This is a genomic window from Bradyrhizobium sp. UFLA05-125 (genome assembly GCF_059803515.1).
Genome location: NZ_JBANBJ010000018.1, coordinates 55120 through 112790, shown reverse-complemented (window position 1 = coordinate 112790; position 57671 = coordinate 55120). Strand labels below are relative to the sequence as shown.

Annotated in this window: 51 protein-coding genes (2 of these 51 only partly in view); 16 read left to right on the top strand and 35 right to left on the bottom strand. The window is 63.7% G+C overall.

The window, feature by feature from the left end; all coding sequences use genetic code 11:
- From SO156_RS18475 to SO156_RS18460, 4 genes are all read right to left on the bottom strand, one after another.
- Window positions 1-416 carry the start of an enoyl-CoA hydratase-related protein gene (locus SO156_RS18475; protein ID WP_498535794.1) on the bottom strand. The gene continues 421 nt to the left of window position 1, outside the view, so only the first 416 of its 837 coding nucleotides appear in the window; it begins with the start codon at window positions 414-416; its stop codon lies beyond the left edge, outside the window.
- 58 nt (window positions 417-474) lie between these two features.
- Window positions 475-1695: an acyl-CoA dehydrogenase family protein gene (locus SO156_RS18470; RefSeq protein ID WP_498535793.1), complete on the bottom strand. Its 1221-nt coding sequence runs from the start codon at window positions 1693-1695 to the stop codon at window positions 475-477.
- A gap of 563 nt (window positions 1696-2258) precedes the next feature.
- Window positions 2259-2603, bottom strand: coding sequence for a hypothetical protein (locus SO156_RS18465; protein WP_498535792.1), 345 nt, complete (start codon window positions 2601-2603; stop codon window positions 2259-2261).
- A gap of 131 nt (window positions 2604-2734) precedes the next feature.
- Entirely contained in the window at window positions 2735-3781 is a 1047-nt protein-coding gene (locus SO156_RS18460; RefSeq protein WP_498535791.1) for an AraC family transcriptional regulator, read from the bottom strand.
- Between the two features lie 130 nt (window positions 3782-3911).
- Here SO156_RS18460 and SO156_RS18455 point away from each other — a divergent pair, with 130 nt between their 5' ends.
- Window positions 3912-4973, top strand: a complete 1062-nt coding sequence (locus SO156_RS18455) for a helix-turn-helix domain-containing protein (RefSeq protein WP_498535790.1) — start codon at window positions 3912-3914, stop codon at window positions 4971-4973.
- 210 nt (window positions 4974-5183) lie between these two features.
- On the opposite strand, the gene SO156_RS18450 is transcribed toward SO156_RS18455, so the two are convergent.
- Entirely contained in the window at window positions 5184-5981 is a 798-nt protein-coding gene (locus SO156_RS18450; RefSeq protein ID WP_498535789.1) for an adenylate/guanylate cyclase domain-containing protein, read from the bottom strand.
- A 165-nt stretch (window positions 5982-6146) separates the two neighbouring features.
- Entirely contained in the window at window positions 6147-6926 is a 780-nt protein-coding gene (locus SO156_RS18445; protein WP_498535788.1) for a class I SAM-dependent methyltransferase, read from the bottom strand.
- 523 nt (window positions 6927-7449) lie between these two features.
- Here SO156_RS18445 and SO156_RS18440 point away from each other — a divergent pair.
- The 4 genes from SO156_RS18440 to SO156_RS18425 all read left to right on the top strand — a co-directional run bounded on the left by SO156_RS18440 (window position 7450) and on the right by SO156_RS18425 (window position 11240).
- Window positions 7450-7773 (top strand): adenylate cyclase, encoded by a 324-nt coding sequence (locus SO156_RS18440; RefSeq protein ID WP_458147514.1) that lies wholly within the window; start codon window positions 7450-7452, stop codon window positions 7771-7773.
- A 164-nt stretch (window positions 7774-7937) separates the two neighbouring features.
- On the top strand, window positions 7938-9272 hold the full coding sequence (locus SO156_RS18435) for an efflux RND transporter periplasmic adaptor subunit (RefSeq protein WP_458147513.1): 1335 nt from the start codon (window positions 7938-7940) through the stop codon (window positions 9270-9272).
- A gap of 1 nt (window position 9273) precedes the next feature.
- Window positions 9274-10005 carry an ABC transporter ATP-binding protein gene (locus SO156_RS18430; RefSeq protein ID WP_498535787.1) on the top strand — a complete coding sequence of 244 codons (732 nt, stop codon included), beginning with the start codon at window positions 9274-9276 and terminating at the stop codon, window positions 10003-10005.
- A complete protein-coding gene (locus tag SO156_RS18425) occupies window positions 10002-11240 on the top strand; it encodes an ABC transporter permease (RefSeq protein WP_498535786.1) in 1239 nt (412 codons plus the stop codon). The genes SO156_RS18430 and SO156_RS18425 overlap by 4 nt, the downstream gene beginning before the upstream one ends.
- Before the next feature lie 41 nt (window positions 11241-11281).
- Here the strand turns inward: SO156_RS18425 and SO156_RS18420 are convergent, their stop codons facing one another.
- Together SO156_RS18420 and SO156_RS18415 are read right to left on the bottom strand one after the other, a co-directional pair.
- Window positions 11282-14221, bottom strand: a complete 2940-nt coding sequence (locus SO156_RS18420) for an AAA family ATPase (RefSeq protein ID WP_458147510.1) — start codon at window positions 14219-14221, stop codon at window positions 11282-11284.
- The gene (locus tag SO156_RS18415) at window positions 14218-15825 is read right to left on the bottom strand and encodes a hypothetical protein (RefSeq protein ID WP_498535785.1); all 1608 of its coding nucleotides are present in this window, start codon (window positions 15823-15825) and stop codon (window positions 14218-14220) included. The genes SO156_RS18420 and SO156_RS18415 overlap by 4 nt, the downstream gene beginning before the upstream one ends.
- Window positions 15826-16159: 334 nt before the next feature.
- Between SO156_RS18415 and SO156_RS18410 the strand changes: the two genes are divergently transcribed.
- The 5 genes from SO156_RS18410 (at window position 16160) to SO156_RS18390 (ending at window position 21670) form a co-directional block, all read left to right on the top strand.
- Complete coding sequence (locus SO156_RS18410) at window positions 16160-16381, top strand: hypothetical protein (protein ID WP_458147508.1); 222 nt, start codon at window positions 16160-16162, stop codon at window positions 16379-16381.
- Between the two features lie 174 nt (window positions 16382-16555).
- The gene (locus SO156_RS18405; RefSeq protein WP_498535784.1) at window positions 16556-17278 is read left to right on the top strand and encodes a winged helix-turn-helix domain-containing protein; all 723 of its coding nucleotides are present in this window, start codon (window positions 16556-16558) and stop codon (window positions 17276-17278) included.
- 320 nt (window positions 17279-17598) lie between these two features.
- Window positions 17599-18945 (top strand): NAD(P)/FAD-dependent oxidoreductase, encoded by a 1347-nt coding sequence (locus tag SO156_RS18400; RefSeq protein ID WP_498535783.1) that lies wholly within the window; start codon window positions 17599-17601, stop codon window positions 18943-18945.
- 37 nt (window positions 18946-18982) lie between these two features.
- Window positions 18983-20359, top strand: a complete 1377-nt coding sequence (locus SO156_RS18395; RefSeq protein WP_498535782.1) for an FAD-binding oxidoreductase — start codon at window positions 18983-18985, stop codon at window positions 20357-20359.
- 78 nt (window positions 20360-20437) lie between these two features.
- Window positions 20438-21670 carry an acyl-CoA dehydrogenase family protein gene (locus tag SO156_RS18390; protein ID WP_498535781.1) on the top strand — a complete coding sequence of 411 codons (1233 nt, stop codon included), beginning with the start codon at window positions 20438-20440 and terminating at the stop codon, window positions 21668-21670.
- A gap of 47 nt (window positions 21671-21717) precedes the next feature.
- Here SO156_RS18390 and SO156_RS18385 read toward each other — a convergent pair whose 3' ends face one another.
- From SO156_RS18385 to SO156_RS18360, 6 genes are all read right to left on the bottom strand, one after another.
- Window positions 21718-21957, bottom strand: coding sequence for a DUF3551 domain-containing protein (locus tag SO156_RS18385; protein ID WP_458147503.1), 240 nt, complete (start codon window positions 21955-21957; stop codon window positions 21718-21720).
- A gap of 282 nt (window positions 21958-22239) precedes the next feature.
- On the bottom strand, window positions 22240-22947 hold the full coding sequence (locus SO156_RS18380) for a fumarylacetoacetate hydrolase family protein (RefSeq protein ID WP_498535780.1): 708 nt from the start codon (window positions 22945-22947) through the stop codon (window positions 22240-22242).
- On the bottom strand, window positions 22940-23998 hold the full coding sequence (gene gtdA, locus SO156_RS18375) for a gentisate 1,2-dioxygenase (RefSeq protein WP_498535813.1): 1059 nt from the start codon (window positions 23996-23998) through the stop codon (window positions 22940-22942). Before gtdA ends, SO156_RS18380 begins: the two co-directional genes overlap by 8 nt.
- Window positions 23999-24048: 50 nt before the next feature.
- Window positions 24049-25404 (bottom strand): MFS transporter, encoded by a 1356-nt coding sequence (locus tag SO156_RS18370; RefSeq protein ID WP_498535779.1) that lies wholly within the window; start codon window positions 25402-25404, stop codon window positions 24049-24051.
- Between the two features lie 76 nt (window positions 25405-25480).
- Complete coding sequence (locus SO156_RS18365; protein ID WP_498535778.1) at window positions 25481-27121, bottom strand: benzoate-CoA ligase family protein; 1641 nt, start codon at window positions 27119-27121, stop codon at window positions 25481-25483.
- Window positions 27122-27142: 21 nt separating this feature from the next.
- Entirely contained in the window at window positions 27143-28291 is a 1149-nt protein-coding gene (locus SO156_RS18360; RefSeq protein WP_498535777.1) for an FAD-dependent monooxygenase, read from the bottom strand.
- Between the two features lie 169 nt (window positions 28292-28460).
- On the opposite strand from SO156_RS18360, the gene SO156_RS18355 reads away from it, so the two are divergent.
- The 3 genes from SO156_RS18355 (at window position 28461) to SO156_RS18345 (ending at window position 30714) form a co-directional block, all read left to right on the top strand.
- A complete protein-coding gene (locus SO156_RS18355) occupies window positions 28461-28859 on the top strand; it encodes an acyl-CoA thioesterase (protein WP_498535776.1) in 399 nt (132 codons plus the stop codon).
- Window positions 28856-29704 (top strand): IclR family transcriptional regulator, encoded by an 849-nt coding sequence (locus SO156_RS18350; RefSeq protein WP_458147498.1) that lies wholly within the window; start codon window positions 28856-28858, stop codon window positions 29702-29704. Before SO156_RS18355 ends, SO156_RS18350 begins: the two co-directional genes overlap by 4 nt.
- 422 nt (window positions 29705-30126) lie before the next feature.
- Window positions 30127-30714 (top strand): hypothetical protein, encoded by a 588-nt coding sequence (locus tag SO156_RS18345; RefSeq protein ID WP_498535775.1) that lies wholly within the window; start codon window positions 30127-30129, stop codon window positions 30712-30714.
- Window positions 30715-30762: 48 nt separating this feature from the next.
- Here the strand turns inward: SO156_RS18345 and SO156_RS18340 are convergent, their stop codons facing one another.
- The 13 genes from SO156_RS18340 to SO156_RS18280 all read right to left on the bottom strand — a co-directional run bounded on the left by SO156_RS18340 (window position 30763) and on the right by SO156_RS18280 (window position 42249).
- Window positions 30763-31665, bottom strand: coding sequence for an N-acetylmuramic acid 6-phosphate etherase (locus SO156_RS18340; protein ID WP_458147496.1), 903 nt, complete (start codon window positions 31663-31665; stop codon window positions 30763-30765).
- 460 nt (window positions 31666-32125) lie between these two features.
- A complete protein-coding gene (dhaK, locus tag SO156_RS18335; protein WP_498535774.1) occupies window positions 32126-33109 on the bottom strand; it encodes a dihydroxyacetone kinase subunit DhaK in 984 nt (327 codons plus the stop codon).
- Window positions 33110-33146: 37 nt separating this feature from the next.
- Complete coding sequence (locus tag SO156_RS18330; RefSeq protein WP_027526250.1) at window positions 33147-33572, bottom strand: hypothetical protein; 426 nt, start codon at window positions 33570-33572, stop codon at window positions 33147-33149.
- The gene (gene ptsP, locus SO156_RS18325; protein WP_498535773.1) at window positions 33565-35184 is read right to left on the bottom strand and encodes a phosphoenolpyruvate--protein phosphotransferase; all 1620 of its coding nucleotides are present in this window, start codon (window positions 35182-35184) and stop codon (window positions 33565-33567) included. The genes SO156_RS18330 and ptsP overlap by 8 nt, the downstream gene beginning before the upstream one ends.
- Window position 35185: 1 nt before the next feature.
- Window positions 35186-35494 (bottom strand): HPr family phosphocarrier protein, encoded by a 309-nt coding sequence (locus SO156_RS18320; RefSeq protein ID WP_458147493.1) that lies wholly within the window; start codon window positions 35492-35494, stop codon window positions 35186-35188.
- A 34-nt stretch (window positions 35495-35528) separates the two neighbouring features.
- Window positions 35529-35921 (bottom strand): dihydroxyacetone kinase phosphoryl donor subunit DhaM, encoded by a 393-nt coding sequence (gene dhaM, locus SO156_RS18315; protein WP_458147492.1) that lies wholly within the window; start codon window positions 35919-35921, stop codon window positions 35529-35531.
- Entirely contained in the window at window positions 35918-36541 is a 624-nt protein-coding gene (gene dhaL / locus SO156_RS18310; protein ID WP_498535772.1) for a dihydroxyacetone kinase subunit DhaL, read from the bottom strand. The genes dhaM and dhaL overlap by 4 nt, the downstream gene beginning before the upstream one ends.
- Before the next feature lie 10 nt (window positions 36542-36551).
- Entirely contained in the window at window positions 36552-37577 is a 1026-nt protein-coding gene (locus tag SO156_RS18305; RefSeq protein ID WP_458147490.1) for an ABC transporter ATP-binding protein, read from the bottom strand.
- Window positions 37570-38667, bottom strand: a complete 1098-nt coding sequence (locus SO156_RS18300) for an ABC transporter ATP-binding protein (RefSeq protein WP_458147489.1) — start codon at window positions 38665-38667, stop codon at window positions 37570-37572. The genes SO156_RS18305 and SO156_RS18300 overlap by 8 nt, the downstream gene beginning before the upstream one ends.
- A 10-nt stretch (window positions 38668-38677) precedes the next feature.
- The gene (locus SO156_RS18295; RefSeq protein WP_458147488.1) at window positions 38678-38878 is read right to left on the bottom strand and encodes a hypothetical protein; all 201 of its coding nucleotides are present in this window, start codon (window positions 38876-38878) and stop codon (window positions 38678-38680) included.
- The gene (locus SO156_RS18290; protein WP_498535771.1) at window positions 38875-39837 is read right to left on the bottom strand and encodes a carbohydrate ABC transporter permease; all 963 of its coding nucleotides are present in this window, start codon (window positions 39835-39837) and stop codon (window positions 38875-38877) included. Before SO156_RS18290 ends, SO156_RS18295 begins: the two co-directional genes overlap by 4 nt.
- Window positions 39834-40808: a carbohydrate ABC transporter permease gene (locus SO156_RS18285; RefSeq protein ID WP_498535770.1), complete on the bottom strand. Its 975-nt coding sequence runs from the start codon at window positions 40806-40808 to the stop codon at window positions 39834-39836. Before SO156_RS18285 ends, SO156_RS18290 begins: the two co-directional genes overlap by 4 nt.
- Before the next feature lie 82 nt (window positions 40809-40890).
- The gene (locus tag SO156_RS18280) at window positions 40891-42249 is read right to left on the bottom strand and encodes an ABC transporter substrate-binding protein (protein ID WP_498535769.1); all 1359 of its coding nucleotides are present in this window, start codon (window positions 42247-42249) and stop codon (window positions 40891-40893) included.
- Window positions 42250-42780: 531 nt separating this feature from the next.
- Between SO156_RS18280 and SO156_RS18275 the strand changes: the two genes are divergently transcribed.
- Window positions 42781-44454: a Na/Pi cotransporter family protein gene (locus SO156_RS18275; RefSeq protein WP_498535768.1), complete on the top strand. Its 1674-nt coding sequence runs from the start codon at window positions 42781-42783 to the stop codon at window positions 44452-44454.
- Window positions 44455-44463: 9 nt separating this feature from the next.
- On the opposite strand, the gene SO156_RS18270 is transcribed toward SO156_RS18275, so the two are convergent.
- A complete protein-coding gene (locus SO156_RS18270) occupies window positions 44464-45900 on the bottom strand; it encodes a lipopolysaccharide biosynthesis protein (protein WP_498535767.1) in 1437 nt (478 codons plus the stop codon).
- A gap of 394 nt (window positions 45901-46294) precedes the next feature.
- On the opposite strand from SO156_RS18270, the gene SO156_RS18265 reads away from it, so the two are divergent.
- Both SO156_RS18265 and SO156_RS18260 read left to right on the top strand, forming a co-directional pair.
- Window positions 46295-47281 carry a glycosyltransferase gene (locus tag SO156_RS18265; protein ID WP_498535812.1) on the top strand — a complete coding sequence of 329 codons (987 nt, stop codon included), beginning with the start codon at window positions 46295-46297 and terminating at the stop codon, window positions 47279-47281.
- A 12-nt stretch (window positions 47282-47293) separates the two neighbouring features.
- The gene (locus tag SO156_RS18260) at window positions 47294-48358 is read left to right on the top strand and encodes an endo-1,4-beta-xylanase (RefSeq protein ID WP_498535766.1); all 1065 of its coding nucleotides are present in this window, start codon (window positions 47294-47296) and stop codon (window positions 48356-48358) included.
- A gap of 48 nt (window positions 48359-48406) precedes the next feature.
- Here SO156_RS18260 and SO156_RS18255 read toward each other — a convergent pair whose 3' ends face one another.
- The 7 genes from SO156_RS18255 to SO156_RS18225 all read right to left on the bottom strand — a co-directional run.
- The gene (locus tag SO156_RS18255) at window positions 48407-49561 is read right to left on the bottom strand and encodes an ABC transporter substrate-binding protein (RefSeq protein WP_498535765.1); all 1155 of its coding nucleotides are present in this window, start codon (window positions 49559-49561) and stop codon (window positions 48407-48409) included.
- A 22-nt stretch (window positions 49562-49583) separates the two neighbouring features.
- The gene (locus tag SO156_RS18250) at window positions 49584-50426 is read right to left on the bottom strand and encodes an amidohydrolase family protein (protein ID WP_498535764.1); all 843 of its coding nucleotides are present in this window, start codon (window positions 50424-50426) and stop codon (window positions 49584-49586) included.
- 12 nt (window positions 50427-50438) lie between these two features.
- Window positions 50439-51278, bottom strand: a complete 840-nt coding sequence (locus SO156_RS18245) for a shikimate dehydrogenase (RefSeq protein ID WP_498535763.1) — start codon at window positions 51276-51278, stop codon at window positions 50439-50441.
- A gap of 267 nt (window positions 51279-51545) precedes the next feature.
- A complete protein-coding gene (locus SO156_RS18240) occupies window positions 51546-55013 on the bottom strand; it encodes an ATP-binding protein (protein ID WP_498535762.1) in 3468 nt (1155 codons plus the stop codon).
- Between the two features lie 171 nt (window positions 55014-55184).
- On the bottom strand, window positions 55185-56018 hold the full coding sequence (locus SO156_RS18235) for an ABC transporter ATP-binding protein (RefSeq protein WP_498535761.1): 834 nt from the start codon (window positions 56016-56018) through the stop codon (window positions 55185-55187).
- Complete coding sequence (locus SO156_RS18230) at window positions 56015-56818, bottom strand: ABC transporter permease (protein WP_498535760.1); 804 nt, start codon at window positions 56816-56818, stop codon at window positions 56015-56017. The genes SO156_RS18235 and SO156_RS18230 overlap by 4 nt, the downstream gene beginning before the upstream one ends.
- Window positions 56819-56821: 3 nt before the next feature.
- On the bottom strand, window positions 56822-57671 hold the 3' portion of the coding sequence (locus SO156_RS18225) for an ABC transporter substrate-binding protein (protein WP_498535811.1). Its footprint extends 521 nt past the window's final position; 850 of the gene's 1371 nt are visible here — the last part of the coding sequence; the start codon falls outside the window, past its right edge; it ends in the stop codon at window positions 56822-56824.

Here is a 57671-nt window from a genome sequence, read left to right as displayed (position 1 = left end):
ATGGTGCAGGCCATAGCTGTTTCGCAGCCGCCGCCCAGTGCAAAGCCGTTGACAGCGGCAACAACGGGCTTGCCGAGATTCTCGATCAGATCGAGCACACCTTGGCCGTGGTGACTGGACCGTTCGGCGTCGATCGCCGTCGCCTGAGCAAGGTCGCCGATGTCAGCTCCTGCGATGAAGGCTTTGTCACCCGCTCCAGTCAGGATGACCCCGCGCACGTCCGGGTCGTTCTGCGCATTCTCGAAGACGGTGCGCAATTCTTGCCATGTCGCCCAGTTCAGGGCGTTCAGCGCCTTCGGCCGATTGATCGTCACATAGGCAAGGCCGTCTTTCTTTTCATAGAGGACGTTCGCGAGCGCCTGTGCCGGCGTTGACGAGACGGGTTGCTGGTGAACTGTTGCTACTGACGATGACATCGTCATTACTCCTGTTTGATGGGTGGGCCGGCAAAGTGATGCCGGCCCGTCAGTGGCGTTACACGAAGGCACTGAAGCCGGTGGCCGCCTTGGCGACGATCAGGTTCTGCATCTGGAACGTGCCTTCGTAGGAATACAAAGCCTCGGCGTCGGAGAAGAAGCGCCCGACATTGTTGTCGACGGCGATGCCGTTGGCGCCGCACACCTCGCGTGCCCAGGCCACCGTCTCGCGCATCCTTGCGGTGGTGAACGCCTTCGCGAGCGAGGCATGCTGATCGAGCAGCTTGCCCGCTTCTTCGATCTCCGCGAGCCGCAACATCATGGACTGGCAGGCCGTGACGTTGGCGAGCATCCTGGCGATGAGGTCCTGAACCATCTGAAATGAAGCGATTGGCTTGCCGAACTGCAGGCGCTGCTGCGTGTATTTGAGTGCGGCTTCATAGGCGCCCATCTGCAATCCGGTCGCCATCCAGCCAACTCCGGATCGGGTCAGGCGCAGCACATGCGCGGTGTCGCGGAATGAATTGGCGTGCTGCAGACGGTTCGCTTCCGGAACGCGGCAGTCCGTCATGGTGATCAAGCCATTCTGGACCACCTTGAGAGCCATCTTGTTCTGGATCTTCTCGACGCTAAAGCCAGGCGTCGCCTTGTTCTCGACGATGAAGCCCTTGACCTGGTTGTCCTCGACGTCGCGTGCCCAGATGATGGACACATCGCACCAAGGCGCGTTACCGATCCACTTCTTCTGACCGTTGAGGATCCACGTGTCGCCTTCGCGCTTCGCGGTGGTGGTGAGACCGCCACCGGTTCCCGAGCCGACCAGAGGCTCGGTCAGGCCGAAGCAGCCGATCTTCTCCAGGCGCGCCATCGGCGGAAGCCACTTCGCCTTCTGCTCCTCGGAGCCCAACACGGCGATCGTACCCATGGCCAGGCCGATATGCACGCCAAAGAAGGTCGAGAACGACGCGTCGACTTTGGTCATCTCCATGATCAGCATGCCGTGCAACTTGTCGCTGGCGCGCTTGTAGCCGTAGCCGTCGACGCCGAGGCCGCCGATATTGAGTTCCTTCAGCGCCGGCAGCACTTCGAACGGGAAGGCGTCTTCGACCCAGTATTTGTTGATGATGGGCGCGACCTTCGTCTCCATGAAACCACGCACCTTCTTGAGGATCGCCTGTTCATCCGGACTCAAAGTCTCGGTGATCTGATAGAAGTCGCTGTTCGGCGCCGGAAGCGGTTTCCGGGCAGCCGGCGGCTTGAGCGCTGTTACGGTCGTCATATGGATCTCCATTCCTTTTGCTTGCATCCTCTGCCGATCGACAAGACGGGTTCGGCTTCACGCGAGTTATGTGAGATTTGCTGCCCGCCGGCTTTGCTCTGGTTGCCGGGATTTTTTCATTAGTTGCTGTTGGCGGCGTTCAACCGGCTGCGCCCTGTATGCGCGTTATTCGCCGCGCTCGTCGTTGCCATGAAACGACCTGGACTGAGCACGAGCGCCATCAATGCTCGTCCGAAATGCGCGAGCCGAAAGCCAAGACGGGATAGGATCAATCAGGAGAAAGGTTAGCCGTGCGGTTCGCGGGCCACAGCTCGGTGAGCCATCCCGGAATCATCCCGCGATCAAAATGGTGGCGTCGGAGGTGAGGCCGTCAGTTGAGCCAGTGAGATCTGCGGTCGCCGTCACGATAGCGATCGTACGCGATCGAGCAGATAGCCGAGTCCGTCATTCGTGCGGCGACGCGAACCCGAACACATTCTGGGCGAATGTGCCAGAGGGCGCTCGACAGACTTGTGTGATCGTTCTAGAGAACCACGTCAGGCAGCAGCCCAATTGCAATCGAGTCACATTGAGGTGCTTATACTGGCGCTCGGTGGCAGCGCATCGAAGCGCAATAGATCAAATGATGCGACGCGATTGATGTCGGCAAGGCGTCGATCCGGGTTCGCCGCGAGATCGAGACTTGCCAACAGGTCCAACAGACGACGATGGACCAGGTCGGCGAGCTCTGCCGGCAATGGCTCCTCGTCGAACCACTCGATATAGCCGTCAACGAGATTGCTCAGAAGCCGATAGAGACCCCGCTGCTCGGGCTCATCCCTGCTCAAACGTTCGAGTTTCTGCTGGAAGGTTTTGAAGGTCCGCAAGCCGTGGTGCTGTTGCGAAACCCACCAATATAGGTCGTTCATTTCAGCTTCTCCAAATTAAAGAAGAAGCTGTGGGTGAATACACTGCACCGCATTGTCGGACAAATCACAATCTTGAGGGTGCGCCATTCGAGGCCTCCCGGCAAAAAGCGTCAATCGCAACTCGAAGTGCCTTATTTGCCGCGAGGCTCAGCAAGTTGCCGGCCCTGGCCCGCCGTCACGCGCGCGCGGTATTCGCCAGGGGATTCGCCAAACCAGCGATGGGTGGCGCGAAAGAAAGTGCTCTGATCGGCATAGCCCAGCAGGTAAGCGATCTCGGAAGAGCTCAGCCGCTGATCGGCGAGATGTTGCTGTACGAGCTCACGCCGCGTCTCGTCGACAAGCTTGGTGAACGAAGTGCCCTCGCTCATGAGGCGGCGCTGGAACGTGTGATCGCTCATGTTCAACTCTGCGGCAATGGTCGAGCGTAACGGCGCGCCATCCTGCAAACAGCGCGCGACCGCCTGGCGTGCTCGATGGCTCACGCCGGTGTTCTTCAGACAGCGCAGCGCCTGCTCGGCCATGCGATCGTGCAAGTCGGCCAGCTCGGGGGCTGCGGTCGGCAGTTTGCTCGCAAGATCTTCCGAAGAGATCAGCAAACCGTTGAAGGGCGCGTCGAACCGCAGGGGCGCGCCGAAGGCTTCGTCATAGGCAGCAAGTGAACTCGGCAGGTGGTGCCTGAAGGCAGCAACCAAGGGCCGCAGGGGTCGACCAAGCGTCCAGCGGCAGAAAGTCAGCAGGGTCAGGATTAGATAATCGTAGCGCTGACGGGGAATCGGACAATCGCCGCCAAACAGCTCCACGCGCGTCCACTTACCGCCCTTTCCCGGGTCGAGCGTGATCGTCACGGCGTCGCTGACAAGACTGAGGTAGCGGATCTGCCGCGCAAGGCCGGTCTCGAGGTTGGGACTCGACATCATGGCGTAGCCGACGAGCCCGTAATGGTCGGGCCGCGGCGCGTGCGGGTTGAACAGGCCGATGTCCGGATTGCCCGAGCGTTCAGCGGCGATCGTCCAAAGCTTGCTGATCCCCTCGGTTGGCCAGCGAAAATCGCCATCCTGCAGCTTCTCGATGCGAAGTCCGGCTTGCGCGAACAACGCGGCCACGTCCAGCCCGTGCGCGGCGAGCGAACTGGCAACACCGCGCATCCAGGCGGACGAGGTCGTGCGCTTGTTCAACATTTTGTGTGGCGTTCCCAAGCCAGTCATTTGGCTTCCCGAAATCATTGTTCGGGGCGGCGCCGTTCCTACCTGCAGAGGCTCAATCCATAGCGAACTAGATTCACCACCGAAAATCAAGGCGATACTGCCAATGTCCGAGCTTGAAACGTCCACCCCAGGGGCCAGCGCTATCGCCCTTGTTGACGGTCAGTCGGCGATGACCGAGCCGCAGCCGTACTGCGACGCTTGGCAGAGCCATGGTCCGACGAAGCTGCTGTCATCTTCGGTCGATCGAGGCTGGTCAGGCTTGTCGGCCGAGTTACGGGCTCATGGCAAAGGCGTAGTCCCTTGGCGGGGTGCGCCATCCGATACCGAAATTTGCGTGGGCATCCGCGGCGGGATGGGATCGCTCATCACGCGGCAGGCCGCCGGGATGTCAGAGCAGACTGTCGCCCGCCGCGATATGGTTTGGCTTACTCCCGCCGGTTGGCAGAAAGGCTCAGTCGAGTTCGCCGACGACGTGCCGGAGGTCGTGCATATCTATCTTCCCCCGAGCCAGTTCTCCCCGAGCAAGCTTGGCATCGAGAGCGATCACTTGGTGCTTGGCGCGCTGAGATATGAAAACGCATTCAGGGACCCGCTGCTGGGCGGGGTGGCACGAGCCATTGCCTCCGAACTGAAGTCTGAAACATCTGCCGGCAAGCTGTTGGTTGAATCCCTGGCCAACAGCATGGCGGTAAGACTGGTTCAAAACCACGTCAGCACGCCAGCCGCCGAAACCGGGGCGTCTCACGCAAGAGGAGGGCTTGATCGACACAGGCTTTTCCGTGTTCTGGATTACATAGAGGCAAACCTGGAAGGCGATCTCAGTCTTGATGGCATGGCCTCGATTGCTTGCCTGAGCCGATACCATTTTGCGCGCGCATTCAGGCAGTCGGTCGGGCAATCGCCGCATCGCTACCTTAGTGCCAGGCGGCTTGAGCGTGCGAAAGCACTGTTGAGACGCGGCGATCGTACGCTGGTCGACATTGCGCTCGCGCTGAGCTTTTCCAGTCAGGCCAATTTCACGCGCGCATTCAGGCAGGCGACAGGTCAGGCACCCGGCCGATATCGTCAAACGGCTGGAGGAAGCGGAACGCCCGCCTGGCGCCAACAGGGGCGGCTCGCAACCTTGAACGAGCATCGCACCAGTTTCGCACTGGAAACGATCTGAACGAAACCCTACAAACGCGATCGAAATCAAACAAAAGCGCGGCAAAAACAACGAAGCTGATCGTTTCCCTCCGCGCATAGCGGCCTGGTTGCCGGCTCGAGTCCTGCCGGGCCGGCCAGCCTTCGCTCGTTGCGAGAGCTTCGGCTTTCGCAGGTTCGAAGGCTCACGAATTGAGCGCTCCGCAATTCCAGCGCCCCTTCCGTAAACCTCTTAATCTTCGACCCGGTACAGCCGCCATCGCTCGGGCACGCCTTTGAGCTGGTGAACGCCGTGATCCCTGAAGCGGATTTGCGCGTGCGACACGAGCAGGTTCTTGACCGCGCTCGAGACCAGGACTTCGCCGGCGCGCGCTTTGGCGGCGATGCGCGTGCCGATGTGAAAGGCAAGACCGACCATTTCGCCCCCGCTCACCGTATACTCGCCCGCATGCAGCCCTACCCTGATCTCGAGCCCGAGCGTGCGCACGGCCTTTTGGATCGCGGTCGCGCAATTGACCCCGGCAGCCGGCGCCTTGAACGTCGCCAGGACTCCGTCCCCCGTCGTCACGACTTCCTTTCCGCGCGAGGTTTTCAGCTCCTTGCGCACGGCGGCGTAGTAGTGGCCCATCACCTTTGTCCAACGCGCATCGCCGAGCTTTGCAGCCTTTTCGGTGGAGCGGACGATATCGACGATCAGGATCGTGGCGAGCGCCTGTTTGAGCTCGGTGCCGCGCTCCACGGATCTGGGCCGTAGCGCAATCGGTCCGGCCAGCGATTCGTAGCGATGGCTGCGACGCCGCGCGATCGCGGCTTTTGCATAGTCCTGGGCACGCTGCGCCGTCCCACAACGAACTGTCTTCTCCCTCGGCGCAAGCGTCCAGTAAACCTTCCGCCCGTCTCCGGCGCCATGGACTTCCACGGCGCCCCACTTCAGGAAAACCGCCGAGCCAACGCGCCGAACACACCACGCCTTCGACGTGTATCCGGAAACGTTCGACTGATGGACGCCGATGCGCAGGAATTTTGGCATGAACGTGCGGCCAATCGCAGGACCATTTGGGCGTAGCTGAGGTAAAGCGTAGTTGGACATTCCCGCGTTGGCAACAGGACTTCCCGACCCAGGATTTGCCTATGCCTCTGCCGTCAAGTTCGCGATCAACCCGCAGGAGAGGGTAACGAGACAGGCATTGTTCGGTCATCGCGGCCAGCGGCGAGTGCCAAGAAGAATGCCGTGTTGCAGCCCCGGCACGTTGACGTCGTAGATCCGAAGATCTGACCAATCGAACGCGTCTTCAACAGCCTTGAGTGCCGTCGACTCGTTGATTTCGTGAACTTCGGTCGCGTAGAGAACAGGCTGCCCGCCGTAGACCTGCTCGAAATCATGAACGATCTCGAGAATGGGCGGCTTCGTACGGTCAAGATGCAGACCCGTATCGGGACGTAGCGCGTCACCCCACGGGGGAGCGAGGAAAACTACAATCAGATGATCGGCGGGATGTCTGTGCGAGGCGATAAGATATTTGTAGCTGCCACAGACGAGTTCAATAGGGGCGTGGAGGTGAGCAATATTCCGGATCGTCAAATCGAAGACTGCGGGTTCGATCTCAAAGCCGATCCCCTTCGCACCGGGTAAATGGCGCACAATCGCGTTAAGGCCATTGCAAGAGCCCGCGAACGGATCGACGACGCCGATCGGACGGCTACCGGCTATTGGCGCGACGACCTCGGCGATGTCGCTACCAATTTTATTGCCAAGGGGGTCTTTGACGGCCTCAAGGCATGTCCGCGCCAGGATGCGCACACCGCGCCCGTACCAGTCCTTTGGAGCCATCCCGTAGAGATGAACATGATTGGGATCGTTGAAGCAGTCCCTGCCATACTTTTCGACCTCCCACAGCTCAACGAGTTGATTTCGCTTTTCGGAACTGAGCAAGAAGTCTCGGTCGTACTTCCGATCCACATCATGTGCTGGCAAGACGCACCTCCACAGATCGTGCTCGGGTCGGAAAGCTATCATCCGGGCGCGCTGCCGACCAGAAGATGGCCGCAGCGGTAGACGTCCTTTTCATTGCCCCATCATCAGGCTACCGCACCAGAAATATCTGTTTCGCACCTCTTTCCTTCACCTCAACCGCGGACAAACTATCGCTCCGCATTCGAAGCCACTCGGTCGTGCCGTTGCACGAAAAGGCTGGATTGGTTGTTTCCCTCAGCCGAATTTTCCCTCCTTCAATGGCCAGGCCGCCAGGCAAACTGACAAAGATATCATCGGTGTCAGAAACTGACTCATTTGTAATTGGACATTTTTGGAACCTTGCGTGTTTTCAATGTTTCAGTTTGCGCGCCTTGCCGTCCGCGCTGCATGGGGCCGGCTCAAGCGCGAAAGCATCTGGTGCCAACGCCGAGACTCGCCCCCCGAGTGACCGGTTGCTGGAGGGCTTTGGGCATCAGGGGCCGATATTTCAGTCTTCAGCATCGCCTTGAAACAGGAGTCAGAGATGAAATACCTCATGGCCTCCCTCGCTGTCAGTGCCTGCCTGCTGGTCCCGTCGGTCGTGCTTGCCGCGAATCCACATCTGGTGACGAACCAAAAGGGACAGCCGGGCTCGAACCACGGCATATCGTGCAATACTGGGAGTGTCGGCCCCGGGCCGGGCGGATCGGTCAACGCCAACGGCTCACCGTTCAATGTCGACGTCACCAAAACCTACGCCGGCAACGCAGGCAATCCGACCGGGCCCGGCGGCCATGCAAACGCGAACACCGATCACGCGGTTTCGCAGTACGACGTCGCCTGCTTCCAGCATTCCCAGATGCCGTAGCGGATCTGTTTCGACCGGGTTTCCATCACCCGGTGGAGGAAAGCATTCTCCGTGAGCTCCGGAGATGCCTCCGGCGCGAACAGGCTGATCTTTGCCTGCTCGCGGTTTGCCCGCTTCGGAGCGCCGGGCGGACTGCTCGGTTGTAGCGACAGGAAGAGAGCCACATGCGTCTCGGCGTTGCGGGTGCTCTCGTCTGCGTACTCATGGTCGGGCTTGGCTACGCCAATAGCCCGGGGGGCTCGACTTCGACTTACATCACCGCCGCCGTGGAGCGTGGCAACATTGCTACCCGGGTAAGGGCGAGCGGCACCGTCGAGGCAGTCGTTACTGTCGATGTCAGCTCCCAATTGTCCGGACGCATCGCCAAGGTGTTCGTTGGCTTCAATGATTCGGTCACGGCCGGCCAGCCCATCGCGCAACTCGATCAGGAGACTTTTGTCGCTCGCGTGAACGAGGCGAGAGCCGCACTGCGCGTGGCGAAGGCGGCGGCACAGCTTGAGACGGCTGCGTTCGAACGGGCGAAAATCGCAGTGGAGAACGCGCAGACGGCCGAAAAGCTGGCGGAGGCGCAATCCACCGCCGTCAAGGCCAAACAAGGCGAGCTGGAGAGAGAGCTCCAACGAAAGATTCAGTTGGTGCGCACCGGCAGCGGCACCGAGCAGGACTTGACCCGCACACAGGCGCAGCGCGATTCCGGAAACGCAGACCTGCGTGCTTCCATCGAACAGATCACGATGAAGACCGAAGCGATTGCAATCGCGGAGGCGGAACGGCAGATGGCGGAAGCCAACCTCGAGAACACGCAGGCCGTCATCGAGCAGAAGCAGGCTGCTCTCGAACAGGCGCAACTCGATCTCGACCGCACCCTGATCCGCGCCCCGATCGACGGCATCATCATCAAGCGAGACGTCAATCCTGGACAGACCGTCGCCGTCAGCCTGGAAGCGAAGACGTTGTTCCAGATAGCGGGGGATCTGCACGAGATGGAGGTGCATGGGAAGATCGACGAGGCCGATGTCGGACAGCTAAGGATTGGCCAGGCCGTGGAGTTCGCGGTCGACGCCTATCCGGATCGAACCTTCGGCGGACGCGTGCTGCAAATCCGGAAGGCTCCCGAAATTGTCCAAAACGTCGTGACTTACACGACGATCATTTCCGCGCCCAATCCCGATCTGCTGCTCTTGCCGGGGATGACCGCGCAGCTCGGCATCGTGATCAATGACAGCGGCGATGTTCTCAAGATCCCCGGCCAGGCGCTGCGATTCAGGCCGGTCGATCGTTCGGAGGATGAGAGCCGTGTCGCCGCGAAGGGATCGACCACGGTATGGGTGGTGAATGGCGAGGGTCGACCGGACCCAGTCGTCGTAAGGCTCGGCGCAAGCGACGACAGCGGTGCTGCCTTGCTGGAAGGTCCCCTGACAGAGGGCCAGCAGGTGATCACGGGTGTTGCCACCTCACAGAGCCGCCGAAACTATTTCGGAGTCCGGCTTGGATTCTAAGATGGCCTCGCTGGTCCAGACGATTGGGCTTTCCAAGGACTATCCGTCGGGAGGAGGCCTCATTCGCGCCGTGCACGACGTGTCGGTTTCGATCGCAGGCGGCGAGCTTGTCGCGATTCGCGGCCGCTCGGGCTCTGGAAAGTCGACCCTGCTGAATCTTCTGGGTCTCCTCGAGCGACCCGACCGCGGCCGGTACACGTTGAACGGACGGCCGGTGGAGAATCTGGACAACAGCGCCTGCGCAAGGATCCGGGGGCAGGACATCGGCTTCATATTCCAGATTCCGGCCCTTGTGCCGCGGACGAGCGCACTGGAGAATGTCGAACTGCCGCTGGTTTATGCGGGCGTTTGTAACCGTGAACGCCGCGCCAGGGCCGCGGAAGCGCTGGACCGCGTCGGACTGGCCCATCGTCGCCATCATTGGCCGAACCAGCTCTCCGGCGGAGAGCAGCAACGAGTCGTTGTTGCCCGCGCTATCGTCAATGACCCAACACTCATACTGGCCGACGAACCGACGGGTGCACTCGACAGCACGACAGGCGACCAGATTCTTTCGCTGTTCGAAGAACTGCACCGAGACGGTCGCACGATCATCATCGTTACCCATGCGGCGGAGGTCGCCGGGCGCACGCGACGGCGGATCACCCTCCGGGACGGTGAGATCGTCGAGGATGATGGGGCATCGACTAGCAATTCTCCTCCATTGACCTTCTACCAAGGGCGCGTGCGATGAGCCCCCTGGAAGATCTCCGCATTGCCACGCGAGCACTTCGGGTGAACAAGCTGCGAAGTGCGCTGACTGCACTTGGACTCCTGGTCGGAGTTTCAGCAGTCGTCTGCATGGTGTCGCTCGGCGCCGGTGCCCGGGCGGAAGTGTCTGAGACAATCCGCACCCTCGGCGCCAACCTTCTCCTGGTATGGCCTGGCGCGAGAACCAATTCGAACGGAGCAAGGCTCGAAGCCGGAACACAGCCAACGCTGACGGAGGAGGATGCCGCGGCGATCCGGCGCGACCTCGCGAACGTACGGGTTGCGGCGCCATTGCTGTCGCGCACGATGCCGCTTGTCGCAGGAGACAGAAACTGGAAGACGTTGGTTGCCGGAATCACGCCCGACTACCTGGTCGCTCGTGAATGGACGATATTGGATGGCCGCTCGTTCAACAGTGCCGAGATCGATTCCGGCGCCAAAGTCGCCATCGTTGGGGCAGTCATTCCTGTAGAACTGTTCGACTCGCGTCCCGCAGTCGGAAAGACATTCCGGATTGGCGACGTGCCCTTTACGGTCGTTGGTGTGCTGGACAAGAAGGGAATCGGAGCCGCCGGCCGCAGTCAGGACGATGTCGTCTTCGTTCCAATCTCGACCGCGAAGAGTCGCGTGCTTGGCTCGGTACATGGTACAACCCGCCAGGCTCTGGATTTCATCGCCGTCAAGTTTTCGGACGTCGCCGCAAGACCGGCGATGGAAAGCGAAATCGAAGCACTGCTTCGGCAGCGACATCATATTCGCGCTGATGCGCGTAGCGATTTCAGTATCGACAACCCGGCGGACGTTCTCATTGCACGAGAGGCCGCGGTCCGGACCCTGGGAATTCTGCTGATTGCGGTCGCATCAGTCTCGCTCATTGTCGGCGGCATCAGCATCATGAACATCATGCTGGTTTCGGTCACGGAACGGACACGCGAAATCGGCTTGCGTATGGCCGTCGGAGCCACGCAGGGGGACATCCAGCGGCAGTTCCTGGTCGAGTCTGCCGTCTTGGCGACGCTGGGAGGCCTGATCGGCGCTGGCGTTGGGATTGCCGCGGCCATCGCGATCGCGTGGAGGGCCGGCTGGCCGGTCATGATCAGCCCTTGGCCGGTATTGGCCGCTTGCTGCTTTGCCGGTTTGATCGGAATTGCGTTTGGCATGTATCCGGCGCGACGAGCAGCCCGCCTCGATCCAATCGTCGCGCTGCGCTTCGAATGACCGAGAGAGAGAGAGTGTGTGTGGTAATGCGCCCCCACCGTTCACGGCGACGACGGCACGGCATCCGCCAAATACTGCGCGAACAGGCGCTCGCCGTTCTGCGCCGCCCGGCGCTCCTGTTCGGCGACTTCAGAACGGGCCTCGTCGTGGCGGCCGAGCTTGACCAGCGCCTGCGCGCGGAGCGCACCGAACCAGGTCTGCCAGGTCTCGAAGCCAGTCGCCTTCCAGGCGGCGATGCCCTCGTCGAGACGCGCAAGGCCACTCTCCACCGCGCCGTCCCGGATGTCGGCCCAGCCGAGCGCGACGTCGGCGAAGGCAACGAATTCCGGAAAGCCCATCTCGACGCAGAACGGGCGGCAGCGCGTCGCCCAGTCGCGCGCGGTCGCGACGTCGCCGCGCAGCATCGCGACGATGAAATTGGCGAGCATGGAAAAGCCGCGTGAATGCGGCTGGCCGAGCGCCTCCGCAAGCTGCACCGCATCCCGCGCATGGGCCGCGCCGGCATCGCCGGCGCCCGTCATCGCGCAGGCGATGCCGAGATAGAAGCGGCCGAACACGCCGAAATCCATCATGTAATGCGGATAGAGCGGCGCATGGCGCTCCGGCCGGTAAAGCCCGACCGTCTCGCTCAGGCGGCTCCGTGCCTCCATCGCATCGCCGAGATGCAGGCGGATCATGCCGTTCATGTTGCCGGCCGCGAGCGTGTGCTCTTCGCTGGGGTCGTCGGCCTTCATCGCATCGAGCGCTTCGGCGAGCGGCAGCGCGGTTGCGAATTCCGCCTTGCCCCAGTGATACAGCGCAAGGCCATAGGTGATGCGGAACAATGACGGCGTGTCGGGCAGTGCGCGGCAGGTGTCGTAGGCGCGCCGTTGCACGGCGCCGAAGTCGGGACTGCCGGGGCCCTTCATTACCATCTGGGCCGGGCCGAGCACGGCGAGCAGGCCGAGCTCCTCGCGCCGGCGCGCCTCGTCGTCGGGCTGATCGGCGAGCGCATCGAGCCCCGCCTGCAACAACGCCGCCGCTTCCTGCGCGCTGCCGCGCCCGATCGCCGCGCCGCCCGCGCGCAGCCACCATCCGGCAGCCGCATGCGGCTTGCCGCCGAGGGTGAAATGGCGGGCGACGATCTCCGGCTCGCGCTCGGCGATTTCGGGAAAGTCCGCGATCAGCCGCAGCGCGACGCGCTCGTGCAGCTCGCGCCGCGGCCGCGCCAGCAACGAGGCATAGGCGGCATCCTGGATCAGCGCGTGCTTGAAGCTGAGGTTCTCGCCCGGCCCTCGGCCAACCAGGCCGGAGGCGAGGATCGCCTGGAGGGGCTCGTCGAGCTCTTCGAGAGACTGTTCCGTCACTGCGGCGAGCAGCGCGGGCGCGAACTCGCGCCCGATCACGGCGCAAACCTGGATCACGCGCCGGGCCGGGCCGAGCCGATCGAGCCGCTCGGTCAACAGGTCGGAGAGGGTTTCGGGCAGATCGCCGCGGCGGATGCGATCCGGCGACTCCAGCATCATGCGCGTCATCTCTTCGACGAACAGCGGCACGCCGTCGGTCTTGGCGACGATGCGCGACACGTCGGTGGGCGACAGCCCGATGTCGCGCCCGATCGCTTCGGCAAAGCGGGAGGAATCGTCCGCCGTCAATCGGTCGACCGCGAGCGTGGTCACACTCTCGCGCGCGGCCCATTCGAGCCGCGATCCGGGCCGCGTCGTCGCGATCATCATCAAGGGCGCAGCGGGGCTTGCCTCGACGAAGCCGGAGAGGAAATCGAGCGAGGTGGGATCGGCCCAGTGCAGATCCTCATAGACGACGACCAGCGGCTTCTCCCGCGCCTGCGCAACCATGAGCTCCTGCAGGATCGCGAGCGTGCGCGCGCGCTGCTCGGGCGGGCTCATGCGGACCGGCGGCACGTCTTCGCCGGCGATGCCAAGCAGGCTCGCGAGCAGCGCGGGGGCTTCGGGATCAGTCGCTGGCCGGTCGTCGAGAAACACGCGCAGCTTCTGCAGCCGCACGCCGTCTTCGTCATGGGCCGCGATGCCGCATTGCCGCTGCAGCAGATCGATATGGGGATGCAGCACGGTGTTGGCGAGCGCGGCGTTGCATTGCAGGTTGACGGTCTGAAACGCCGCATCCGGTGCCGTCTCGTCCAGCACGTGCGCAAGGCGCGACTTGCCGATGCCGGCTTCGCCGACGAGATTGATGAACTGCGCCGATCCGGCGCACGCCACGTCGAACAGGCGCCTGAGCGCATCGCGCTCGACATGGCGATTGATGAGCGGCGCGCGGGCGATATCGAGCCGGCGCTCGAAGCGGCTGCGGCCGGCGCGAATACCGGTGGGCACGAACGCTGCGATCGGCTCGGCGAAACCCTTCAGCGTTTGCGGCCCGAGCGCGCGCGCCTCGAACACACCCTCGACCAGGCGCGCGGTCGACTGCGCCATGATGACCTCGCCCGGCGCAGCCAGCGACTGCAGCCGTGCGGCAATGTTGAGCGCCGCGCCGGTGAAATTGTCCTCGATGCGCGCGGTGGCCGCATTTCCCTGCCCGACGATCACGCCGGTGGCGATGCCGACACGGACCTGAAGCGGCGTGCCGGCGACCGCAGGGGCGAGCCGCGCGACTTTGTCGACGATGGCCAGACCGGCGCGGACCGCGCGCTCGGCTGCGTCCTCATTGGCGATCGGGTAGCCGAAGCAGACCACCACGCCGTCGCCGAGATGATGCAGGATGAAACCGCCGAAGCCGTCGACGGTCTCGCGGATGGCCATGCGATAGGCGGCGAGGCCGTCGAGCAGCTCTTCGGGGTCGCGCCCGTCGATCATCTGGGTCGAGCCGACGAGATCGGCGAACAGCACGGTCATGCTGCGGCGCTCGCCGAGCGCAAGCCGAACCGTCACCGGCTTCGCCTCGGCAATCCGCGCGCCGCAGGCGCCGCAGAACTTGACGCCCTCGCCGAGCGGCGTGCCGCACTGGGTGCAGAAGGCGGTCAATGGACCGGTGTCCGCTTGGGCAGCAGGGTGAAGCCCTGTGTGCTCTGCTGCGCGGTGCCGATGGCGAACATCAGGAGCAGGTCATAGTCGAGCCCCCGCGGCGCCTTCGTAAGGGCGCGGTGGACCGCCTGCGGATCGACCGGCGTCGCAGGATTTGGCGCGAAGCGTACGAACGGCAGCGCCGTCATGCTCGCGGTGGAGACGGCCGCGGGCAGCAGCAGCGCCGGCAACAGAAGCTGCGGCTGGTCGCCCGGGCGGTTCTGATACCACTGGGCCCATTGCGGGCCGCCCGGCGTGTAGAGGCAGAACGGCGTTCCGTCCGGCGGCAGCGACGCGATGATCGGCGAGGGATACATCCGCGCCGGGACCAGGCTTTGAGCAGTGCCATGGCAGCTCAGACAGGCGGACGCATGGAAGGCGCCGGAGACATTGGTATGCTTGACGTTCGGCGAGTCGCAATCGGCGTCGGTCTTGAGCTGGCCGCGCTGCACACCCTCCACCAGGATCACGCCGTGGCGCTGGGCGATGTCGATCGGTCCCGACATGCGCCCGCCCCATCCGAGGGTGGCCTCGGTGTAGTCGGGCGCCTTCGGATTGTGCCAGAACTGCGTGAGCGCCGTGCCGGGCGGATGACCTTCCGGATAGTGATCGAATTGCGGATCGTTGCCCCAGGCGGCACCGAGCGGCACCATCTGGTCCCAGGCACCTGTGCCCTTGGGCGCATCCTTGTCGTAGACGAAGGTCGCAAACACCCAGCCCGTCTCCGGTGCCGCGTCGGTGTCCTTGACGATGATGTCGAACTGCATCACGCGCAAATCCGTCACTTGCAGCGTGTAGGGCGCCTTCGAGCCGTGCAGGCGATGGTCGAGGATCTCCTTGAGCGGCGGCCGGTACACGCGCCAGATCGCGGCGCCATCGACCACCGGCCAGTCAGCCGGCGTCGCCGCCACGCCTCCGGCCTTCACAACGAGGGAGCCCTCGGGAAAGCTCGCGGCATCGACGTCGGGCTTGCCTATGTCCTTCCAGATCTTGTCCAGCATCGTCGCCGCCATGCGGTCGTAATAGACGATGGTGTGGTTTTCGGTGTCGCTCTTGAGCCCGCTGTTGGTCTCGCTCGCTCCAAGAATGATCTGTCCGGTAAATGCACCAAGGATCGGATCACGTCCGCTGTCATAGTCGCCGGGTGCGTCCGCCGGCCCCATCCAGGGCATGTCGTACCAGCCGCTCGAGGCCGGATCCCATTGCGCGGGCGCCTCGATCATCTTGCGCAGCGAGGGCGCGACATAGTCCTTCAGCCGCGCCATGTAGTCGCCGGCGTTGGCAACGGTGATGGGGCCCTTCGGCTTGACGTCGCGCCACGACCGCTCCGGTGGCTGCGCCGGATAGTCGTGGCTCAGCTTGCGGAACTTGTAGGGCCCCTCGAACGGCGGCGGGTTGGAGTCCGCCGGCGGGTAGACGCCAAAGTTGGAGGCGAACGGATCGGCCGCATCGGCCGCGACTGCGGCCGCGGGCATGAGTGCAGATATCAGTGCAAGCTTCAGCGTCAGCGTCGTGGCGGCTGTGGCGACGACCGCCCAGCTCGACCGGGATTGAGATCGCGGCATGTGCACCCCCTCGTGCCCATGGGACTGCTGCTCAAGCACGCATGCCTGCAGGACACGGCTTCCGGCGTTCAATCTGAACCCGAGATGCCGTTTGCGCAAGCGCGCCGGCGGACGCCCCCATTAAATTTGCAGAACTTTGGAATTTGCAGAAATTTTGAAAGCTTGCCGAAACGACCCTGCCGGGACGATTGACACACTCAGAAACAAATACGGCGCCCACAGCGGACGAGGCGTAGCATGGGATCAACGGAAGACATGTGACATTCTTCACAATTCGGCGAGGGTTTGGCGGCTGACGTCGGAGACGCCCGGCATCGACCTCCGGCGCGGCGTCATGATCCTTGGCGACCGCGTGACCCCAAAGTTGATGGTCGGTGGGCTGCTCGCGATCTCCGGCGTCGCCATCAAGTCAGACCGAGCGCTCGACCAATTTGAACCCGGAAGTCGCGCCGTGCCCAGCGTCGGCGTGGTAACGCGAGAGAATGCCGACGCTGCGAAGCGTCCGGCCGAGCGCTTCAGCATCCGTATCAAGCCGGAACTTGAAGCCGGAACTTGAAGCCGGAGTTTGGCGCCAGCAGGAACCCACCATCGACAGCGATCAACGCTTTCGTGAAATATGAAGCAGGTCACAGTCGTAAATCGACGGCCGGGTTACTCGGGCGAAGAATTCCGGCCGTCGATTTGGGGGCGATGAGATCGGAAGTGCGTCTGATGACTGACGGGAAAAGACATGAACCAGGAGATCGGAGCGACAGGCTATGTCCTGATCGTCAACAATGATCCGTTGATGCGGCAGGCGGTGAGCAGCTACTTTTCCGACCACAATTTCCCCACTAGTTGTTCGTCCGACTGGAGCGAGTTGAACTGCACCCGAACGCTTCCCAGCTTGATCATCATGGACCAGCCACACGGCCTGCATCACGGGCTGGATCGACTGCGATCCATCCGGTCGAAATCAGACGTTCCAGTCATCGTCACCGGCAATCGCGCCGACGAGGTTGACTCTGTCGTCAGCCTCGAACTTGGCGCCGACGACTACATCGTAAGGCCCAGTCCCAGAGAATTGCTCGCACGTGCCCGCGCGATACTGCGACGCCGGGAAATGTCGCGTTCAGCGCAAACTCGTGTGCGGGAAGGCGGCGGCTACAGGTTCGATGGCTGGCGGCTCGAGCGTTATGGCCGACGTCTCGTCGACCCCAACGAAACACCAGTCTCGCTAACCAAAGGCGAGTATGCCTTGTTGCTGGCGTTCCTGGAAGCTCCTGAGCGCCCCCTTTCACGCGAGCATCTCCTGAATGCGACGCGGGTTCATGAAGATATTTTCGATCGGAGCGTCGATGTTCAGGTCCTGCGGCTGCGGCGCAAGTTGGAGATTGATTCGGATGCACCGCCCATGATCCGGACCGAGCGCGGCGTCGGCTATGTTTTTGCCGCGCCGGTCGAGCGCTTCTAACCAATTCTTCGAACCGGCCATGTAAGACCCGATCCTTGACGGCCTTGATGGCGACCCGGCCGCAAGAGACGTGTTCCATTGGGCAGGCGGACCCCGGATGTGATTTTGGCGGGCGCGCATTGTTGTGTGACCGAGCCTGCGCGTCATCTTGCAGATGTGCGCTCGTTTGCCGTGAGCCACCACGCTACGGCTGTAACGCAATGCGTAGTTCCTGAAATTCTTGCGTAGCGCGTCCCGCTCATCGTGCGGGAGGCTCGCTCAGCTTCGCCGCCGGCGGAAGATTGTGCCGGCCGACATCGCATCCATCGGGAACCCTACGCATGTCAAATCCGATACTCAAGCAAGCCGTCGTCATCGGTGCGGGGATGGGAGGTCTCGCCGCGGCAAAGGCCGTCGCGCCGTACTTCGAAAAGGTCATGGTGTTCGACCGTGACGCATTGCCGGACGTGCCTGTGCCTCGTTCCGGCACGCCGCAGGCTTGGCACACGCATGGGCTGCTCGCGGGCGGACACCGAGCACTCGAATTTCTGTTTCCAGGCATCGAGCATGATCTCGTCGAGGCTGGCGCCGTTCGGATACGCGTTCGGCGCGACATGCGCCTCGAGGCGCCGGGCTTCGATCCTTTCCCGCAGCGCGACCTCGGCTTCGATCAATTCGGCATGTCGCGCCCTGCGCTCGAGCACGTCTGCCGTCGCCGGGTCGAACGTATCAGGAATATCGAGTTCAGGCCGCGCACGCGCGTGACGGAACTCATCGCCTCGCACGACAATCGTGCGGTGGCCGGAGTGCGCTTTGACGACATGCGCGGAAGGGAGGGAAGTCTTGCTGCGGATCTGGTCGTCGACGCCTCGGGTCGGGCTTCGCCAGCGCTTCGCTTCCTCGAAGCGATCGGCTCGGCGAAACCGGCAGCGATCGAGATCGGCATCGATCAGGCCTATGCGACGGCCATCTTCGAAAAGCCTGACGACGCTCCGACGGATTGGCTCGGCATGGTGCACGTGCCGATGCCGCCGGCCAGCAGCCGCCTCGCAATCATCATGGCCATAGAGGGGCAACGATGGAGCGTTTCGCTTTGCGTAAATCACGGCGAGACGGCGCCGGGCGACATTGACGGGTTCATGGCCTTCGCCAAGTCGCTTCGCCGTCCCACCATCTACAATGCGATCCGCGGCGCGAAGCAGGTCGGCAACATCGAGCGGTTCGGAATGCCATGCAGCGTGCGGCGCGCTTTCGACAAGCTCGACCGTTTCCCTCGCGGGTTGATCCCGCTCGGGGACTCGATCTGCCGCTTCCCCCCGGTCCAGGGCCAGGGGATGTCGGTCGCCGCGCAGGAGGGCTGCGTTTTAGCGACCCTGCTCGAGTCGCGCTGCCGACTCATCGATCCGCTCGATGGCCTCGCGGAAGCCTTCTTCCGCGACATCCAGCCGCTTCTCGAAACGCCATGGACCGTCGCGATGGACGATCTCGTTTATCCGCAGACGCGCGGCGTGCGGCCGCCGGACCTCGAAGCGAGGACGCAATACACGCGCGCGCTCATGCGGCTCGCCGCCGAGGACTACGAGACGGACAGGATCGTCTGCGAAGTACGAGGGCTCCTCAGGCCGCAGAGCGCGCTGCACCAGCCCGAGCTGGCAAGCCACGTCAAGTCCATGATGGCGGCCGCGTAGGCCCTTCATGTCTTCGAAATCACAAGTGGAGGAATTGATGAACGTCATGAACAAATCGACGACCTCCGGCCCAGCCGCGGAACTGGGCGCAAAGATGCAGGGACGAATCGTGTCACGGGGCGACGATGACTATGCCCGCACGCGGCGGGTATGGAACGGCGCGGTCGAGAACCAGCCTGCTTTATTTGCAGTGTGTGAGACGACCGCGGACGTGCAGGCGGCGGTGCGCAGTGCGCGTCGGCACGGAATCCCTCTGTCGGTGCGCGGCGGAGGTCATGACTGGGCGGGCCGCGCCTTATGCCCGAACGGACTCGTCATCGACCTCGGCAGGATGAGGCAAGTCATCGTGGATCCGCACGCTCGAACAGCAACCGTCTCCGGCGGAGCAAGGATCAAGGACGTGGCTGCCGCCGCCGGCTTCTACGGTCTGGTCGCGGCACTGGGCAACTGCGGTGAGGTCGGCGTCACCGGCCTCACCCTGGGCGGCGGCTACGGCCCTCTGAACGGTCGGTACGGCCTGGCGGCGGATAATTTGCTGGGCGCCGAGGTGGTGCTCGCGGACGGGCGGCGCGTAACGACCGGACCGGATGCGGAGCCCGAGCTGTTCTGGGCGCTACGCGGCGGCGGCGGCAATTTCGGCGTTGTCACCTCCATGCGGATCCAGTTGCATGAAGCGCCCCGCATGCTCGCGGGATCGATCGTGTATCCCTGGACCGAAGCCGAGTCAGTGCTGCGCCGCTACGCGGCGTTCGCGGAAACCATGCCTGACGAACTCGGTGTGTCAGCGATCATGACATCCGGTCCGGATGGCCAGCCCGCGCTCATGCTGTCGCCACTGTGGAACGGCGACCAACATCGAGGGGAACGCATCATCGGTGACCTCCAGGCCCTTGGAACGCCGCAATTCGCACAGCTTGGGCCGATGACCTACACCGACATGCTCGCCCCGTTTGACGCCTGGGTGGCGGAAGCGGCTGGCTGCCACTGGGAGATCCGGACGCGCTCGCTGCCCACGCTCATGCCCGGCGCTATCGATACGATCATCGGCGCAGCCGCCCGCAAGACGTCGCACCGCACTGCCATCGCTTTTCACCACTTTCACGGCGCGGCCACGCGCATTCCGGCGGATGCGATCGCCTTCGGCTTGCGCCAGGAGCATTTCATGGTGGAGATCATCGCCGGTTGGGAGCCCGATGGGAGCAACGGCGCGGAGCACAGGCAATGGGCGCAGAACCTTTGCAGGAGCCTCGCCCCGTTCGCCCTGCCGGGTGGCTACGCCAACCTGTTGGCGCCGGATGATCGCGAACAGGCGGCGACGGCTTATGGCGACAATGGCGCCCGGCTCTGCGCCCTCAAGCGTCGCTTCGATCCCAATCGGGTCTTCGCGTCTGCGATCCCGCTGCCGGAGAGATAGAGCCGTTCGATCGGGAAATCATGTTGCAGCCGTAACCATTCCGTCCGTCTCTGTCACACTAGCTCTGGAGATACACCGATGGTGACCACTCAAGTTCAACTTGTGCGCCAGGACACCAATCGCCCCACGAGGCAGCAGCCCGTTGCGCGTGAAGTCGCGCGACTGCTCGCGTCGATCAATGAACTGGCGCCGGAGATTGTCGCTCGCGCTGGCGAGATCGAGAGCGCCCGACGAATTCCTGCCGACATCACCGACAGGCTGCGACAGATGGGCTTCTTCCGGACCATGCTGCCGCGCAGCCATGGCGGGTTGGAGCTGAGCGTGCCTGAGGTTCTGCCGCTGATCGAAGCCTTGTCTGCGCTCGACGGTTCGCTCGGCTGGGTGGCCGGGATCGGAACGACGTCGCAGATGTTCTGCATGCGGGCGCCGCGGGGAATATTCGATCGTATGTACAAGAATGGAGCCGATGTGCTCGTGGTCGGGGTGGGCACGCCCGCCGGTCGGGGTGAAACGGTCAATGGCGGTTATCGAGTCTCAGGACGCTGGCCATTCGCCAGCGGCTGCCAGAACGCGCAATGGATCGCCGGTCATTTCGTCGTCCACAAGGACGGGGCGCCGGTGATGTCGGGCGCGCGGCCATTGACGCGCGCTGTCGTGCTTCCAGCGGAGCGCTGGCACATCGAGGACACATGGCAGGCCTTCGGACTGACAGGCAGCGGCAGCCATCATGTGACCCTCGATAATGTCACCGTCTCCGAGGCCGAGTGTTTCGATCTGCTTCATGGACCTTCATGCGTGCCGGGGCCGTTCGCGGGTGCCATCGCGCCGTTCATCGGAGACCTTCATGCGGCCGTCCCCATCGGTATTGCGACCGGCGCAATCGCCGATCTCGTCGCCATGACCGGTGGTGGCCGCCGCCAGCTCTTCGCGCCCGCCGATCTCAGGGATTCGCCTGTCTTCCAGCACGAATTCGGCCGGCTCGATGCCGGGCTGCGGGCGGCACGTGCGCTCCTGCAGGTTCAGGCGGAAAACCATTGGGATCGCGCAATCGCGGGCGTGCTCGATGACAAGACGGATTTTGCCGAGAGCCTGCAGGGTAACGCCTGGATCCACGCGACCTGCGCCGACGTCGTCAGCGGCTGCCATGGGCTCGGCGGATCCTCCGTCGTGTTCAACGCATCACCGCTGCAGCGGCGGTTGCGCGATGTTCACGCCGCGAGGCAACATGTCTTTGCCCAGGAGCGGTTTTATGCGCGCGCTGGTGCACACGCGCTCGGCTTCCCTCCGGTCGATCCGGTTTCGGGACAATAGTGCCGCGGTAAGATGGAAAGGAGTCCCATCTGCTTTTCACGCGGTCCTCAATACTGTTGGACTTTCCTGGGATGCGATGCGCGCTGCTTGAAGAGATGGCGCCTATTCATATCGCAGTACGTGTTCCATCGGCCGGATGCTGACGCCAGGCACTGCTCTCTTGTCTGGTAAGAACAGTCACCGGAGGCGCCAAGCCCTCCGCCAAAGACACACCAGGGATAATCGTGTGCAGCATGAGCCGTGGTAACGGCTGCCAATAGCGTCAGTGCGACCAGGATCGTGCGCATCGTTGCTCCAACGGAAAGCGGGGCGGATATGACGGTCGCGAGAGGGCACCGAAACGACAAGACGACCGTTGAGCTAGATCAAACGTTTCCGGGCTCGTAGCCGTTCCCGTGGTGCGTTATTCCGTTGCCAAATTTTTCTGTTGCCAAATTATTCCGTTGCGAAGACCCGAACACCGGCCATCCACGCAGCCCCATTTCGAAAGTTGAAGTGCAGCGCCGGCTGGCCAAGGAGGCCAGCGCGACGCGACAAATGAATACACGAGCGATGCGACTTCAACGGAGCTATTTGACAGGTATCCTGATTTCGCCCAGCCCCTCGATTCCTCCCGTCATCACCTGGCCGCGCTGCACGGGGCCGACGCCTTCCGGGGTGCCCGTCATGATGATGTCGCCGGGTTTGAGCACCATCGACTGCGAGCAGATCGAGATGATGTCCGGCACGGGCCAGATCAGCTTTGAGATGTCGGAGTCCTGCTTGAGCGCACCGTCGACGGCAAGCCAGATGCGCCCGGCGTTTGGATGGCCGACCTCCGAAACCGGTCGCAGCGGGGCGATCGGCGCCGACAGGTCAAAACCCTTGCCCCAGTCCCAGGGACGGCCCTGCTCACGGGCCTGAAGCTGCAGATCGCGGCGGGTCAGATCGATGCCGACGCCGTAGCCCCAGACATGATCGAGCGCGCGAGCGACGGGGATGTCGGTGCCGCCCTGGCCGATCGCGACGATCAGCTCGATCTCGTAGTGGAAGTTGCTGGTCTGCGGCGGATAGGGAACCGTCGTTCCGTCGTCCACGACCGTGTCCGCGGGCTTCATGAAGAAGAACGGTGGCTCGCGATCGGGATCGCGCCCCATCTCGCGCGCGTGCGCCGCATAGTTGCGTCCGACACAGATGATCCGGCGCAGCGGAAAGCGTGCCGACGAATTGTGGACCGCGACCGACGCATGCGGCGGCGGCGGCAGAACGAAATCAGAGTGAGTGTTGGCGTTAGGCATTGCCGCGGTCCTCCCGGAAAAGATGCAGGGCTTCCTGAATGGGTCGATCGGAATAGGAGAAGATCACGGCGTCGCCGTCGATCGCTTCGTGACGCACGCGATGCCAGGAGGGGACGACGAAGATGTCGCGCTTGCCCCACTCGACGACGATGTCCTCGCCGGATCGCGATGAGATGACACTGCGCCCCCTGCCCTCAATCGGCACGAACACGGTCGCGTCGGTCGAGCGGTAAGCCGTCGTTGCAAACCCCTTCGGCAGGAGCTGGATGAAGGTCGCCATGGTGGCCATGGCGTGATTGCCGGTGATCGGGTTGGTGTAACGCATCTTGAGTCCGTGGCATGCGTCCCAGGCCGCGCCACGTCGCAAGCGCTCGAGCGACTCGCGCGTTCGCGCATAGGGATAGTTGAACACCGGCGAGGTGCCGCCGCCTCCCCTGTGATCGACGGGAAGCAGGTTATGGCCGTAGCGGGCGTCGCTGTCCCCGACGGGACGGGTGATCGGCTGCTCGTCGACGTCGAGATGTTCGGCAAAGGATGCATCGAGCATCTGAATGACGGGAATATCGAGACCGTCGAGCCAGAACACCGGATTGGGGCTGGGGTTGCCGTGATCGTGCCAGGCCCAGGGCGGCGTGATGATGAAATCGCCCTCGTGCATGATGGTGCGTTCGCCGTTCACCGCCGTGTAGGCGCCCTCGCCTTCGAGGATGAATCGCAGCGCGGATTGGGTATGGCGGTGGGCCGGCGCAACCTCACCCGGCATCACCAGTTGCACGCCGGCATAGAGATCCGTGGTGATTTTCGACTGGCCGCGAAGACCGGGATTTTCGAGGACCAGAACCCTCCGCTCCGCCTCCTTGGCGGTGATGAGACTTCCGGCCTCGAGCATATACGCCCGGATCTCATCAAAGCGCCAGGATGCCGCCCGACACGCGCTTCTCGGTTCGGGCGTGACGAGATCGGCCAGCGACAGCCATAGGGCCGTCAGGTTCCTCTTGTCGATCTTGTCATAGAAGGCCCGGCGTTCCGGCGTATCGGCGGTTGGGGCCATGATCGTATCGTGGGACATCGTTTGTCTCGCTGTGATTGAGAACAAGATGGTTAGTGATGCAGTGTCGCGGCCGACGACACGAGTGCGAGCGCCGGCTCTCGTCTGCGAAGCGCGATCACCGCCAGTCCCGCCAGAATTGCCGGCACCGCCGCGGTCAAGACGACGGACTGCGCGGTCCATCCGAAGCCGAGCAGCACGCCACCTGCGACCGGGCCAATGATCGATCCGATGCGACCCACGCCCAGCGCCCAGCCGACCCCGGTGGAGCGGATCGCGGTCGGGTACAGGCTTGCCGCGAGCGCGTTCATGCCGATCTGCGCGCCGACCACGCCAAACCCGGCGAGGAAGGTCGAGATCATCAGCGTCCACACATTGGAAGAACCGAATGCGATACCCGCAATGAAGAGCGCGGAGGCCGAATAGGCGCCGCCGAGCACGAGATATGGATCGAGCCGATCGACGAAGCGGCCGAGAACGATCGCGCCGACGACGCCTCCGGCGTTCAACACCGCCGTCGAGAGGATCGCGATGTTGAGGGGCAGGCCGCTCGCCTTGAGCAGCGAGGGCATCCAGTTCACCAGGAAGTACATGACGAGCAGGTTCATGAAGAACGCGATCCAGAGGAGCGCCGTCATGGATGCGCGGCCTTCCCCAAGGAGCTTCGTCACCGGAAATCCGGGCGCTTGCGAACCATGCATGACATAGCGGCTCGCCGCCGTCGCCGCGATGGTCGGGTCGAGCCTGACGAGCAACCATGCGATCCGCTCGTCTGCGACGTCGCGTGTCATCAGATAGCGGATCGATTCGGGCAGCCAGATCAACAGCACGATCAGGGTGACGAGGGGAAGCACGCCGCCCACGACGAAGACCGCTTGCCAGCCGAGCGCACCGATCAGCGGCGCACTGATCACGCCGCCGATCGTCGAGCCCAGCGGAAAGCCGCAGAACATGATGGCGATGAGCAGCGCGCGCATCCGCTTGGGCGCGTATTCGCTGGTCAGCGCGATGATGTTGGGCATCGCGCCACCGAGTCCAAGGCCCGTCAGGAAGCGGTAGACCAGAAGCTCGTTCAGCGTGGTCGCGCGCGCCGTGACGAGCGCGAAGATGCCGAACAGCAGCACCGAGAGCAGGATCACGCTTTTCCGACCAAAACGATCGGCAGCCGGGCTCAGGACGAAAGCACCGACCGTGAGCCCAGCCAGGCCCGCACCGAAGATCGGACCGAAGCCGGCCATGGCGATCCCCCATTGCTCGGCAATCACGGGCGCGACATAGGCGATCGCCTGCGTGTCGAAACCGTCGAGCAAGGCGATCCATGCGCAAAGAACGAGGATCAGAAGCTGGAGGCGTCCGAACCGCGCCTCTTCGATGACCTCGGTAACGTCTACAATATTCGCAGCGGACATCACGAACTCCAGTGAGCCTGTGTTTCTAAGCCGGTGACAGTTCTGTAAGCTTGGGGAAGTGGAGCTGGCTGCCTGGTCAGGCCACCAACGGGGCGCTACGCAGCTTCTGCCGATCGATCTTGCCCGTTCCTGTCTTCGGCAGATCGGACCGGTATTCGATCAGGCGTGGATATTTGTAGGGAAGCAGCTTTGACTTGACGTGATCCTGCAGCTCCCGCGTCAACGACTCGCTCGCCACATGACCGTCCCGAAGGATCACGAACGCTTTCGTGGTCATGCGGCGATCGGGAAGCTCGAGGCCAAGCACCGCGCATTCCCGGACTGCGGGATGATCCGACAGGCAGAGCTCGATCTCGACCGGGTAGATCCACTGGCCGCTCACCTTGATGAGATCGTCGACGCGACCGACGAAAGTGAAGAAGCCGTCGGCGTCCTCGACGAGCCTGTCGCCGGTCCAGATCCACCCCTCCTCGCGCATGGTCTGCTCGGTCTTGTCGGGCCGGTTCCAGTAGCAAGGCGCGTTGGAGTGACCGCGGACCCACATCACACCTTCTTCGCCTTGCGCGACGGGCTCCCCCTCGGGCGTGGTCAGTCGGATCTCGTATCCCGGAACGCGCTTGCCGGCGGTCCCGGTTTTCTTCTGTTCGTGCGTGTTTGAGAGATAGATGTGCAGCACCTCGGTCGATCCGAGTCCTTCGACGATCTCGAGCCCAAAGCGTCGCCGCCAGTCGTTGAAGATGTCCTGCGACAGCACTTCGGCGGCCGACAGGCAGAGGCGCACGCTCGACAGGTCGGCGGTTTCGATGCGGGGATGATGCAGCAACGCGTTGTAGAGCGTCGGCAGGCCAAAGAAGAGCGTGGGCCTGAATTTTTCGATCAAGTCCAGAACCGCATTCGGTTCTGGCCGCCCGGCGAGCAGGACCGTGCTGGCGCCGACCGAGAACGGGAACGTGATCGAATTGCCGAACCCGTAGGCGAAGAAGATCTTCGGCACGGAGAAACAGATATCGGTCTCTTCGATTCCCAGGATGTGACGGCCGAAACTATCCGCCGTGTAGGCCATGTCGTGCTGGAGATGTACGATGCCCTTTGGCCGGCCGGTGCTGCCCGAGCTGTACATCCAGAACGCCATGTCGTCGCGGCTCGTGGGCGCGGCGTCCAGTTCCGCGGGAAACTGGGCGAACCATTGGTCGCCGTGCAGCATCTTGATCGAGGACGGTTCGCACGCGGCATCGCCGTTGACGACGACCAGCGCGCGCAGCGACGTTCCCGCAATCGTCTCCTGGTCGAACAGGGCAGCATATTCGGCGTCGACGACCGCGACCGGTGCGGCCGAGTCCTGAAGATAGAAGCCGATGAGTTCCTTCGGCGAGAGCGTGTTGATCAGCATCGGCACGAAGCCGGCGCGGATCGCGCCGAAGAACGCGGCGGGATAGGCCGCCGTGTCGTTCAGCAAGAGGAGCACGCGGTCACCGGCGACAAGTCCGAGCGACGTGAGCGCGTTTCCGCATTTGGCGGCCTTGGCGCACAGTTCGCCATAGCGGGTGTTGCCGGTCGCGGCAAAGATCGCGACCTTCTCGGCACGACCCGCTTTGAGATTGTCGAAGAGGATCTCGCTGGCGTTGTAGCGCTCGGCGATTTCGAAGCCGATCTCCCGCGCGCCGGGCGAATTGTCGGGCACGTGGTCCACGATCGCGTGGTCGATTCCGTCCGTCATGGAAACGCTCCTCATCATCGCTTACGTGCTGGAGACCAATGAACTGGCGTCGTAACGCGCCATGAAGCCCGGCGACATCGCGCGGAGCTGATTGTCGTCGATCCGTCCCGAACGGGTGATGTAGCTGTAGCCGAAATCCAGCGGCTTTAGCTTCATGTGCTCGGCAAAGCGCTCGTACCAGGCCGCGCTCGTTTTTGCGGCCTTGACCAATTTCTCCACCACCGGTCGGCGCGTGGCCTCGTAGTCTTCCAGTGCACGGCGGACGCTGTGCGGCTCGCCGTCCAGCGCATTGACGAGGGCGATGACGTCCTCGAGCGCGAGGCGCGTGCCAGATCCGATCGAGAAGTGCGCGGTATGGAGCGCATCGCCGACGAGCACCATGTTGCGGTGCGACCAGCGATCATTCCACAGCCAGGGAAAATTCCGCCAGACCGATTTGTTATTGACGAGCGGATGTCCTTCGAGCGTGTCGGCGAACACCTTCTCGCAAAGGGCCCTGCTCTCTTCCTCGGTCTTCTCCGCAAAGCCGGCGCGCAGCCATGTGGCGCGATCGCACTCGACGATGAACGTGCTCATCGTCGGCGAGTAGCGGTAGTGATGGGCGTTGAAGCAGCCGTACTCGGTTTCGACGAAGGTCTGGGTCAGCGTCTCGAAGCGCTTGGTGGTGCCGTACCAGGCGAACTTGTTGTCATCGTATGAAAGGGACGTCTTGAAGTCCCCTTCATGGGTCCTTCGGATCAGAGAGTTCACGCCATCGGCAGCGACGATCAGGTCGTATCCCGCGAGTTCATCGACGGAGCGCACGCCCGTGCCGAAATTCAGATTGGCGCCGGCGGATCGTGCGCGCTCGGTCAATTGCGTGATGAAATCGAGTCGTCCGACCGCGGAGAAGCCGACACCGTCGAGCGCGACGCGCTCGCCACGGTGAACGAGCGTGATGTCGCGCCATGTCTCCATGCGCGCCGAGACGGCTTCGGCCGTTTCCGGATCATCGGCGCGAAGGAAGTCGAGCGCCTTGTCGGAGAAGACGACGCCAAATCCCCAGGTGGCCCCTTCCGGATTCTGCTCGAAGACGTCGACGTGGTCGCCGGGATGCCGACGCTTCCACAAGTAAGCGAAATACAGTCCCGCAGGACCGCCCCCCAGCACAGCAATGCGACCGAGCCGCATGACTTTCCCTTCCCTGTTGCTTTGCTAACCGCATTCTTATTGCGTATTATGCAATCGATTTCTCGATATGCAATACATTTTTGCATAGTGAGGAAATATTTTTCTTATAGGGAATGCAGCCGGCAAAGCTAAGCTTCGGTCCGGCGTCATGCGGCAGGAGGGTCTTCGGATGTTTGAGACAGCTTTCACGATCGAGTGGGGTGATTGCGACGAAGCCGGAATCGTCTTTTATCCCAACTACTTCTATTGGTTTGACTGCACCTATCAGCGCTGGCTGCGGAGATGCGGATTGAGCCAGCGGGAGCTCAAGCGCCGCTTCAAGAGCGTCACGCCGCTGGTCAATGTCGGCGCCCAATTTGTGGGGCCCGCCCGTTACGACGATGAGCTGGTGGTCCGCGCAGAAGTCGCCGAGTGGCAAGAGCGGCGGTTTCGAATCGACTACAAGCTGTCGGTCGGAAACGTGCAGATTGCGAGCGGCTTCGAACAGCGCGCCTGGGCCTCTGTCACGGACACAGGCGAGCTCCGCGGCGCGAGCGTGCCGCAAGAGTTCAAGGACATGTTGGGATGAAACGGACGCGCCCGAAAGATACTGATGAAGAGAGCGGCGGGACGGCCCCCGGCGGCATCCAGGCTCTCGACGCCGCGCTTTCGGTTCTGCGAGTCCTGCGATCCTTTGACGGGCCGGCGACGCTGTCGGATATCGCGCGCGAAGCCGGCATGCCACCGAGCAAGGTGCATCGCTATCTGGCAAGCTTCATTCATGCGGGCCTTGCCGTGCAGAAGGAGCGCTCCGGCCGGTATGACCTCGGCCGCGAAGCAGCGGAGCTGGGTGTTGCGGCCATCAGCCGGAACAACTTCGTCGTCCGTGCGTCCGAAGAGCTCGAGGAACTGGCTGCCGTGACCGGACAAGCCGCGCTGCTTGCGGTCTGGAGTCACAATGGCCCTACCGTGGTCAGGATGGAGAGAGGTCCCCATCTGACGACCACGTCGATCGGTCTTGGCAGCACGTTCCCCCTGCTCGACTCCGCGACCGGGCGCATCTTCCTGTCCTACCTGCCGTCTCAGCAGCTGGCCGCGCGGTTGCAAAACGAACTCGCGCGCGCCGCTTCTGAGGGCGTAAGCTGGCCGGATCTCAATCCCGACCTGGAAAGCGTCGAGGCACTGACGACGAAAGTCCAGCGCGAGCGTATCGCCTATGTCGACGGACGTTACATTCCGGGCCTGAGTGCGATCTCGTCCGCGATCACGAACTGGCAAGGCGAGATCGAAGTCGCCGTGACCTTGTTCGGAACGCACAGGGATTTGCTGCAGCCGGATAGCCCAGCGCGAGGCGCCTTGATCGATTTTGCCGCGCGTCATTCGATCGTCCCGCCGGCCCAACTCGGCAATTCGCGCGGCATGCCAGCGCGATAACAAGAGGGAAAGAGCAGGAGCTCGGCCCCACACTGCCACCGTCGTCTCCAATTGACACCGGTCTCGCTTGTCGGCACGGTTCATGTCCGCGAGCATGCGGGAACGACTTGCAGATTCGGCGGCGACGGCCTGCAAAACCGCAGCATCGCAAGACGACCCTCGGGGCACTCAAGCCGCATCGGCGCAGCTGCTGAAGTAGACAGATGGCTCCATCGAGAACGGATATTGGCCGGCTTGACCTGCGGATAGGGCGTGATCCGTCGCACGTCGCTGCTCATCCGCCGGCGGAAGATCACGTTGCAGATGACCAGGATCTGGAATCAGGCGCCGGGCAAAGCAACGCACCAACTGTTCGTCCGGTCGACGAAGCTTTTGCCGTGTCATCCGCGCACTTCGGCTCCGGGGGAGATGAGTCGGGAGACGTGACCGCCTTTGGCAGATGGGTGGCGCGAGGACGCAGCATCTGGCGCAGGCATCTCCAGCGCGATGACGTCCCAGAGACGACCGGGCAGTCGAGAGGGAACCTCGAGCGCTGGTTGCTCGCATTGCTGAGCGTCGTCGTCATCGTGAGTTGCGTTTGCGTGACCATTGTGTTCACGCAGGTCAAGTCGCTCAAAGCGGAGATCGCAACGCTGCAACGCGAGATCATCGCGCTCAAGCTGCACATAGCCAGGCTCGATCAGATCGCAAGCGCCAACGAGGCACGTGACAGGCCAAGCAGCGAAACACCGAGGCCGCCGGCGGAGACTCGTCCCGACCAGGGCTCGCTCATCCTGTCGCGCGAAGAGATTCAGCTGATCAGAGACTTCATCAAGCCTGCCCCAATTGCGGCGTCCGCGACTGAACCGATCAAGGTCGGCGATCCCGTCGCGGGAGAAACCATCCCCTTCCCTTCCCCAATCACGGACAAGGTGCGGAAACTGCTTGGCGCGAGATTTACCATTCGCAACGGCGTCATCGTCATCACCCGGAACGGCCGCCAGGTTGATGCCGTGATCGGGCCCAATTGACGAGAGGCGGACTTCGGGACTGCGGTGAGTAACCGCCTGCTAAGGTCCTCACCCCAGATCGTCAAACACGCGACGAAGATTGCCCTTGTGGCTGGCGAGAAGATTCGCCGCTTCCGTCTTGTCGTATCCGAGCACGACGAGGGCGGCCAACTTGATGTCGCCGCCGGTCGATTCCAAGGCAGAGGCAGCTTGCTCTTCACTGCAACCGGTGATGCGGGCGACCATTGCGTCGGCCCGACGCTTCAGCTTTGCGTTCGTGGGCAGCATATTGACCATCATGCCGCGGTAGACGCGACCAAGACGCAGCATGATGCCGGTCGACATCAGGTTGAGGACGATCTTTTGGGCGGTGCCGGCCTTCATCCGCGTTGAACCAGCGATGAGCTCAGGCCCGGTCTCGACGAGCACCGGATATTTCGCTGCTGCAAGCAGCGGGGCCTGGCGGTTATTGGCAATGCCGACGGTCACGGCCTGATACCGGCCGGCCTGGCGCAATGCGGCCACGGTGAACGGGGTCGTTCCGCTCGCCGCAACCGCGATGACGACGTCGTGCGACGACAGCCTTGCGGCATCGATCTGGGCGATTGCGTCGTCGACATCGTCTTCCGCGCCTTCGACGCTGGTGACAAACGCGCTCTCGCCGCCGGCGATGATGAAGTGGACGCGCTGCTGAGGCCAGGCGAAGGTGGGCGTCAGTTCGGCGCCGTCCTGGATGGCCACCCTGCCCGACGTTCCTGCGCCGACATAGACCAGGCGCCCGTCATCTCCGAGGGCTTCCGCCGCGGCATCGGTCGCCGCCGCGAGCGCAGGAAGACATTGGCCGACGGCTGCGACTGCTGCGAGTTGACCTTCCCACATCGCTTCCAATGCGGCGGTCCCCGACCATGCGTCCAAATCCGTGAAGCGAGGATCGACGGCTTCAGTTGCATTGGCGCGATCCGTTCGTTTCATGGGTTCATTCCACCGTAGCGCGACGACTCTGAGGTGCCCGTGGCCGGCCTGGCGCGGGCCAAAGGCATGTCGCCGTTCGTATCCATGGGAATGCCAGCGCGACCGGAGAGCTAACTTGGATCCCGGCACATCGGTTCCCGTCCGGTGGGAGCCACTGGCCACGCAGACGGTTGGTCCCGCTGCCAAAATAATCTCAAAAACGCGGAAAATTGAACCCGCGAACGGTTCTCAAAAAAATGCCGTGCCTGAAGGCACGGCCAGTTTCAGGGAGCAAACCGGCGCGCTGGCAGCCCGCTAGAGCATGATCCGGAAAAGTGCGGAGCGGTTTTCCGGAAAGATCATGCTCAAACAACAACCTAAAGCGCGATGACGATTCATCCTAACCTCATCGCGCTTTAGCGGGGCCGCATTCCATCGCGGCGGAGTTCGGGATCGCTCAGTGGTCCATATCAGGCCAGGCTCACCATTTGAGGGCTGCGGTGCGGACCGGGTGGTCCCACAGCGCCGTCGCCTCGGCATCGAGCAGGCTCAAACTGAGCGAGCAGCCGGCCATGTCGAGCGAGGTGACGTAGCTGCCGACCAGTGAGCGGGTGATGCGCACGCCGCGCTTCTCGAGCAGCTTTCGCGCGGCGTTGTACATGAGATAGAGCTCGATCGTGGGCGTACCGCCGAAGCCGTTGACCAGCAGCAGAGCTTCAGTGCCCTCACGCGCACCGAGATCTTCCACGATAGCCGTCGCCATCTCGAGGGCGATGGCGTCGGCGCGCTCCAGCTTGACCCGTCGACGGCCCGGCTCGCCGTGAATGCCGACGCCCACCTCCATCTCATCCTCGGCGAGCGCGAAGGTCGGACCGCCCGCGGCCGGGACGGTGCAGCTCGTCAGCGCCACGCCCATCGAGCGCGTCCGCGCATTGACGCGCTCGCCGAGCGCAACGCAGCCGGCGAGATCAAGGCCCTTCTCGGCCGCCGCACCGACGATCTTCTCGACGATCAGCGTCCCCGCGACGCCTCGGCGACCGATGCTGTGGGTGGAGTTCTCGACCGCGACGTCATCATCCGTCACGATGGTCGCGATGCGGCCTTCGGCGATCTCCGCCGCCATCTCGAAGTTCATGCGATCGCCCGCATAGTTCTTCACGATGAACAGCACACCGGCCTCGCTGGCGACGGCCTGGGCGGCCTCGACGATCTGGTCCGGCGTCGGTGACGTGAAGACCTGCCCCGGACAGGCGGCGTCGAGCATGCCGTAACCGACGAAACCGGCATGCAGCGGCTCGTGCCCGCTGCCGCCGCCGGAAACCAGCGAAACCTTCCTCCGGTTGAGCTCACGGCGATGCACGAATTTGCGCTCCGCGCCCAGCGTGACGAGATCGGCATGCGCGGCAGCAAACCCATCCAGGCTCTCCGCCAGGACGTCGTCGACGGAATTGATGAACTTCTTCATGCGACCCTCCCCATCACTTATGCCTCAGTTTCCTGCCTCATTCTTTTTCCTGCATGATGGCAATCAGCCGGCGCGCGAACTCCTGGAGCAGCGCGTCGAGCTGAGCATTCCGCTTGCCGCTGCCGAGATCGGGCAAATGCAGCGTCAAGGTCCGCTCGTGCGGTCCTTCGGTCAGACGGCTGATCCTGCGCGGATGCGCGCGCGCATAGGCGCGCAGAAAGGCCGCCTTTGCCTGCGGAGGAAAGTGGCAGACGTCGAAGATCGTGTTGAGATGCTGCACCGGGATCGGCACTGGATAGGCCGGATTGGAGATCTGGCTGACGAAGCTCCGGTTCTTTCCCATGGCATGGGCGAGCCGCAGCCGCATTCCCGAGGGGCGCTTGTCCAGGACCTCCTTGAAGATGCGCTTGTAGACGGCAACCGCGCCGGCCTCCGCCGGTTCATCGACAACGGCGTCAGTCAAGTTTTCCACCTCCGCTGCCCAGACGATCGATCGTTTGCTTGATTTGCGCAAGCGCCGATACATTCACGGACAGCTCCCGAAGCCCGCAATCGAGCAGCGCGGGAATGCAGCGCGGATCGCTCGCCATGTCGCCGCACAGGCTCACCGGGATTCCGGCGCGCCGGCCGTGCTCCGCGGTCCGCGTGATCAGTTCGAGAACCGCCGGGTGCAAGGGATCCAGCAGCGGCGCGAGAGCGCCATTCGAGCGGTCGCAGGCGAGGACATATTGCGCAAGGTCGTTCGAACCGATCGAGAAGAAGGCGCTCTTGAAGCTGGCGATCGAAAGCGCCGCCGCGGGCACCTCGACCATGATTCCGAGCTCGGGAAGCAGCGCCGCGGTGCCTTTCGCCTGCAAGTCCTGCACGATGTCGGCGAACAGCTTTCGTGCCGCCTCGACCTCGTGGGCTGAAGTGACCATCGGGAGCATGACCTTGAGATTCCCGCGCACTGCCGCACGCGCCAGCGCGCGGAGCTGAACCGCAAAGATCTCCGGCTGGGCGAGACAAAGGCGAAGGCCGCGAACGCCGAGGAAGGGGTTTGCCTCGCCGTCCGGCGTGAAGCCCGGCACCGGCTTGTCGCCACCTGCGTCAAAGGTACGGATCGTCACCGGACGCCGCTCGGCCCAGCGCAAGACCTGATCGTAGACCTGAAACTGCGTCTCCTCGTCAGGCAGGCCGCGCTCCGACAGCAGAAACTCGGTGCGCATCAGGCCGACGCCGTCGGCATATTGCGCGTCCGGATAGTCGAGGTCCTCGACGCGCTGGATGTTGATGAGGAGCTTGATCCGTTCGCCGCGCCAGGACGCCGCTGGCCGCCGGAGGATGGCTCGCGCGGAAGCCCTGCTCTTGCGGTGAAGCTCCCGCCGCTTCTCGAACAGGCCGACCTGCTCCGCGCTGGGATCGAGCTCGAGCGTTGCGCCCTCGCCATCGAGCAGCGCCGAGGTCCCCGCCGCCGGCACCGCGCCGAGCTGCACCACCATCGGGATGCCGCGGGCGCGCGCCAGCATCGCGACGTGGCTCGTCGGACTGCCGCGCAACAGCGCCAGGCCGCCGCCATCGGACCAGTCGATCTCGAGGAAGCGCGAAGGCGGCAGATCGTCGGCGCAGACGACCGCTCCGCTCGGAATCCTCAACGCATGGCCCTCGCCACCGCGCAAGATGTTCAACACGCGATCGCGAAGGTCGGCAAGATCGGAGCTGCGCGCCTTCAGATACTCGTCCGGCGCCGAATTATAGTCGGCGATCTGCTCGTCGAGCGCCGTGCACCAGGCGGCATCCGCGGGCTCGCCCTCGCCGATCGCTGCCAGGATCGCGCTGACCAAGTCCTCGTCCTCCAGCAGCGCGACCTGGAATTCCAGGATTTGCGCGGCTTCGCCCCCGGCGATTGCGGCAAGCTCGGCGATCTGCCGGCTCGCGGTATCGATCGCACTTCGCAACGCCAGCGCTTCATCGACCAGGGTGCCGGCGACCCGCTCGCCGTTCGCGCCCGCATCGACCCGGATGAACGGCCCCTGGGCAAAACCGATGGAGGCGGTTCTGCCACGGTAGGCCGGTCCTGAAGCGCTGTCTCGCATGTTACGCAATCCCGTCTGGGAAATCGGATGCAATCAGATCGATCAGCGCCGCGACGGCAGCTTCCGCATCGCTGCCCAACGCCTTGATCTCGATCATGCTGCCATGGGCGGCGCGCATGGCCATGATCTTGGCCACGCTCTTGGCATTGATCCACTCGGCCGCGCCGGCAACGCGGACGGAAATCTGCGCCTCGAACTTCTTGGCGAGCTTGGTCAGCTTGACCGCGGGTCGCGCATGCATGCCGACCGCGTGCACCAGTTGCACGTTGCCCGTGAAGATCTGTCCGTTCACGTTTGAAGTTTCCAGCATCGTCATATTCCATCTTCGCTTCGCCGAACTGTTGTCAGTCGGCAGAGAGTTCCTCGGCCACCGCCCGCACCTCTGCCAGCGAGCTGCCGCCAGCCGCCTCAGTCGCCGCCATCACGGCGCCTTCGACGATCGGCGCGTTGCAGACGACAACGAGATCCCGCCGCTCAGGGTCCAGCATTTCGACCGCCATCTCGCTGTTGGTCTCGGCGCCGCCAAGATCGACGAGGATTGCAACGCCCTTCGGCGACCAGGCGTCGTTGATGGCATCGACGATCAGGGCCACGCTGGTTCCCAACCCGCCGTCGGGATTGCCGCCGCAGAAGGCGACCCTGACCTCGCTGCCGACCATCTGCCGCACCATGTCGGCGGTGCCTTTGGCGATGTCCTTCGAATGCGAGACGATCACGATACCCACGGTGTCGTTCATGGCCGCCCCTCGAGGCTCGCGCACACCGCTTGCAGAAGGACGCAGCTCGACCGTGCACCGGGATCGACATGCCCGACACTTCGCGGTCCGAGGAACGAAGCCCGTCCCTTGGTCGCCTGCATCGGCGCAGTCCGCTCGGCGGCCTCGGCGGCCGTGGTGCGAATGCGCTCGACGATGTCGGGGCGCCCGGCATCCGTCTTCAACGCCTCCAGGACAGGAACGAGCACGTCGAGCATCGTCTTCTCGCCGGCGTGAGAGCGGCCGCGCCTGCTCACCGCGTCGACCCCGCTCGCAAAGACTTCGGCGAGATCGTCTGGCAAATGCTTGTCATGCGAGAGCGCTTCACCCGCTGCAAGAAAGAAGCTGCCGTAAAGGGGGCCCGACGCGCCGCCGACGGTCATCACCAGCGTCTTGCCGATCGTCTTCAGAGCCTCGTCGAACGGCTGCGCGGAGATCGCATCGAGCTTGCCGAGCACGGCCTCGAAGCCGCGCTTCATGTTCGTGCCGTGATCGCCGTCGCCGATCGCCTGATCCAGGCTCGTGAGCTCCGGCGCGCTGGCGATGACCTGCTCGGCGGCCACCTTGACCAGCGATTTGAATGTCTCGGGTTGCAGCGACATTGAATGATCCTCAGTGAACCATGGCGTTGATGCGTTGCCCAACGCCGTCGAAATAGAGCGGATGCTTCAGGTGCAATTCGACCTCCTGACCGACCTGGAGCGGCTGGCCCGGATCCGCGAGCGTCACCAGCGTCTGCCCCTTATAGTCCAGGTGAACGTGATTCTGCTCACCCAGATGCTCGACCCGATGCACGCGGCCGATCAACCGCCCGCCATTGCGCGCAGCGATCTGCAGATGCTCGGTGCGGATGCCAATGGTCTCGGTCCCGGGTGGAAGGACTATCTCCGAAACAAGGCGTGCCGGAAGAAGGTTGATCTGAGGCGTGCCAAGCCGTGATGCGACGTAAGTGCTGGACGGGCTCTCGTAGATTTCCCGCGGTGTGCCGAGCTGGAGAAGCTGGCCTTCCTTGATCACGCCAATGCGCGTGGCCATGGTCATGGCCTCCACCTGATCGTGCGTCACATAGAGTATGGTTGCACCGAGCTCGACCTGGATCCGCTTGAGCTCGAGGCGAAGCTCAGCCCGCAGCTTCGCATCCAGCGAGGATAGCGGTTCGTCCATCAGGTAGATCGACGGATCCCGCACCAGGGCGCGGCCGATGGCGACGCGCTGCATCTCACCGCCGGACAGGCGGGTGGCGCGGTTGTTCAGCTTGCTGGCGATGTGCAGAAGCTCGGCGGTCTGTTCGACGCGCTTGCGGATGACCGGCTCCGGAACGCGGCGCGCCGGCGAGCGCAGCGGAAACGCCAGATTGTCGTAAACCGACAGGTGCGGGTAGAGCGAGTATTGCTGGAAGACGAACGCGATGTCGCGCGATCCCGGAGGATCGAGCGTGACGTCGCGGCCATTGATCATGACCGAGCCCGAATCGGGTTGCTCGAGCCCGGTGATGAGCCGCAAGGTCGTGGTCTTGCCGGCGCCGCTCGGGCCGAGCAGGACGAGAAACTCGCCGTCGTTGACCGCAAGCGACAGCTCGCGCACCGCCTCGATCGCACCGAAACGTTTGTTGATGTTGCGCAGAATGACGTCAGCCATGGCGAGCGCCTCCTCCGTTCGCGGTGCGGATCGCAAGGCCGCTGCCGGCATCGAACAGCGCCAGCCGTTCGGAGTGAAATTCGAGACCGACCGTCTCGCCGATCTGGACCGGCGTGGCTGACGGCAGCCGGGCCGCGACGCGCCCATGCGCAGTGTCGACGGTGACGATCTGGTTGGTGCCGAGATACTCCGCGCCGAACACCTCGCCACGAACCGGCGCCGCATCGGTGAAGCGGATATGCTCCGGACGGACGCCGAGTACCAGCGGCGCGCTGGCACGGTCCTCGCGGATCTCTGGCACGGCGATGTCGGTGTCATGGAAGCTGACGGCGCGATCGCCACAATGCAGGCCGCCTTCAAAGCGCAGGAAGTTCATCGGCGGCGAGCCGATGAAGTCGGCGACGAACATGCTCGCGGGCCGGTCGTAGATCTCCTGCGGCGTGCTGATCTGCTCGACGCGTCCCTTGTTCATGACCGCGATCTGATCCGCCATCGACATCGCCTCGAGCTGGTCGTGCGTCACGTAGATCGTGGTCGCGCCGATGCGATCATGGAGATCGCGGAGCTCACCGCACATCAGATGGCGGAACTCGGCATCGAGGGCCCCGAGCGGCTCGTCCATCAGGAAGGCCTTCGGCCGCCGCACCATCGCCCGACCGAGCGCCACGCGCTGGCGGTCGCCGCCCGACAGCTTCGAGGTCTTGCTCGACAACAGGTGCTCGATCCGCAGCAGCCGCGCGGTCTCCTCGACCCGCTGGCGGATTTCGCGCCGGCCCATGCCCTGACACTTGAGGGGAAAGCCGATATTGCCCGCGACGTTCATGTGCGGATAGAGCGCGAAGAGCTGGAACACGAAGGCAATGTCGCGCGCGGATGCACGGTCGAAGGTCACGTCCTCGCCATCGAGCAGGATCTTGCCCTCGGTCGGTAGCTCGAGACCGGCGATCATGCGCAGCGTCGTGGTCTTGCCGCAGCCGGAGGGGCCGAGCATCGCAAAGAAGGTGCCGTCGTCGATCGTGAAATTCGAGCCTTCGACGGCCGTGAACTGATCGAACGATTTGCGCAGGTTTTCGACGCGGATCTGTGCCATCTCTGCCGCCCTATTCCGGAAAATGGCTCACGACGACGTAGCCGAGCGTGCCGGCCAGGATCGTCACGAACGAGTAGCTAAAGAGATCGAGCGAGAACGGCTGCACCAGCATCACGATGCCGACGCCGATCAGGATCGTGGCGCCCGTCTCCCAGGGCCCGCGCCGGAACCAGCGCATCAAGCCGCCATTGGCAATCGCAGAACCGCTCATTTGCGTACAGCTCCGAAGGTGATGCCGCGCAACAGATGCTTGCGCAACAGAACGGTGAACAGGACGATCGGGACGACGAACAGCGTGGTCGCGGCGGCAACGGCCGGCCAGTCCTGTCCGCCTTCGCCGATGATGAAGGGGATGAAGGGCGGCATGGTCTGGGCTTCGCCGCTGGTGAGCAAAACCGCGAAGGCATACTCGTTCCAGGAGAAGATCAGGCAGAAGATTGCGGTTGCCGCAATGCCCGTCACCGCCTGCGGCAGCACCACCTTGCGCAGCGCCTGTAGTCGCGTGTAGCCGTCGACGAGCGCCGCCTCCTCATATTCGCGCGGTATCTCGTCGATGAAGCCCTTCAGCAGCCATACCGCGAGCGAGACGTTGACCGCCGTGTAGAGCAGGATCATCCCGAGCCGGGTGTCGGTCAGATTGAGCTGGCGGTACATCAGATAGATCGGGATCGCGACCGCAACGGGCGGCATCATCCGCGTCGACAGGATGAAGAACAGGAGATCGTCGGCAAGCGGAATGCGAAATCGCGAGAACGCATAAGCTGCGAGCGTGCCGAGGAAGACGGCGAGGAAGGTCGAGCCGAAGCCGATGATGAGCGAATTGACGAAGCGCGGCACGACCTTCGAGGGACCGGCGATCACCATGTCGTGCTGGCGCACGAGCTTGTCGTACCAGGTCTGCGGCGGCGGCAACTTTGCGATGAAGTCCGGCGTCTGCCGCGTACGCACCGTAAACAGGTTCACATAGCCCTCCAGCGTCGGCTGGAACAGCACCTTGGGAGGATAGGCGATCGCATCGCTCTGCGACTTGAACGCCGTGGCAACGATCCAGACCAGCGGCAGGATCGTGATCACCGCATAGAGGATGACCAGGCTGCCGGCCACCGCCTTTGCGCGCGACGAGGATTCGACGATGGAATGAGCAGTGGATTTGGCGATAGCGGCGGTCATCGTTGCTTCACCTTGTTGAGCACCTTGACGTAGATGTTGGCTGCGCCGAACACGGTCACGAACAGGATGATGGCGAGCGCGGAGGAATAGCCGGTGCGCCATTTCTCGAATGCCGCGCGCTTCAGCGTGATCGAGACCAGCTCGGTGGTCGATCCCGGTCCGCCCGAGGTCAGGAGGTTGACCATGTCGAACATCTTGAAGTTCTCGATCGCACGGAACAGGACGGCGAGCATCAGGAACGGCACCGTCATCGGCAGCGTGATCGACCAGAACTGGCGCCAGGCCGAGGCACGATCAACTTCCGCAGCCTCATAGATGTAGTCGGGAATGGAGCGCAGCCCGGCGAGGCAGATCAGCATGACGTAAGGCGCCCACATCCAGGTATCGACGAGGACGATCGTCCACGGCGCCAGCGCGACCTCGCCGGTCATGCTGAACGAGCTCGGCGGCACGCCGGTGAACAGGCTGATCAGGTAATTGAACGGTCCGATCTGCGGCTGGAACAGCAGGGTCCAGAAGTTGCCGACGACCGCAGGCGACAGCATCATCGGCAGCAGGATCATCGTGGTCCAGAAGCTGTGACCGCGAAACTGGCGGTTGATGAGCAGCGCGAGCCCAAATCCGATCACCACCTGTAGCGCCACCGACGAGATCACGAACTGCGCCGTGGTCTGCAGCCTGATCCAGACATCCTCGTCGGTGAGAATGTCGGTGAAATTGTCCAGCCCGACGAACCGCAGCGGCAGATAGGACATGCTGAGGTTGAGGCTCGTGAAGGAGAGCCTGATCATCCAGACCAGCGGAAAGATGTTGATCGCGAGCAGGAGCACAATCGTCGGCGCGACGAACAGCCAGGCGATGGCCCGGTCCGACAGGCCGCGGACGCGCCGCGTGGCACGAGATTTGGCGGGCTCGCTCACGCCGGGGATCGTAACATGATCGGGTTGCAGAATCGTCGTCATCTTGTCCATCGGCTGGCTGGTTCGGCTTCCCCGGGACACTTTCTCCCCCGGGGAAACCAGTTAGGTCGATGCGGGATGCGTGTACCTGCGTTTATTGCGAGGCGACCTGCTTGCCCTGCTCCTTGAAGACCTTGGTCCAATCCTTGACGAGGAGATCGAGCGCCTGCTGCGCCGTCCCCTTGTCGGCAACGACGTAGTCATGCACGCGCTTCTGCATGTCGAGCAGGAGCTGGGCGTAGGACGGCTCGGCCCAGAAATCCTTCACGATCGCCATCGACTCCAGGAACTGCGGAGCGAACGGCGCGCTTGCGGGGAAGTCAGGCGCGTTGACGACGGCCTTCAGCGCCGAGTAGCCGCCGATCTGCCACCACTTCTGCTGCACGGTCGGCTGCGCGAACCACTTGATGTAAGCGAGCGCATCGTCCTTGCGGTCTGACGTCGCGACGACCGAGATACCCTGCCCCCCGAGCTGGGTGAAGTGTCCGTTCGGGCCGGCCGGATTGACGAAGAAGCCGATCTTGTCGCCGCCGACGTTCGGGTCCTTGTAGAGCCCGGGGAAGAAGGCGAACCAGTTCATCTGCATCGCCACCTGGCCGGACTTGAAGGCGTCGAGACCTTCCTGCATGTAGGCGTTGGTCAGGCCCGGCGCCGTGCAGCACTTGTAGAGCTCCTTGTAGAACTCCAACCCCTTTGCGGCATCAGCCGAGTTGACGAAGCCCTGCATCTGATACGGCTTCTTCGGGTTCTCGTAGCTGAAGCCGTAATTGTAGAGCACATTGGTCACGCCCATCGTGATGCCTTCGGAGCCGCGCTCGGTGAAGATGTAGGCGCCATAGACCTTCTTGCCGTCGATCTCGCGGCCCTGGAAGAACGCGGCGATCTCCTTCAGCTCGTCAAAGGTCTTGGGCGGCGCGAGATCGCGGCCGTACTTGGCCTTGAACGCCGACTGAATGTCGGGCCGCGAGAACCAGTCCTTACGATAGGTCCAGCCCACCGCATCGGCCATCGCCGGCAGCGCCCAGTAATTCGGCGAGTTCTTCGGCCACTGCGAATAGCCGACGACGGTCGCCTGGACGAAATCGTCCATCGAGATCTTCTCCTTGTCGAAGAAGTCGTTGAGCTTGACATACCACTTGTTCTCGGCGGCGCCGCCGATCCACTGGCTGTCGCCAATGATCAGGTCGCAGAGCTTGCCGTGCGAGTTGAGCTCGTTGAGGAAGCGATCGGCATAGCTCGTCCAGGGGACGAACTCGTATTTCATCTCGATGCCCGATTGCTTGGTGAAGTCCTTGCCGAGCTCGACCAGGGCATTGGCCGGATCCCAGGCTGCCCAACACAGGGTGAGCTGCTTTCCTTGCGCTGCGGCTTCACTGCCGCCCGCGACCACCAGCGCGGCCGCCCCGAGGACCGCAGACGTCACTGCACCACTAAGCCATTTGAGTCTTCGCATGTCCGTTTCCTCTCTATCGTTGAACCACCGAACCCGCCTGGCACTCGCCTTTTTCGGAGCGACGCCAAGACCCTGAAACCGAGTTGATGAGCGATGAGATGATGGAGAACGAGACGGACCGCGCCCGGAAACGGGTCCGGACGGGCTGGGCTCCTCCCACACATCAGCTCGATGCGCGATGTTTATTTTTTTGTATTACTAAACCTATTACTAAATTCTCGAGCCCGTCAAGCCGGTTTCGGCGCGCTCGACGAAAAGATCACCGCAACCGCATTCAGCCGCGAACTTGCTGCGATGCAGCGGAATAGCCGCAGTCTAGGAAGATTCTCTTCGCGTCATTGAACGCAGGCCGCACCAACGCAGCCTCGCTCCGCGCGGTCGAAGCGCAGCGATTGTGTTTAGCAAACTGTTTTACTGAACGTTCAATGCAGCGCCAGTTCCGACGCTCTGTCGTCGTCTGCCGTCACTCCGGCAACTGCGCTACAGTCAAAAAGGGGGATGGCCTGATCATCGTTCACTTCAGGAGCCTGCATGTCCACGGCAATCTCGGTACTCGGCGGCGTCGGTCTTTTCCTGCTTGGCATGACCGTGATGACGGAAGGCCTGAAGGCGCTGGCCGGCTCCGCCCTGCGCACCGTGCTCGGCAGGGCGGCCGCGACGCCGCTGCACGGCTCATTCTGGGGCGCCGTCGTCACGCTCCTGGTGCAGTCATCGAGTGCAACGACAATGACGACGATCGGTCTCGTCAGCGCTGGCCTGTTGACGTTCCAGCAAGGGTTGGGGCTTGTGTTCGGCGCCAATATCGGCACCACCGGAACCGGCTGGCTGGTCGCGCTCATCGGCGTCCGCGTCTCGCTCACCGCCGCGGCACTGCCGATGATTTTCGCCGGCGCGTTGACCAAGCTTCTCGCTCGCGGACGAATATCCGGTGCCGGCGCCGCCCTCGCCGGATTTGGGCTCGTGCTTTTCGGGCTGACGACCTTGCAGCAGGGCATGGGCGGGCTCGCCGAACGATTGCACCCGGCAGACCTTCCTGCCGTTCTCGCCGGTCCCGACGGGCGGTGGTGGTCGGGCCTGCTCGGCGTGCTGGTGCTCGTCGTGATCGGCCTGGTGATGACTGCGCTGATGCAGTCGTCAACGGCCGCCGTCGCGGTGACCTTGTCAGGTCACTTCGCCGGTGCGATCGGGCTGGACCAGGCCTGCGCGTTGATCATCGGCCAGAATATCGGAACGGCAACGAGTTCCGCCCTCGCCGCAATCGGCGCGAGCACGACCGCGAAGCGGCTGGCCATTGCCTATGTTCTCTTCAAGCTCATCGCAGCCCTGATCGCGCTCGTGCTTTTTCCTGTCACCATCCCACTGCTCGTGCGCGCCTCGGACAGCATCGACGGCGTCACGCTGCTGGCCGGATATCACACCGCGTACAACGTCGTCGGCGTTGTTGTCCTGCTGCCGCTGGTCAACCAGTTCACGCGCCTGGTCGAGCGCATCCTGCCCGAGCGCGGCTCGCCGCTCACGCGGTGCCTCGATCCCTCGGCACTCGTGACTCCAATCGTGGCCGTCGAAGCGGCGCGCCGCACGATCGCGCGCGTACTCGTAACGGTATGCGCGTGGGTGGAGGCGGCACTGGCTGGTCGCGCTGCACCGGTTCGTCTCGGGAGAGACGCCGTATCGCTGCAGGACGCCGCCGAGGCCCTGCGCCAGGCACAAATATTTTTGTCGGAAGTGACCGGACCGCCTGACACCGAGGACGAGCAACGGCGTCTGACCAGCACACTGCACGCACTCGACCACGCGTCTCGGCTGACCGATGTGGCGAATGCCGGCATCAATTTCGCTTCGGTGAAGGATGGACCGGAGGACATCCGCGCAGAAGAACTATGCGCCGAAGTGATGCGGAGCGCAGCCGCGATTGCACGCGGCGTGGCGGTGCCATCGCAACCGGCCGCGCCGGTCCCGCATGGCACCGACGCCATGGCCGGTCCGCGCGCGATCCAGACGGACGAGGCCATCGCCGAGCTCGAGCGCTGCACGACAGAACTTGACGAAGTGCTGCGCCGCCACCGCAGCGCAACCCTCAGCGCGGTCGCCAATGGCGCCTTCACCACGGATACCGCACTCGTTCGCGTCGAAACCGTCCGCAGCCTCCGGGCGATTTCGCATCATGCCTGGCGTTCCGCGGCGCACCTTGTCGACCGCGGCTAGTCGTACCAGCTAGACGCCGAGGGCCTTGCGGTTGAAGTTTCGCAACAGGCGCAGGGTCAGCGTTCTGGCGTTGGCGACATTGAGCAGCCAGGCTGCGCCTGCATAGGCGATACCGCCGGCCAAGCTCACCGCAATCAGCGACAACAGGCCGGTGCCGTTGACCTCCGAGCGAACCACGAGGATCGCCGCAGCCATGATCGCCGAAGCGACGCCCACGCCCGCGAGCCGGCCCGGATCGAACGGCAGCATGTAGGCGCGGCGCATCAGGACGACCGCAGCCACGAAGCCGATGGCTTCGGTCGCGAACGTTGCAAGCGCTGCGCCATACAGGCCAAAGCCCGAAATCAGGGCGAACATCAGCGCGATACTCAGGACGAGCGTGAGGAATGACTGCGCGGCAAGGATGAAGGGCCGCTCGGCGAGCTGGAAGCTGATCTGAACGTAGAACTGATTGGCGATGCCGAGCATCCGCGCGACGACCAGCATCGGCAGCAAGGCCGAGACGCCGGCGCGGAAATCGACGCCGACGAGCGTTCCGGCGACCTGGTCCGCAGCGAGCGCGAGCCAGACTGCGACCGGCATGATGACGACGAGCAGGAGCTCGAGGCTTTCGTTGAGCCGTTCACGGGTCGCAGCATGGCCCTCCTGGCTGAACGTACGGAACACGATGGGCACGGTGGCCGCAGCGACGCTCGAAGCCAGCATGACGAGGAACTGCCGCGGCAGGTCGGCCGCGACGCCGAAAATGCCGGCGGCATCCTTGCCGAGAAGGTAGGCGACGATCAGCCGGTCGCTCATCGAGTAAACCGCGACCGACAGTCCACCGATCGCGAGCGGCAGCCCGTAGCGGGCGAGCTGCGCGAGCTGGTCGGGCTCCCAGCGCGCGATCCTGGTGCTGTCGCCCGCAAGATTAAGGATGATCCCGGCGAGTGAGGCGAGTCCGAAGGCTGCGAGCAGCCCCAGACCACCCCAGCCCAGACATATGGCGATCAGGCCGAATGCGACGCTCGCGAGGCTGCGCACGATCGCGATCGCTGCGAAGCGGTATGGCCGCAACTTGGCGCGCTCGAATTCCTGGCCGACATCGACCGCATTCATCATGATCGCGACGAATATGCTGGCGAGCAGAAGATTCAGATTCACGTCACGATGGAACAGGAACACCAGCGGCGCGGCAGCGCAGAGTGCGACGATGGTGAGCACGAAAGCGACCATCGCCGTGCCGCGAAAATCCACGTCAGGCGACATTGCCTGATAGCGGGAAACCGACAGCCTGATCCAGCCGAAGAAGGTCGCGCCCAGAATGCCGGCGATGCTGAGCCCCACGACATAGACGCCGTACTCCGCCGGGGTGAGCAGCCGCGTATACATCGTGATCGCGCAGAAGCCGACGGCTGCGGGAAAGACGTAGGCGGCAAGATAGATGGAGAAGTGGCGGTTCAGCATGCGAGCACGGGACCGTTTTCGGCCTGGCGATTTAACACTTCGTTAATCATCTGCCCTGGTTGCGCGGTCTGGCGGACGGCGCCGCAGCTATAGCGAAGATACCGCTTACAGAGTGGCAATCCGGGCCTGCGAAGCCGCCGTTCCGGTCTATTTCGCACGTTAGCGTTAAATTTGCGGTCGCCTTGAACTCCACGCTGCGATCATCCAAGTGAGATAATGGTTTAAAGCTTCGCCGGTAGAACCGTGCGTCGAATGTGTGGACTTGAGCCAAATGGAAGTCGCTGAACGTGCCCGGGCGGATTTGCGCATGGCCGATGGTCAGCGCGGCGAAGTGGACCGGTCCGTGAGCACAATCGTGCCTCCGATCCATCCCGACCCCCCACGCGGCGAGCGCATGGTCCTCAATCTCTTCTTCGAGGAAAAGGACGACCGCTGGTTCAGAGGCGACCGGCATCTGCGGATGCTGTTGCGGCGCGTGCTCCTGGGAAAACCCTGGATCAACGGCCAGCAGCGCGTGTTCCTCAATCTATGCGCTGGCCTCGACCGGCTGGGCATCCGCTACCGCGTCAACGACTACCGTCACGTCCGCAAGCATCCTGAGGAGCTCGCCTGCGTCATCGGGCGTCCCTTCGTGCTCGACCGGATCAAGTGGAAGAACCCGATCCTGCTCGGCGTTGCCTCCTATGATCACCCTGTCGAAGCCCCCGATCTGCTGACGCGCTATCCGGTGAAGCACATCGTCGTCCCCTGCAAGTGGTACGCCGACATGTGCCGGCCCGGCTGGCCCGACATCGACGTGTGGCCGGTCGGCATCGACACCGATTCGTGGGCACCGTCGAACGCCGTTGAGAAGAGCGTCGATGTCCTGCTGTATGACAAGGTTCTCTGGGACCGCGATCGCTTTGCCCCGGACCTGCTCGAACCGATCCGCGCGCGGCTGCAGGCCAATGGCCTCACGTTTCAGGAGTTTCGCTATGGCAGCTACAAGGAGGAGGATTATCGGGCCGCGCTGGCACGCTGCCGCAGCATGATCTTCCTCAGCCAGAACGAGAGCCAGGGCATCGCCTGTCTCCAGGCGCTTTCGAGCGGCGTTCCCGTGTTTGCCTGGGATCGCGGCGGGCCATGGCGTGATCCCAAGTATTTTCCGCACCGGGTCAGGTTCGAGGGTGTATCCTCTGTGCCTTACTGGGACGACCGCTGCGGCATGAAGTTCGTCGACGCCGACGACTTCGCCTCACGCTGGAACGCGTTCTGGACGCACACCAAGGCGGGCGACTTCAGGCCGCGTCAATACGTGACCGACAATCTCACGCTCGAGAAGCAGGCGTTGCATTATTACCAGATCGCCGAAGCAGTGATGCAGCGCCAGCCGGCGCGTTGAGGACTCCCGGCCGTGACGACACTCGACAGACGCGAATTCCTGCTCGGCACGGCCGCAGCTTTCGCCGCCGGATCGACCAGTGCGGCGCAGACATCCGCCTCCGTCAACCGGCGCCCTGGCTATGGCGCCGCGCTCAATCTCTGGGATCTACAGGCCGATCCACGGCTCGGCGAGGCGATCAGCCAATATTGCACGCAGGTCGTTCCCGAGTGCGAGCTGAAATGGCCCATGCTGCGGCCGGACGCAAACACCTTCAGGTTCGAGCGCGCCGATGCGATCTTCGATTTTGCGCGGCAGAACGGCCTGACGATGCGTGGCCACACGCTCGCCTGGTATCACGACATTCCGGACTGGACCAAGCAGATCAAGGACCCGAAGACGGCGGAGGAGACGTTCGTCGATCACATCTCGACCGTGGTCTCCTACTACAGAGATAAGCTGACCTCGTGGGACGTGGTCAATGAGCCGATTCCGGATAATGCGCGCAAGCCGACCGACCGGCGCGACACCTATTGGTCGCGCATGCTGGGCGAGCGCTGGATTTCGCTCGCTCTCCGCACCGCCGCCGCGGCCGATCCGCTCGTCAAGCTCGCCATCAACGAATACGACGTCGAGTCGGCCAAAGACAGCTTCATCGCCAAGCGTGCCGCCCTGCGCAATCTCATCCAGAGCCTGCTCGATCAGGGGGCGCCACTTCATGCCGTGGGCCTGCAATGCCATCTGCATGCCGAACTCGAGATCGACACCGAAGGTCTCGCAGCCTTCGTGAGCGAGCTGCGCTCGTGGGGTCTCGAGGTCCTCGTTACCGAGCTCGACGTCTTCGACCAACAGCTGCCGGGCGATGTCGTCCAGCGCGACTCCATCGTCGCCAAGCGTGTGAACGACCTCCTGGGCGCGATTGCGGCGAGCGGCCCGCTCAACTCCATCCTTACCTGGGGCATCACGGACCGCCATAGCTGGATCAACCAGCAATTCACCCGGCGCGACAAGCTGCCGAACCGGCCCTTGCCGCTTGATGCGAGCTTTCAGTCAAAGCCCTTCATGGATGTCATCACGAAGTTCACGACGACAGCGTGAACGGCCGCGACATCGGGTCTCGCATCAACTGACGTCCGAAAGTGCGGTTCACTCTCCCTTCGAAACCTTCAGCTTCGGCAGCGTCTCAACGATCTTCTGCTTGCCGTCGACGATCTCCGCGAGGAAGCTCGCGCGGTCGATGTCGCCATTCTGGTCCCAGCTCGCTTCCATAAGCATGCCCGGCGCCTTGTCCGGCGTCAGCGTCAGGCCTTTCATGGCCGCACCGAAGGCCTTGCTGTCGAACTTGCCGATCCTCTCGGTGACGTATTTGACGAGATAGACGGCGGTGTAGCCCTTGATGCCGTTGTGGTCGGGCCAGTATTTGTAGCGCGCGCTGAATTTCTTGGCGAAGTCCTGGATCGCGGGCACCGGCGCATCGGCGCTGAGGCCGACATGGCCGCGCACGCCGTTGGCAGCGGGGCCGGCGAGCTCGACGACCTTCTGGCTGAGCAGCGTGGTTTCGCCGAACAGCGGCGTCGACAGGCCCTGCCGCCGCGCCTCGATCAGGAAGCGGGCGCTCTCCTCCTCGTTGGTGTAGACGAAGACGGCATCGGCTTTCGCGCTCTTCAACTTGATGACGTCAGAACCGAAATCGACCTGGCCCTGCTCGGTCGAGATGTCGGCCGCGATATCGATATTGCGCGCCTTCATCTCCTTTAGAAAATTGTCGTGGCCGCCCTTGCCGAAATCATTGTTGACCCAGACCAGCGCGACCATCTTCACCTTCAGCTTGTCGTGCAGATAGTTGGCGATCTTCGGCATGGAGAACTGCTGGCCGAAGGCGGTGCGGAAAACGAACGGATTGCCCTGCGTGGTGATGTCGGCGGCCTCCGCGCCGACGATCTGCGGAATCTCGGCCGCTTGCGTCAGCGCCATGTTGACCTTGACCGAGCCGGAGTAGATCGGGCCGAGCACGACATACGGGTCCTTGTCCAGGACCTTCTGCACCTGGGCGCGCGAGACGCCGGGGTTGCTCTGGGTGTCGAGATGCTCGGTCTCGATTTTCCGGCCGAGAATGCCGCCGGAGGCGTTGACCTCGTCGATCGCGAGCGCGACGCCGTCGCGCCAGTTGGTGCCGGAGACCGCGCCGGGGCCTGATAACTCGACGACATCGGGGATGTAGACCGTCGTCTGCGCCTGCGCGAGGCCTGCCCACAGCGACGCGGCGGCGACGATGCCGCTCCATTTTCCCAAGGCCTTCATGACGTTCTCCCTCTATTGTTTGTTATGTTGATTGACCTGGATCGAAGCCGAGCAGCCTTGCCGGCGTTCGCCACAACAGACGGTGCTGATCGGCCGGATCGGGAAAGAGCCCGCTCAGCACCGCGAGCAGCGGCCCATAATCCAGCCGCTCCGGGGCACGCAGGAACGGATAGTCCGAGCCCCAGACGCAGCGATCGAGCGTGAAGGCGTCAACCAGCGCGGCAATGAACGGCCAGGCGTCTTCGTAAGGATGCGGCAGCTTCGAGAACTTGTAGTAGCCCGACAGCTTGATGTGTGCATCGCGTGCGCGGCCGATCGCCAGCAGCGCCTGGAAGGCTCTGCCGTTCAGGCCCTGCTCGACCGGCGGCCGCCCGCAATGATCGATCACCAGCTTGACGTTCGACTTCTCGATCAGCGGCAGCAAGGCGAGCAATTGATCCTGCTCGACCTGGATCTGGAGGAACAGGCCAAGATCGGCCAGCTTCGCCAGCAGCGGCGCGGTGCTGCGATAATAATCGGTGCCGTGGAACGGGACGTTGAACGCGACGCCGATCACGCCCGCCGTTTTGAGCCGCTCCAGCTCCTTCATATCGACGTCGCTCTCGACGACCGCGACACCCCGGAAGCGGCCTTTCCCTTCCGCGAGCGTGTCGAGCAGGATGCGGCTGTCGCTGCCATAGCCGGTGTTGGTAGCGACGACGAGCGCGTGCCTGACGTCGAAGACGTCGAACACGCGGAGAAGCTGCGCAGCTGGCGCGATCTCCTGCCCGCTTGGCCGATAGGGCGTTGTGGGCGCGTACGGAAACCGCGCGGGATCGATGGCGTGGATGTGGCAATCGATCTTGGGACACGCCGGCAGGGTCATGGCGAGACGCCTCTAGAAGGTCGCTTCGATTGCCTTGATGAGCTCGGGTGTCACGTCGGGCATGACGCCGAACCAGGCCTTGAAGGCGAGCCGCGCCTGATTGAGCAGCAGGCCGAGCCCGTTCACGGTCGAACAGCCGCGCGTTCGGGCCTCAGCCAGGAACGGCGTCTCGAGCGGCGTGTAGATGAGATCGGCGACCAGCGTTGACGGCTTCAGCCGCGAGAGGTCGATCTCGAGCGCATCCTTGCCGACCATGCCGCGATCGGTGCAGTTGACGACAAGCGCCTTGTCGGCGATCGCGGTGCTCCGATCTGCCCAGGCGACGCTGCGGACATTTTTGCCGAACTCTTTTGCCAAGGCCTCCGCCTTGTCCGCCGTGCGGTTGGCGATCAGGATCTCGCGCGCGCCGTTTTCGAGCAGCGCCACGACCACCGCGCGTGAGGCGCCGCCGGCGCCGAGCAGCAAAATCGGTCCCTCGTCGGCACGCCAGTCGGTACGCGCATCGCGCAGGCTGTGCACAAAGCCGTTGCCGTCATTGTTGAAGCCGGACAACGTGCCGTCCTCTTCGACCACGATGGTGTTGACGGCACCGATGCGGCGCGCGGTGTCGTTGACGCGGGTGAGCAGCGCCATCGCCGTCTGCTTGTGCGGCATGGTGACGTTGCAGCCGCGGAAACCGAGCGCGACGAGGCCCGATAGCGCGTCCTTCAACCGCTCGGGCTGAACCGCAAGCGGCACATAGACGCCGCGGATGCCGTGGGCATTCAGCCAATAATTGTGAATCACCGGCGAGCGCGAATGCGCCACCGGCATTCCGATGACGCCGGCGAGTCCAAAGCCGCTTGCGGACATGCTTTCGATCCATCCTCCGTTGGCGCGACACGCGCTATGGCACGCATCGGCCGGCCCTTGCCGGAGCCAGCCGGCGGACTGCTTTTGGTCAATTGTACAAGATTATTAGGCGGAACGCCAATCGCAGGCAATCGGAATCTCGCGGCGAGAAATCCCGGCGGCAAATGTCGTGAAAAGGGAGGTGAGCGCTGGCCCGACCCGGTTCCTGCGCAATGCCAGTGAACCCGCAGCGGTGCGAGCGCGTAAGACGCGTTCAAGCCGTGACGCTTATCGCTCCACGTCGACCCGTTGACCGCCAGCAGCCTCGGAGCCGAGTTCCTTGAGCAGCTGCACCGCCTGCATCAGGTCCGGCGTCAGGAAACCCTCGCTGAACTTGCCGACGATGGGACCCAGCAGCCGCTCGGCCTGCCCGGCCTTGCCCGCGTCCTGCCAGAGCCGCGCCAGGCTGACTGCGGTCCTCAGCTCCCAGGACAGTGCGCCCTGCTTGCGGGCGACGTCGAGCGAGAGCTCATACAGATCTTCGGCGTCGCGGGCCGAGGTTGGCCCGCCCGCGGTGAGCGTGATCTCCCCCTGCAACCGATAGACTTCGGCGAGGTAGAAGTGATCACCAGTGCGCCGTGCGGTCGCCAGCGCACCGTCGAGCGCGCGCAAGGCCGCCTCGCGGAAGCCGGCCTTCGCATAGGCCTCGGCCAACAGGCATCTGAACCAGCAGCCGGCGAGCCAGGAATCCATCGCCTCGTACTCGTCGAGGCCGACGCGCATCTGGCTCAATCCATCGTCGACGTCACCAAGCTGCGTCAGCGCCCAGCCGCGCAGGATCGCGGCCTGCTGCTTCCAGTGCAGGAAATTGTGCTCGGTTGCGATGATCATGGCGCGGTTGGCGTGATCGCGGGTGCCTTCGACGTCGCGCAGGTGCTGGCAGAGATAGGCGCCGAATACGAGCGCGAAAGCGAGCGTGAAGGGATGGCGGATCTTCTCGGCGTTGGCGATCGCCTGCTCGCTGTGCTGGCGCGCCACGTCGGGCTGGCCGAGGAACCACAGGAGATAGCCGAGATAGGACAGCGACACGACGCCGGGGTTGGTGCCGTGCCGCTCCATCAGGTCGGCATGCAGATCCGCGCTATAGAGATTGATGCAGCGGTGAAGATGATGCTGGGACACCGCGAAGCGCCCGCGATACAGCATGGTCATCGCGATGGCACGATGGGCCTCCATGAAATAGCCGGTCTGCTGCGCGGGCCGCGCCCGCTCGTTCAGCCGCACGCGCTTGGCAAACTTCAACAGCTCGACGCTGAGATCGTGCGCGCGTGTCAAATCCGCGCGGATGAAATGGCAGACCCAGAGCCCGCGCATCGCTGCGAACGCCTTCTCCTCGTCGTCGAGCTGCCGGCCGAGCTCGAGCGCGCGGATGTAGTTTTCCTCGACCTCCTGCACCGCATAACCCTTGGCCGCGATCAGCGCATTGCCGAGCGCGATACGCAGCTGGAGTTCGATCTCGTCGGCGCCCTGCATGCGCGCGTTGGCCTGGACGACGCTCAAGCCGCGGCGCAAGTGCCCGATCGCCTCCAGGTTACCGCCCGTCTTCGCTGCCTGCTTGCCCGCCTTGAGCCAGAAGCTCGCGGCGCCCTCACTCTGGCCGGACTCGGTCAGATGGTGAGCGAGAAGCTCGGGCTCGCGCGCGGTCTTCTCCGGATACATCTCGGCGAGCACCTGGGCGATCCGCGAATGCAGCTTGCGCCGCTCACTGTGCAACAGGCTGGCATGCGCCGCGTTCTGGATCATGACGTGCCTGAACGCGTAGAGCGCATCCGGCGGGTGACCGCCGCGCACGATCAGGCCGGCCTCCTCCAGATGATCGAGCGCCGCCTCGATCTGGTCGGCGGGCGTGTTGGCGACGGCGTGAAGCGTCTCGTAGGAGAACTCACGGCCGATGGTGGCGCCGATCTGCGCGATCTTCTTGAACGGGCCCATGCGGTCGAGGCGCGCCATCAGCGAGTCCGTCAGCGTCGCCGGGATCGCGAGCTGCCGCCACTCGCCGGAGAGCACGTAGCGGCCGTGCCGTTCGGTCAGCAGGTTGGATTCGAGGACGGTCTTGGTCAATTCCTCCAGGAACAGCGGCACGCCGTCGGTCTTGACGATGATCTCCTCGACGACCTCCTTGGGCAGCTCCCGGCCCGCGACGCGCTCGACCAGCGTCGTGCGCAATTGCCGGCTCAACCGGTTCAAGACCAGCGTCGTGATGTGCGAATGCGCATTCCAGCTCGGCTGAAACTCCGACCGCGCGGTGATGACGACGAGGATCGGCTGGCCCTGCACCTTGTCGACCAGGAGATCGATGACCTCGCGCGAGGTCGGATCGATCCAGTGCAGGTCCTCGAATGCGATGACCAGCGGCTGCTCGCGCGCAAGCCCAAGCAGATGGTTGACGATGGCCGACACCGTAGCGTCCTTCTGCTGCTGCGGAGACAGGTCGAGCGGCAGATAGCGGTCGCCCGTCGGAATCGACAGCAGCGCGGCGAACAGCGGGGTCACCTGCGCGACCTCGCTTCCCGCGGCGGCTACGGCGGCCTCGAGATTGGGGAGCGACATCGCGGTCGCATCCTCGCGGTCCAGCCCGAGCGCGAATTTGAGCTGCGCGCTGAACGGATAAAACGCGGTCGAGGTATAATAGGGGGAGCACTGCAACGAGATCTGCCCGTGCCGCTCGCCCGCGATGGCTCCGAATATCTCCTGGACGATGCGGGACTTGCCGATCCCGGGCTCGCCGAACAGCACCACGACCTGTCCGTCGCCCTGCCTCGCCTGCTGCCAGCGCCCCGTCAGCAGCGAGACCTCCTCCTCGCGATTGACGCGCGGCGTCAGCCGCGTGCCCATGGCCGCAGCGAAGCGCGTCTCAACGCGCGAGGGCCGCATCACGTGCCAGGCCTGGACCTTCTCGGCGAGCCCCTTGAGCGCCTGGACGCCGAGATTGCAGTAGTCGAACTTGCCCTTCAGCAGCGACTGGGTGGAGGCGGAGATGACCACACCATTCGGCGGCGCCAATCCCTGGAGCCGCGCTGCGAGATTGACGGTTTCGCCGACTGCGGAATCGCGCTCCTCGGTGCCCTGGCCGACGAGATCGCCGACCACGACGAGACCGGTGGCGATGCCGATGCGCACCGCCGGCGCGTGGCCCAGCGCGCCGCGCGGCTCGATCGCGCGGGCTGTCGACAGCAGCCGCACGATCTCGAGCCCGGCACGCACCGCGCGCTCGGCGTCGTCCTCATGCGCGGTCGGATAGCCGAAATAGACCAGGATGCCGTCGCCGACGTAGCGGGCAGCAAAACCCTCATAATGCTTGACCACGCGGACGCAGGTCTCGCGGAAACTCGCGATCATGTCGCGCACGTCTTCGGGATCGAACTGGGCCGAGAGCGGGGTCGAATCCACCATGTCGCAGAACATGGTGGTGAGCTGCCGCCGCTCGGCGCCGACCTCGGCGCGCGCCATTGCCTGCGGGGCGGGCGGAGGCCCAGCCGGTTCGGGCGAAAGCAGCGCCACCATCGCCCGGCGTAACCGCTTGCGATCGCCGAGCGGCAGGCCGAGCTCGGCGAGATCGGCCTCCGTCAGGTCGGGCATGACGTCGAGGTCGAGGCGATGCTGCACAAAAAGTTCGGTGTATTGGCCGAGCCCCGCGCCCTCAAGCCAGCCTTTCAAATCCGTTTCCGTCGCCGCGCTCGGCTCCGTCTCCAGCATGCTGCTTCCGCTCGGCTGCACTCTCCGTCGAAGAGAATATGCCCTCAACCACAAACTTTGAGAGTCAAAACTCCGCCTCGGACTGGACGCGTTTCACAGTTTTTTGAAGAATAGCTCAACCGGAGCAAAAACGCACGACATCCCCGGCCAGCAAACGGGGTCTCTTGACAGCTATACGCCGAGCGGACTGAGGCGGGCCAACGGCTCGGTGCCATCGGGGCGCCGCAGAAGCTGCATGACGTGGCGTTTCAGGCGCACGAAATCGGGCTCGGTTACGAGGTCGTGGCTGCGCGGCCGCGCGAACGGCAGGACGAAATCCTCGATCACCCGCCCGGGCCTTGCGCTCATCACCACGATCCGGTCCGCCAGGAACAGCGCCTCGTCGATGTCATGGGTCACGAACACCGTCGTGGTCGGGATCTTGCTCCAGATGTCGAGCAGGACTTCCTGCATCAGGCTGCGCGTCTGCGCGTCGAGTGCGCTGAAGGGCTCGTCCATCAGCAGCACGCGCGGCTGGTTGATCAGGACACGTGCGATCTCGACCCGCTGCTGCATGCCGCCGGACAGTTGCGAGGGATAGAACCGCTCGAACCCCGACAGTCCGACCAGCTTGAGGATCTCGCCGGCGGCGCGCCGCCGCTCCATCCTGCCGACCCCGCGCATCTTCGGGCCGAAGGCAACATTGTCCTGCACTCGCTTCCACGGAAACAGGGTGTGCTGCTGAAACACCATGCCGCGATCCGGGCTCGGGCCGCGGATCGGCTGCCCGTCCAGCGCGAGCTCGCCCGCCGTGATCTTCAGGTGCCCGGCCAGCGCACCGAGCAGGGTCGACTTGCCGCAGCCGGAAGGACCGAGCACGCAGACCAATTCGCCCGGCGCGACGGTAAAGTTCAGCCGGTCCACCGCCTCGAAGGCGTCAGCGCCCTCGCCGAGCGAGATCGAGACATCCGCAATATCGATGCGGCCGACGCTGCGCACCGGAATATCGGAGACGCGGATGTTCATCGCACGACCGCCGGGTTACGCCAGGGCATCAGCAGCCGGCCCGCCGTCGTGAGCAGCCAGCTGCTGCCCATGCCGAGCAGGCCGATGATCAGCATGCCGACGATGATGTCGGCATAGTTTTGCAGCGTGTAGGCTTCCCAGGTGTAATAGCCGATGCCGAACTGGCCGGAAATCATCTCCGCGGTGACCAGACAGAACCATGAAGTTCCCATGCCGATGGCGAGCCCGGTCACGATGCTGGGCGCGGCGTCCAGCAGGACCACCTCGCTCAGGATGGAGACGCCTGTCGCGCCGAGGCTGCGTGCCGAGGCAACCAACCGGCGATCGACATTGGCGACACCGTGGATCGTATTGAGCACGACCGGAAACAAGGCGCCGATGAAGGTGATGAAGATCATCGACAATTCCGAGGACGGGAAGATCAGGATCGAGAGCGGGATCCAGGCCACGGCTGGAATCGGCCGCAGCAATTCGAGCGGCGGCAGCAGCAAATCACTCGCAGCACGGGACCGGCCGATCGCCAAGCCGAAGGCCACGCCGACAACGGCCGCCGCGCCATATCCGGCGAGCACGCGCCAAAGGCTGCTCGAGATATGCGCGGCCAGCTTTGGCGACTTCAGGAGCACGACGGCCGACTGCACGACCTCGGTCGGCGGCGGCACGTTGCGGAACGTGACGACACCCAGATTGACATGCAGCGTCGAGGCGAGCTGCCACAGCGCGATGCAGGCAAGGATCGAGAAGCCGCGGGTCAACCATCGCGCGCCCGCAAGACGGTGCGCTACTGAGGCGATCGGCATCGCTCACCTGCTCGCAACGAGGGACTCGCGCGCGGCGTTGAAGTCGACGACCTCGCCGCCATGCTGTTTCGACCAACGCTCGGCGGCGTCCTTGAGCAGGAAGGCGCTCAGCTCGCCGTTCGCCGACCGGACGAACCAGGCCTGGTTCGCGAACAGCTTGATGCCGCTTTCGCGATCCTGCGCATAGACGACGCGGATGGCCTTGCCGTCCTTTTCGAGGCCAGCGAGCGCCTTCAGCGCGTTCTCGGGCGAGGCAAAGTTGCGGACATGCGGTTCACCCTTGACCCATATCTGCGCGACACGGCTGAAATCGGAGATCTCGGCACCGGTCGCCGCATCCTTCGCCTTCAACGGAAGCTGCGCGTAGTTCTTCAGCTCGGCATCGTAGTCGCGGCCGACTTGCGCAAGCGCGGCACGGATGAACCTGTCGGTGACGAACTGGTTGATGTCGAGATCGCTGTCGGCGCGCTTGAGCAGCTTCAGCGTCTTGATCGAGGTCGCGACCGCCTGGCGGTATTCGGGCTTCCAGCTGACGTCGCGGGTCTGGAGCCCGAGCGGGCCATGAAAGAGATAGTCGACCTCAGCCTCGATGCCGGTGACCTTGGCAATCAGCTCGCTGTATGTCTCCGGCTCCTCGGCGATCAGGCGGTCCGCTTCGATCGCCGCCCGCAAGTAGGCGACGACGACTTCCGGATATTTCTCGGCATAGTCGGCATCGACCAGCGCACCATGGAACGTCGGAGCGTTGGCCTGTGCGCCGTCGAAGATCTTGCGGGCAAAGCCGCGCCAGGGAAACAGCTCCGCAAACGGGACGAAGTCCGCATGCGCCTCGATCTTGCCGGCCTGCAACGCC

Coding starts and splice junctions, on each gene's coding strand:
- SO156_RS18350 (WP_458147498.1), top strand. CDS start 28,856: ATGAAACGGACGCGCCCGAAAGATACTGATGAAGAGAGCGGCGGGACG.
- SO156_RS18235 (WP_498535761.1), bottom strand. CDS start 56,018: ATGAACATCCGCGTCTCCGATATTCCGGTGCGCAGCGTCGGCCGCATC.
- SO156_RS18245 (WP_498535763.1), bottom strand. CDS start 51,278: ATGTCCGCAAGCGGCTTTGGACTCGCCGGCGTCATCGGAATGCCGGTG.
- SO156_RS18300 (WP_458147489.1), bottom strand. CDS start 38,667: ATGGCACAGATCCGCGTCGAAAACCTGCGCAAATCGTTCGATCAGTTC.
- ptsP (WP_498535773.1), bottom strand. CDS start 35,184: ATGCGAGACAGCGCTTCAGGACCGGCCTACCGTGGCAGAACCGCCTCC.
- SO156_RS18275 (WP_498535768.1), top strand. CDS start 42,781: ATGTCCACGGCAATCTCGGTACTCGGCGGCGTCGGTCTTTTCCTGCTT.
- SO156_RS18455 (WP_498535790.1), top strand. CDS start 3,912: ATGTCCGAGCTTGAAACGTCCACCCCAGGGGCCAGCGCTATCGCCCTT.
- SO156_RS18320 (WP_458147493.1), bottom strand. CDS start 35,494: ATGCTGGAAACTTCAAACGTGAACGGACAGATCTTCACGGGCAACGTG.
- dhaK (WP_498535774.1), bottom strand. CDS start 33,109: ATGAAGAAGTTCATCAATTCCGTCGACGACGTCCTGGCGGAGAGCCTG.
- SO156_RS18305 (WP_458147490.1), bottom strand. CDS start 37,577: ATGGCTGACGTCATTCTGCGCAACATCAACAAACGTTTCGGTGCGATC.
- SO156_RS18390 (WP_498535781.1), top strand. CDS start 20,438: ATGGTGACCACTCAAGTTCAACTTGTGCGCCAGGACACCAATCGCCCC.
- SO156_RS18230 (WP_498535760.1), bottom strand. CDS start 56,818: ATGCCGATCGCCTCAGTAGCGCACCGTCTTGCGGGCGCGCGATGGTTG.
- SO156_RS18415 (WP_498535785.1), bottom strand. CDS start 15,825: ATGCCGCGATCTCAATCCCGGTCGAGCTGGGCGGTCGTCGCCACAGCC.
- SO156_RS18440 (WP_458147514.1), top strand. CDS start 7,450: ATGAAATACCTCATGGCCTCCCTCGCTGTCAGTGCCTGCCTGCTGGTC.
- SO156_RS18365 (WP_498535778.1), bottom strand. CDS start 27,121: ATGACGGACGGAATCGACCACGCGATCGTGGACCACGTGCCCGACAAT.
- SO156_RS18355 (WP_498535776.1), top strand. CDS start 28,461: ATGTTTGAGACAGCTTTCACGATCGAGTGGGGTGATTGCGACGAAGCC.
- SO156_RS18290 (WP_498535771.1), bottom strand. CDS start 39,837: ATGACCGCCGCTATCGCCAAATCCACTGCTCATTCCATCGTCGAATCC.
- SO156_RS18435 (WP_458147513.1), top strand. CDS start 7,938: ATGCGTCTCGGCGTTGCGGGTGCTCTCGTCTGCGTACTCATGGTCGGG.
- SO156_RS18280 (WP_498535769.1), bottom strand. CDS start 42,249: ATGCGAAGACTCAAATGGCTTAGTGGTGCAGTGACGTCTGCGGTCCTC.
- SO156_RS18410 (WP_458147508.1), top strand. CDS start 16,160: ATGATCCTTGGCGACCGCGTGACCCCAAAGTTGATGGTCGGTGGGCTG.
- SO156_RS18425 (WP_498535786.1), top strand. CDS start 10,002: ATGAGCCCCCTGGAAGATCTCCGCATTGCCACGCGAGCACTTCGGGTG.
- dhaL (WP_498535772.1), bottom strand. CDS start 36,541: ATGTCGCTGCAACCCGAGACATTCAAATCGCTGGTCAAGGTGGCCGCC.
- SO156_RS18400 (WP_498535783.1), top strand. CDS start 17,599: ATGTCAAATCCGATACTCAAGCAAGCCGTCGTCATCGGTGCGGGGATG.
- SO156_RS18430 (WP_498535787.1), top strand. CDS start 9,274: ATGGCCTCGCTGGTCCAGACGATTGGGCTTTCCAAGGACTATCCGTCG.
- SO156_RS18385 (WP_458147503.1), bottom strand. CDS start 21,957: ATGCGCACGATCCTGGTCGCACTGACGCTATTGGCAGCCGTTACCACG.
- SO156_RS18265 (WP_498535812.1), top strand. CDS start 46,295: ATGGTCCTCAATCTCTTCTTCGAGGAAAAGGACGACCGCTGGTTCAGA.
- SO156_RS18450 (WP_498535789.1), bottom strand. CDS start 5,981: ATGCCAAAATTCCTGCGCATCGGCGTCCATCAGTCGAACGTTTCCGGA.
- SO156_RS18405 (WP_498535784.1), top strand. CDS start 16,556: ATGAACCAGGAGATCGGAGCGACAGGCTATGTCCTGATCGTCAACAAT.
- SO156_RS18470 (WP_498535793.1), bottom strand. CDS start 1,695: ATGACGACCGTAACAGCGCTCAAGCCGCCGGCTGCCCGGAAACCGCTT.
- SO156_RS18250 (WP_498535764.1), bottom strand. CDS start 50,426: ATGACCCTGCCGGCGTGTCCCAAGATCGATTGCCACATCCACGCCATC.
- SO156_RS18360 (WP_498535777.1), bottom strand. CDS start 28,291: ATGCGGCTCGGTCGCATTGCTGTGCTGGGGGGCGGTCCTGCGGGACTG.
- SO156_RS18395 (WP_498535782.1), top strand. CDS start 18,983: ATGAACGTCATGAACAAATCGACGACCTCCGGCCCAGCCGCGGAACTG.
- dhaM (WP_458147492.1), bottom strand. CDS start 35,921: ATGAACGACACCGTGGGTATCGTGATCGTCTCGCATTCGAAGGACATC.
- SO156_RS18340 (WP_458147496.1), bottom strand. CDS start 31,665: ATGAAACGAACGGATCGCGCCAATGCAACTGAAGCCGTCGATCCTCGC.
- SO156_RS18380 (WP_498535780.1), bottom strand. CDS start 22,947: ATGCCTAACGCCAACACTCACTCTGATTTCGTTCTGCCGCCGCCGCCG.
- SO156_RS18285 (WP_498535770.1), bottom strand. CDS start 40,808: ATGGACAAGATGACGACGATTCTGCAACCCGATCATGTTACGATCCCC.
- SO156_RS18465 (WP_498535792.1), bottom strand. CDS start 2,603: ATGAACGACCTATATTGGTGGGTTTCGCAACAGCACCACGGCTTGCGG.
- SO156_RS18460 (WP_498535791.1), bottom strand. CDS start 3,781: ATGTTGAACAAGCGCACGACCTCGTCCGCCTGGATGCGCGGTGTTGCC.
- SO156_RS18295 (WP_458147488.1), bottom strand. CDS start 38,878: ATGAGCGGTTCTGCGATTGCCAATGGCGGCTTGATGCGCTGGTTCCGG.
- gtdA (WP_498535813.1), bottom strand. CDS start 23,998: ATGGCCCCAACCGCCGATACGCCGGAACGCCGGGCCTTCTATGACAAG.
- SO156_RS18240 (WP_498535762.1), bottom strand. CDS start 55,013: ATGCTGGAGACGGAGCCGAGCGCGGCGACGGAAACGGATTTGAAAGGC.
- SO156_RS18255 (WP_498535765.1), bottom strand. CDS start 49,561: ATGAAGGCCTTGGGAAAATGGAGCGGCATCGTCGCCGCCGCGTCGCTG.
- SO156_RS18370 (WP_498535779.1), bottom strand. CDS start 25,404: ATGTCCGCTGCGAATATTGTAGACGTTACCGAGGTCATCGAAGAGGCG.
- SO156_RS18270 (WP_498535767.1), bottom strand. CDS start 45,900: ATGCTGAACCGCCACTTCTCCATCTATCTTGCCGCCTACGTCTTTCCC.